Source organism: Sneathiella sp. (assembly GCF_036844445.1).
GTDB lineage: Bacteria > Pseudomonadota > Alphaproteobacteria > Sneathiellales > Sneathiellaceae > Sneathiella.
In genome coordinates this window covers 461,149-517,426 of record NZ_DAIUFV010000001.1, presented here as the reverse complement: position 1 = coordinate 517,426, position 56,278 = coordinate 461,149, and the positions used below count along the sequence as shown (strand labels likewise).

Below are 56,278 nucleotides of genomic sequence, written 5' to 3'. Positions count from 1 at the left end.
TCGGGCCTGCCTCGCGCGGGGTCTCGGTGCGTGGTGAGGCTGCCCTCGCCCCTGCGCCGTTCGCACCGTGAGCTGACGGGCCATCCTCCGGCGGCGTTGTTTTTGCAGTGAAAAGCGGCTCCAGCCCGAGGGAGAGCGCGCGCAGGAGATGCGCCGCCTCCATATTGAGGGCGATTTTCTCCTCCGAGCCGACGGCTGCCGCCTCATGCCGGCGCGCGGCGATATCGAGCAGCCGCCGCGCCTCGCCGGGCGTCATCAGCCCGCGAAGGACGAGGTGCTGCAAGATCAGCTCCGCAAGGGTCAGCCCTGCGAAACCCGCCGCATCGGTGGAGAAATTCTGCATATCCTGTCGCCGGAAAAGCCACCTGCCGGTTTATTGTCTTTCACTTCTGCACTTAATTATTGCAGGTTTGGAATACAAGAGCCCATGATGACTTTACAACCGATGCGCGGCGCGAGGGGACAAAAAAGGCGATCCGCGGATCACGGATCGCCTGATCCTGGCCAGGCGCGAAAAGATCAGAACGCGGCCTGATCGGAGTCGTCGTCGGCGCTCTCACCCGGCCCCTCGATCATGCCGAGCGCCTGCTTGTAGAGATCGATCATATATTCCTGTTCCTGCACATCGGCCTTGTCCATCTTGCGAAGGCGCAGCACGGCGCGCATCGCCTTGACGTCAAACCCGGTGCCTTTGGCCTCGGCGAAGATTTCCTTGATATCGTCGGAAATCCCCTTCTTTTCCTCTTCCAGACGCTCAATTCGCTCGATATAGGACCGCAGATGCTCTGCTGCGACTCCACCGACATCAGCCATAGTCTCATCTCTCCATGTTACGCAAATTTTCGGCCGGCGCGATGTCCGGCGCGCGCCTTTTTACCCTGTCCGCGGGTTCAAGTACAGAACCGGCGGGATTTTTTTTAAGCGCCGGCCTCAGCCATGTTCCGCCTGCGATTTTGCGAACGCCGCCTGCTGCTCAGGGCTCGCGTCCTTCTGATATTTCGCTTTCCATTCCTCGAACGGCATGCCGTAGACGATCTCGCGCGCCTTGAGCTTGTCCATCTCCTGCCCGCGCTCCGCCGCCGCATCGCGGTACCAGTCGGCAAGACAGTTGCGGCAGAAGCCGGCCAAAATCATCAGGTCGATATTCTGCACATCGGTGCGGGCGCGCAAATGATCGCGAAGGCGGCGGTAGACGGCCGCTTCCATTTCCAGCGTTTGTTGGTCCATTGTCATCTCCCGGGCCGAAGGCCCATCTCCATAAGTCCATTTTACTAGACTATACCCGACAGCGTTTCCTGCAAGACCTGATCGACAACTTTGACAAGCGCCGCCTCCTCCCCCACGCCGTCCGCGATGGCTTGCCGGTAGAGCACAAGCTGGCGGTCGGCGGAGGTGCCGCGACGGACAATCTCGCGCGTGTGGGCAACCTCCTGCTCGCATTGCAGCGCGGCGGCATCCTCGGCCGTGATTGCGATTATCTCCTCGATCAGCGCGCCCATCGGCACGGGTGCCGGAATGCCGAAATCGATGAGCTTGCCCTCGACCCCGAAACGCTGCGCGATCCAGCGGTTCTCGGCAACCAGCGTCTGCGGATAGACGCGCCAGCGCTGGTTGCTGCGGCGCAGGCGATAGAGCATGCGAAGGATGCAGCTATAGAGCGCGGCAATCGCGATCGCATCCTCCATCAGCGGGCAGACATCGGCGAGCCGCATCTCGAGCGTCGGGAATTTCGCGCTGGGGCGCATGTCCCACCAGAGTTTCGACGCGTCCTCGAACGCGCCCGCCTCAACCAGCGTCTCGACAAAGCGGGTGTATTCGCCAAAGCTCTCGAAGCGGTCGGGAACGCCCGTGCGCGGCAGCCCGTCGAAGACCGAGACGCGGTAGGATTTGAGGCCGCTCACCTTGCCGCGCCAGAAGGGCGAGGAGGTGCTGAGGGCGAGAAGATGCGGCAGGAAATAGCTCGCCTGGTTCATCAGGTCGATGCGAAGCTCCGGATCCTCGATGGCGCAATGCACATGCATGCCGCAGATCATCAGCCGGCGCACCGTTGTCTGCAGATCACGGGCGATAACGTCATAGCGCTCTTTCGGTGTGGTTTTAAGCTGCTGCCAGTCGGCGAAGGGATGGACGGAGGCGGCCATCAGGCCAAGGCCATATTTCTTCGCAACCTCCGCCACTGTGCCGCGAAGCTCCGTGAGCGCCGTCCGCGCCTCCGTCACATTGCGGCAGATGCAGGTGCCGACCTCGATCTGCGAGCGGAGAAATTCCGGCGTGACAACATGGCCCGGCAGCCGTGCCTCGCATTCGCTCAAAATCTCCTCGGGCGGCTCAATCGCAAGTTCGCGGGTTTTGAGATCGACGAGCAGATATTCCTCCTCGATCCCGATGGTGAATGTCGGCTCGCGAATGCTCATCCCTCACCCCTCCCCGTTTCGGGCGATATTAGCCGGCCTCGACCCCGACCAGCGGCAGCCGGTGCAGCGCATCCGCCATGATCGCGGCCCAGCGCTCCGCCCCCTGATGGGTGTCGATCAGATCCTGGCGAATCTCGATGGCGACATGCGGCAGGCCGCGCTTCGTGCCATGCTCATTCATCGTATAGCCGAGCGGCTCGCGCGCCGAATAGGGCTCGTTATCGCCGACGACAAGGGTGCGGTTCTCGCGAAGGATCTCCAGAAGCGGCGCGGCAAGGCGCGCATCCTCATCCCAGAGCACGCCGACATGCCAGGGCCGTTCAAAGTCGTTCATGACGGGCGTGAAGCTGTGCATGGAGAAAAGCACGGGCGTTGTCCCCGCTGCTTCCTTTTCCTCGATCAGCTTGAGAAGCGCGCTGTGATAGGGATAAAACCAGCTCGCAAGGCGCCGCTCGCGCTCAGGCACGCTGATATCCCGGTTTGCCGGGATCACCACCCCGTCACTCACCTCCGGCATGCAGGAGGCGGTCTCCGGATAGCGGTTGGCATCGACGAGAAGCCGCGAGAAGCCCGCGAAAATCGCGGTTACCCCGAGCCTTTCGGCAAGCCGCCGCGTCACATCCTCGATGCCGATATCCCACGCGATATGACGATGGAGAACGGACGGATCCTCGACACCGAGATTGTCATATTCAGGCGGGATATAGCGGCTCGCATGATCGACAGTCAGGATCAGCGGCGATGTGCTTGCGGCATTCAGGATGTAAAACGGTGGTGCGGCAGGATCAGACATGGACATATCACAAAATTATAACGGCTGCGTCATACTAGCCTAATCGGGACGGTGCGTACAATGGCCGGAATGGCGGCCGGGGGTGTCGGCCGGGCGGGCGGCGGCATGTTGCCGGGAGGCCTTCAGCGGCGGCGCATTTTTTACCCGTGCAGCAGAAAATCCCTGCAATATTTCAAAGGACTGTTATAACTAGTGCAGTGCAACACGGGATGCAGCCCACGCTTTGAATCGGATTGAACAGGATGCGACGACTTCGAAAGACCAAGATCATAGCCACCCTCGGTCCCGCAAGTTCGGACCCGGAACGGATCGAGGCGCTCTATCACGCGGGCGCCGACGTGTTTCGCCTCAATTTCAGCCACGGCGATCATGCCGATCACGCCGCGCGCTATCACATCATTCGCGAGCTTGAGGAGAAAACCGGCCGCCCCATCGCCATTCTCGCCGATCTGCAGGGGCCGAAAATTCGTCTCGGCAGCTTCAAAGGCGGGGCGGCGATCCTGACGCAAGGCGCCTCCCTGCGTCTTGATCTTGACGAGACGCCGGGCGATGAGACGCGCGTCTCCCTGCCCCATCCGCCGGTTCTCGAAAGTCTGGAGCCCGGCAGCGTGCTGCTGCTCGATGACGGCAAGCTGAAGGTCGTCGTGACCAGGATCGGCGAGGGCTACGCCGATTGCAAGGTCGAGGTCGGCGGGCCGATTTCCGATCGCAAGGGGGTCAGTATCCCGAACGCGCTGATCCGCATGAGCCCGCTCACCGACAAGGACCGGCGTGATCTCGATTTCGCGCTCGAGCTCGGGGTGGACTGGATCGCCCTCTCCTTCGTGCAGCGGGCCGAGGATGTGGCGGAGATCAAGCGGCTCATCGCCGGGCGCGCCGCCGTGATGGCGAAGATCGAAAAGCCCGCAGCGGTCGAGAATATCGACGAGATTATCGAATTTTCCGATGCCATCATGGTGGCGCGCGGCGATCTCGGCGTCGAGGTGCCGGTGCAGGAGGTGCCCTCCATCCAGAAGCATATCATCGCCCGCGCCCGCGAGGCGGGGAAGCCCGTCGTCGTCGCGACGCAGATGCTGGAGAGCATGATCAATTCCCCCGTCCCCACGCGGGCCGAGGTGACCGACGTTGCGAACGCCATCTATGACGGGACGGATACCGTCATGCTGTCGGCCGAAAGTGCGGCGGGGAGTTATCCGCTCGAGGCCGTCGCGATGATGAATTCCATCGCCGAGGTGACGGAGAAAGACCCGCTCTATCGGACGATTATCGACGCCAAGCACGGCCATCTGGAAGCAACCACCGCCGATGCCCTGAGCGCCGCCGCCGTGCAGGTCGCCAAGACCATCAGCGCCGCGGCGATCGTCACCTACACGACGTCGGGCTCGACCGCGCTTCGCGCCGCGCGCGAACGGGGCAAGGTCTCTATCCTCGTGCTGACGCCCAATCTTAAAACCGCGCGCATGCTGGCGCTTGTCTGGGGGCTGCACTGTGTCTATACGGCGGATGCCAAGAATTTCGCGGATATGGTCGACAAGGCCTGCAAGCTCGCCTTTGCGGAAGGCTTTGCGAAGCGGAGCGAGCGGGTAGTGATCATGGCCGGCGTTCCCTTCGGGACGCCCGGATCAACCAACATCCTCCGCATCGCCTGGGTCGGGGAGCAGTAGCTAGATCCGCTTCTTGTTGCGCTCCAAAATAAGCTGGTCGACGCGCGCTTTCACCCCCTGCATATGCGGATGCAGCGCGAGCGCCTTTTCATAGGCCGAGAGCGCGCCCGCTTCCCGCTCCCTCAGCTCGAAAATGCGGCCAAGCCCCGAAAGCGCCCCGAAATGCCGCGGCTCAAGTTCCAGGACGCGCGCGATATCCTCCATGGAACTGTCATATTCGCCGATGAAAAAGAGCAGCGTCGCCCGCTTGTTCCAGCCCTCGGAATAGCCGGGGTCGATCCGGACCACCGTGCTGAACAGCGTGAGCGCGCGGGCGAGGTCGCCATGCTCCATATAGCTCATCCCCTGCACCATGAGGAAATCCACCGTGTCGCTGCCCGATGTCAGCCAGATCCGCCAGATCTCCTGCTCGAGCAGTTTCGCTTCCTCCGCGCTTTCCGCCTTCGCGAGTTGGCTGAACAGTTCATCAAGTCTGGGATCATCCTGACGCGCATGGGCCGCGCTCCCCGCGAGCAGGAAGCCGGTCAGAAGGAGAATGGCGAGAATGCCGCGTATCATGCGATCAATATAGCGCGGATACCGCGCATTGGTAAGCGCTCCGGCGACACAAAATTGTGAGGCTCAGACGCCCTCCCGCCCCCCGAGCGCCGGCGGCCGCGGCCCACCGCTCGCCCAGTCGAGAAGCTCCACCGTATGGACGACGGGAAGCTCGAGGCCGGAGGCAATCTGCACAATGCAGCCGACATTGCCAGCCGCCACCACATCGGGGGAGGTTTTCAGGATATTGGCAACTTTCCGCGCCTTCAGCCGTCCCGAGAGCTCGGGCTGCAACAGGTTATACGTCCCGGCCGAGCCGCAGCAGATATGCCCCTCCGGAATGTCGGCGACGCGGAAACCTGCCTTCCGGAGCAGCGCCTTCGGCGCATCGACAATCTTCTGGCCATGCTGCAACGAGCAGGCGGAATGATAGGCGACGCTGAGATGCGCCGCCTCACCCGTTACCTGAAGATCAATACGCTCCAGAAATTCCGTTATATCACAGGCGATTGTGGCGACTTTCTTAGCCTCCTCGCGAAGGGAGAGATCGGCATCATGGGCGAACAGATTGCCGTAATCCTTGACCGTCGTGCCGCAGCCGGAGGTGTTGATGAGGACGGCATCCAGCCCCTCGCCCGCCATCTCGCGCGCGAAGACACGGATGTTGTGCGCCGCGAAGGCGCGGCCCGAGGCCTCCTTCCCCATATGCAGCGTCATCGCGCCGCAACAGCCCGCATCCTGCGGCACGATCACCTCGACACCGTGGCGGGTCAGGAGGCGGATGGTCGCGTCATTGATCTCGGGCGAGAGGACTTTCTGGGCGCAGCCGGCGAGCAGTGCGACGCGGGCCCGCCGCGCGCCCTTCGCCTCATGCAGCCGCCGGGCGGTGAGCTCGGACGCGGGCGGAAGGCTCGCGGGCGCCATTTCCAGCATCGCGCGCGGGCGGCCCGTCAGAAAGGATTTGAGCGGCTGCATGTAGCGCGCTGCACGAAGCGCAACGCGAAAAAGCTTTGGCCGCGGCAGCAGTAGCGCAAGCAGCGCACGAAGCCCGCGATCAAAAAGCGGGCGATTATAGGTCTCCTCCACATAGGCGCGGCCATGCTCCAGAAGATGCATGTAATCAACGCCCGAGGGGCAGGTCGTCATGCAGGAGAGGCAGCCAAGGCAGCGATCGAGATGCGTCACGGTCGAAGCCGGAGCCGGCGCACCGCTCTCCAGCATCTGCTGCATCAGATAGATACGCCCGCGCGGGCTGTCGCGTTCATCGCCAAGCTCGAGGTAGGTCGGGCAGGTCGCGGTGCAAAAGCCGCAATGGACGCATTTTCGCAAAATGTCGTTGGAGCAGGCGAAATCCGGATCGGCGAGTTGTGCAAGCGTGAATTCTGTTTTCATATCAGCCCCTTGCCTCGCCTTCTTCACCCGCTGTCATGCGCCCCGGATTGAGGATATGATGCGGATCGAAGGCGTCCTTGATGCGCGCGTTGATCTTCTGAATAGCAGCGCTTTGCGGCTGGAAGGGCGAGATACTGAGGCGGAGCGCGTCGCTCCCCCGGATCAGCGTCGCATGGCCGCCTGCCCCGACGCTCCGGCGCACCACACCCTCGCCGCCGTCGCTCACGCTCTCCGGCACCTCAATCCAGACAAGGCCGCCGCCCCAGTCGAGGAAATAACGCGCGCCCGGAATTTCCGCGAGGAGTGCGGCGGCGACCGTCGCTGCATTTGCCGGCGGGATCGAGAGACGCCAGAGCGGCTGTTCGGGGCCGGCAAACGGCGCCGCTGCGCCAAGGGAAGCCCAGAGCGAGTTGGAGGCGTCAGTCTCAAGAACCGTGATATCACCGCTCCCCTTCAGCTCGTCCTGAAGCGCGCGGAGGCGAAAATCGGCGGAGGCCGCGACACCCTCAATTTTTAGGGCGACAAAGGCGCGGTCAATGCCTTCCGTTTTTCCCGTCAGCGCCGCCGCGATATCCGCCGGGACATAGGCCGCCGCCGCGACATCATGCCGGGAGGACAGCCCGCTATTCATCAGCCGCGGCGCGTCGTGAAGCGCGACGCCGATAAGGATAAGCGTCCGCACCACCTCCGGCGCGGGCAGCACCTTGAAGGTGAAATCACTTGCGACAACGAGCGTGCCATAGCTTCCCGCAACGAGTTTACAAAGATCATAGCCGGTGACATTCTTCATCACGCGGCTGCCGGTCTGGAAAGGCGTTCCGCGGCCGGTGTAGCCGCTAACCCCGAGCAGATGATCGCGGGCGCTCCCCGCCTTGATGCGCGCGCTGCCGGAGAGGTTGCTGCTGAAAGCGCCGCCGATGCTGCCGCTGTCTGGCGAAAACCCGAAAAGCGGCCCGTAGTCCGGCGGATCGAAGGCGAGCCGCTGGGCGTTCCTGGCGAGCTCCGTCCGGATCAGCGCAAGGCTAGTGCCCGCAAGGGCGCGCATCACCAGCTCCCCCGGCTCATAGAGCGTAATGCCGGAATAGCCGCCAAGATCGAGCACCGCCTCGCTCATTATCGGGCGGCCGATGCCGGATTTGCTGCCCGCGCCCCTAATGGCGAGCGGGTGCCGCCCGACCAGCGCCCAATCAAGCATGGCGGCAATTTCATTCGTGTCCTTGATGCGGGAGATGCGCATGGCGGCGTCAGAACCTCGGGATATCCGGGAAGGGCAGCGCGCCCTTGTGCACATGCATTTTGCCAAGCTCGGCGCAGGCGTGGAGCACCGGAAAGACCTTGCCGGGATTGAGCCGCCCGTCGGGGTCAAACGCGCATTTGACGCGCTGCTGCTGCTTCAGATCCTCCTCCGTGAACATCTCGCCCATCAGGTCGCGCTTCTCAACGCCAACGCCATGCTCTCCCGTCAGCACGCCGCCGACCTCGACACAGAGCTTTAAAATATCCGCGCCGAACGCCTCGCATTTTTCAAGCTCGCCCGGGACGTTGGCATCAAAGAGGATAAGTGGATGGAGATTGCCATCGCCAGCGTGAAAGACATTGGCGACGCGTAGGCCGTAATGCTCCGACATCTCGCTCATGCGCGCCAGCACCTCGGGAAGCGCCCCCCGCGGGATCGTGCCATCCATGCACATGTAATCGGGCGAAATCCGTCCGACCGCGGGGAAAGCCGCCTTCCGGCCGGCCCAGAAGCGAAGCCGCTCCTCTTCCGATGCGCTCGTCTTGATAACTGTGGCGCCACAAGCGCGCGCGATGCGGCCAATCTCCTTCTGGCAATGCTCGATATCGACAAGCGGGCCGTCGAGCTCGACGATCAGGAGCGCCTCGACATCGAGCGGATAGCCGGCGTGGCAGAATTCCTCCGCCGCGTGGATTGCCGGGCGGTCCATCATCTCCATGCCCGCCGGGATGATACCGGCGCTGATGATCCTGCCGACGCACTCCCCTGCCTGCTCGTTCGAGGGAAAGCCTATCAGCTGCGCGGAGATATGCTCGGGGCTTTTCAGGATGCGCACGGTCACTTCCGTGATGACGCCAAGCAGCCCCTCCGAGCCCGTGACGAGGCCGAGGAGGTCATAGCCTTCCGCATCGAGATGCTTGCCGCCGAGGCGGATGATCTCGCCGTCGATGGTCACCATCTCAAGCCCCAGCAGGTTATGGGTGGTGAGGCCGTATTTCAGGCAGTGCACGCCGCCCGAATTTTCCGCGACATTGCCGCCGATGCTGCAGGCGATCTGGCTGGAGGGATCGGGCGCGTAGTAGAAGCCTTGCGCCTTCACCGCCTCGGTGAGCGCAAGGTTGGTGACGCCGGGCTCTGCGACGATGCAGCGGTTGTCATAGTCGATTTCGAGGATGCGGTTGAACTTCCCAAGGCCGAGCAGCACGCCGTCAGCGAGCGGCAGCGCGCCGCCCGAAAGCGAGGTCCCGGCGCCGCGCGGCACCACATTGACGCCCTCGGCCTTACAGAATTTGAGGATTGCCGCGACCTCCGCGACCGTTGCGGGGAGCACCGCGACCATGGGAAGCTGGCGATAGGCGCTGAGGCCGTCGCATTCAAAGGCGCGGAGCGACGCGGCATCATCGATGACCGCCTCGGGATCGGCGACGAGGCGCTTCAGCCCCGCGACCAGTTCTCCCCGGCGGGCCAGCACATCGCCGTTCGGCTTCGGCATCCGCATTGCGACTTATCCCCCATTGATGAAGGTTATCCTTCCCTCTGACATAGGTCGGATGCGCGCCGCAATGCAAACAAAAAAACCGTCAATGCCGGAGCATTGCGGTTTTTTCACCGTGCGGAAATTGACTGCCGGAAACCCGGCAGCAGAAATCAGCCCTGACGCGCCTTGAAGCGGCGGTTGGTTTTATTGATGACGTAAACCCGGCCTTTGCGGCGCACGACGCGGCAATCGCGATGACGCTTCTTGGCGGACTTGAGCGAGTTCAAGACTTTCATAATACATATCCTGACAGCTTTAGTGAATTCGAGGCCGGACCATACTGACCCGATTGCCTGCTGTCAATGGGAATAGGACGAATTTACGCGGGAAATTTGCAACAAATTCCGCCGGCGGGCGGGCATCGATGCGCCCTCGCGCGCGCCTCAGGTAATTTCGACGGGCTTGCGCGCATAGATGCGAAAGACGCGCAGCACCCCCGCGTCCATCAGCCGCGTGCGGCGCAGCCACATTTCCCCTTCTTTCAGGATCCATTCATGCAGATGGCCGCTTTTCTCGCCGTTGCCGGTGCGCTTGGCGTAATCGGCAAAGGCGCGCAGCACATTGGCCTTGTAGACGGGGGTGATATTCTCGGCAATGCTGACATCGAAGCCCGCGAGGGTCAGGAGCTTGCGCGTCTCCTGCACATCGATGAGATGCGGAAAGACCGGCTCGGCCGCCTGCCATTCCTTGAGCGCCGCCGTGTCCGCCACCGCGCCTTCCAGCATGTAATCGGACATCATAAACTGGCCGGACGGGCGCAGCATGTCGTGGATTGAGCGAAACACCGCCTGCTTATGCTCCACCTGGAAGAGCGCCTCGGAGGCATAGACGATATCGGCGGAGCGGGGTTTTGGCGTAAATTTCTCGAAATCGCAGGGCAGGAAATTGACGCGACGCGCCTTGCCGGCCATTTTCGTCATCTCCGCCGCCGCCGCCATCAGCACCTCGTCCGGCTCATAGCCCGTGACATAGGCGTCATATTCATCGGCGACCCAGCGGGCAAAGCCGCCAAGCCCGGCGCCGAGTTCGGCGACGCTCAGCTTCTTGTTGATGCCGAGCGGCTTGGTGAGGCGGGATTTCGCGTCATCGGGGATACAGCGGATCATGCCCTCGCCGAACAGGGTAACGACCGACTGCTGGCGGCTGATGCTCCAGCCCTTGACCGTCGGCGGGCCGTCGTCATGGCGGGCGGTATCATTGGCGCTCACCGGTGCGGGTGCGCCCTCGTCCTTCCGTTCCGCCGTCAGTTCGTAGCCTTCCCACCACGCCCTGAGGCGCGCTTTCATGGGAATTCTGGCTCCATCACCCGCCGCTTTCATTCCTGCCCGTATCTGTTGCCCCATAATCCATTGCCCGGACAGTCCCGGGCCGAGACGAAGTATCGCAGAAAAAGATTAATCCTTCGTAAAATGACACTATGCGTCAGATTGCCCGGCCGCTTTCCGCCCAGTAAGGCGCACGGAGTTCCCGCTTCATGACCTTGCCGATGGTGCTCCGCGGCAGATCATCGCGGAACTCGACGCCGCTGATGCGCTGCGTCTTGCCAAGGCGGGCGTTGGCCCAGGCCGTGAGCTCGGCCTCACCGAGGCGGCTTTCGGGCTTCAGCACGACAAGGGCGAGTGGCGTCTCCCCCCACTCCGCGCTCGGCACGCCGATCACCGCGACATCCTCGACCTCCGGATGCTTGGCGATCTCCACCTCGATATCGGAAGCATAGATATTGAAGCCGCCGGAGATGATCATATCCTTCTTGCGATCGAGGAGATAGAGGAAGCCGTCCTCATCAATTCGGCCCATATCGCCGCTTTTATAAAAGATCTGCCCCTCGGGCGAGCGCCAGATCATGGCTTCGGTGAGGTCCGGGCGATTGTGATAGCCGGTCATCATCGCGCCGTTCCGCCCGATCACCTCGCCGATCTCGCCTTGCGGCAGCTCTTCGCCCGCCTCATTGATGATGCGAAGATCGACGCCCATGCCCGCGGTGCCGACGGAGGCGAGCTTGTCCGGATGATCGTGACAGGCGAGAATGGTGCCGACGCCGCCCTCGGTGAGGCCGTAGTTCTCGAACATCTTGCCCGGCCAGCGCGCGAGGATCTCCCGCTTCACCCCTTCGCGAAGCGGCGCGCTCGTGCAGAATTTCACTTCAAATGCGCTTAAGTCATATTTGTCGAAATCGGGATAAGCGAGCAGGCGCTGGAACTGCACTGGCACCAGCATCGTATGGGTCACCCGCTCCTTCTCGGCAATCTCAAGATAGCCCTTCACATCGAACTTCGGCATGATGATGACGCGCCCGCCCATGGCGAGCGTCGGCAGCAGCATGACGAGCGTGGTGTTCGAGTAAAGCGCCGTCGAGATCAGCGTCACCGCATTGTCGAGCGGCCCGAGACTATGGAAGCGGAGGATGTGCCCGGCGCGCATCTGCTGGCTCTGCACGATGCCTTTCGGCACGCCCGTGGTGCCCGACGAATAGATAAGGTTGAAGGCATCGCCGGGCTCGATATCGACATAGAGCGGCTCGGTGGACGCGCCTTTGAGCAGCGTCTCATAGGGTGTCCAGCCCTCCCCTTCGAAATCAATGGCGACATAACCATCGGCCGGCACCGCCTCGATACGGCCGCGGAAGGGCTCGATCAGATCACGGGTGGAGGCTGAGGCGAAGACGAGCTTCGAGCCGCTGTCCTTCACCATCATCTCAAGCTGTTCGGACGAGGCCATGCCCGAAAGCGGCACCGTGCAGACGCCGGCCTGCAGCGCGCCCAGAAACACCTCCATATATTCGATGCTGCTTTTCGCGAGGATGGCGATCATGGTGCCCCGGCCAAGCCCGCGCGCGGCGAGCATGTTGGCGACCTGGTTGATGCGCGGCAGGAATTCGCGCCATGTCCTCGCCTCGCCCGCGCATTTGATCACCTCAAGATCCGGCTTCGCCGCCGCGGCCGCGCGAATCCGCTCCGCAAAATGGACGAAACGGGGGCTTGCGCTCGTCTCGGCAGCGTTTGTCATCTGGCTCATCGGGTCCTCTCCGTCCTGCTTGGCGCGCCCTTGCGCCGTCTCCTCATTTTTGCGCGCAGATTAGCCCCTGACGCGCGTTTAGGAAAGCAAAGATTGCGACCGCGCGCGGGCCCGGGCGCGCCCGGATGCGCAAAAAAGCCGTTGGCCCTGCGGGCGATCCGGCCTAGTCTGGCGCCGCCCCATTCTTTACCGTAGCGGAGAGTCCATGTTCGTTCTGCACCCCCAACTTCTGCAAGACACCTTTCCCATCCTCTCGCTGCCGCTCTCGCGCCTGCTGCTCCTGAATGACGCCCGCTACCCGTGGGTCATCCTTGTCCCGGCGCGCCCCGACATCGTTGAAATCACGGATCTTTCAGAGGATGACTATGCACTCCTCACACGGGAAGTGCGCGCGTTGACCGGCGTCCTCCAGCGGCTTTTCAAGGCCGACAAGATGAATGTCGCCGCACTCGGCAATATGGTGCCGCAGCTTCATGTTCATGTGATTGCGCGCTATAAGGGCGATGCGGCGTGGCCGGGTCCGACCTTCGGCGCAGGCACGGCGCGCCCCTACACAAGCAATGCCGTCGAGGCCCGCATCCGCGAGATTGCGGCGGCCTATCGCGAGGGGGAGAAAAGCGCGCCTTAACGGCTGGCGCAGGTCACGCGCGCACCTCATAGCCGAACTGCGCCGCGCGTCTGGTGAGCCAGCGCCAGAGATGAATCGCCCGGCTCCGCGCCAGCAGCAGATCATACTCCGCCGCCCCCGGCCACATCAGTAGCAGGGGAAGCCCGCCGATATCCGTTTCAACCACTGTCTTCACCGGAAAAGCCGCGGGGCGGAGATCGAGCCGGATACCGCGCGCAAGCAGCTCCGCTGCGTGCGCACCGCCGAGGCGCAGCAGGCAGTGGCCGTGGCTGAGATCGAGGATCGCACCTTCCTCCGCCGTGATGGTCGCGGCGAGAATATCGGCCGCCCCCGGCGCGCCGAGATAGGCGAGCCTGTCGTCCTCAAGGCGTAACAGGACGCCGCCCTGAAGCGGGCTCATCCGTCCCGGCTCCGGCAGTGCGGCAATACCCAGAAGCTCGCCAAGCCGGGTCTGCAGCGGGCCGGCAATGCCCTCCCAAAGAGCAATTTCGAGGTAGGAGAAATCCTTTATTTCCTGAAGGGTTATGCCGGGATTTTCGGAGTTTGCCCCAAATTTTCCGTGGATCCGCTCCCCGCGCAGCGCCGAGTCTCTCTCAAGCATGGCGGTTCTCCTTCCCCGGTGCGTAGAAATGCGGCGGGCCGACCTTCACATCAACGATGCGCCCGCTTCCCGCCTCCACCGCGCGGATCAGGCTGCCGTGGCGCGCCTCCCCGTCCTCGACCTGCGCAAGTGCGATATCACCCGCGAAAAGTGCACTCCGGCAGGCCGAGGTGATGGTGCCGATGCCGCGCCCGAACGGATCCTTGCCGTCGCCCTCATGCAGCGTCATTCCGGGCGCAAGGCGCGTATCCTCGGCGGCCTCCGTCGGCGGGCTGACGACGCGAAGGCCGACAAGCTGGCGCGGCGGCTGACCGGCAGGGCCCGTCTCAATCGCCATCTCGGCCGCCGAAAGACCGCCCGCCTCGATGCGCAGAATGTCGCCCGCCGTCGTCCCGATCAGCTTGAGGCCCTGATCGCGCCCCTTCTCCCTCAGCAGGTTGAGAAGCAGGTCTGCATGCCCCGCGCCGGTGAAGATGACGAAGCCGACGGCGCCGGTCAGGTCGAGCCGGGCGAGCGTCAGCGCCATTCCGTCCTGATTGAGGTGCCGGAAGCGCATCGGGGCGAGCGCCGTCTCCATTACGCCAAGCGGCAGAGCCCGCGCGAGAACCGCCTCGGCGCGCGGCCCGGTGAGCAGCAGCGCCGCCTGATCATCACTGACATCCCGCACGAAGATACGATGATATCCCGCTGATCCCAATTGTGTTCTAACGATATTCAATATCGCTTCCGCGAAGGAGGAATGCGTGGTGAGAAGATATCGCGTGGCGGCGATCCGCCAGGCAAAAAACTCCGCCGACGGGCGTCCATCCGGCGCAGAAAGCGGGACATGCCGGATGCTGCCGACAGGTTGCGTCTCCCAGTCGGTCGATGGCGCGATCGTCTCCAGAAAGCGGCAGACATCCGGCCCCTGCAGATCGATCCGCCCGAAATCGGACAGATCGAGAAGCCCGACCTTCTCGCGCGCCGCCAAGGCTTCGCGCCGGCCGGCCGCCGACATGTCATCACGCGGGAAGCACTCCGCCATGCGCCAGCCTGCATGGAGCGACATCCGCCCCCCGGCCTTTTCAAAGGCGGACGAGAAGGGCGTTATGCGATAGCCCGGCAGGACCTCCCGCGGCCCCGTTCCCGTCGCCCGCGTCGCTATAGCTCGCGCCGCGCCGATGGTGGGAACCGCCGCCCCCCGCGTATAAAGCTGCTCGCGCGCCGGGTCGATAAAGGCTTTGCCGAGGCCGCGAAGCTCTGGCGTTGGCATACTGCCCGCATCTCCGCCCGCGGCCGACTGGATCAGCGCATCGCAGTCAAAATAAATCTCCCGCGCGCCCTCGGCCCGCTTGCCAAGGATCACCTGGCGAAGCGTGAGCGGCCCCCGCGCCGCAATGATTTCGTGATGCGGATAGAGCGGGATGCCCGCCGCGCGCGCAAACTGGTGACAGGGCGCCGGGACGTCGGCGCGCGTATCGATGATGGCGGCAAGCAGCAGGCCGTGATCGCGCGCGTCCGCGGCGAACTGATAAGCCGCATCATTGTCGCAGTAAAGAACCGCTTTATGCCCCGGCAGAACGCCATGACGGACCATCAGCGAGAGCGCGTCTGACAGTTGAAAAATACCCGGCAGATCATTGTTTTTAAAGATAAATGAAATATCTTCCCGGCCGGCCTCGATGGCAATTTCCATTGCCGTTATCTCGATATCGCGGCATGCCGGCAGGAACGGATTGGCGCGGCGCGCGGGCGGCGGGATTGTCTCGCGGCAGAGCAGCCGATGCGCCCCGTCACGCGATAGCGCCGCGACGCGCGTAAGAATGGTAACATGCGGATTTGCGGCAAGCTCGGCAAGCGCGTTGCTGCGCCAGTCCGCGGCCGCGATCCCGTCCACCGGTGTCGCATCATAAAGCAGACTGCCGCCGATCTCGAAATCCTGCTCGATCACGATCACCTCGCGCCCGTTGCGCGCGGCATCGAGCGCCCGGGCAAGGCCGGCCGGCCCGCTGCCCACAATGGCAAGATCGGTATGCAGATAGAGATGCTCCAGGGCAAACGTCGCCTCCTCCGCCCGCGCCTCTGCCCCGGCCGGGCGGCGGCGTTTTGCGAGCAGCGATGCGGCCCGTCGCCCGAGAGTTTTGATATCCGGCAGCAGGGATGTCGCGCTTATCGCATTGAGGCCTTCACAAAGCTCAACCTCCCTTGCCGGGACGGGCGCAGCGGCGGCGTCCTGATGGGCAAGACGGACCAGCGCCTCGCTGCCGCGCGGGCGATGATAGCGCACGCTCCAGCCGATGCGCGCGCAGCCGTTCGCAAGCAGCGCCGATGCCAGGGTATCCCCCGCAACGCCCCTGTAGCGCCGGCCGTTGAAACGAAACCGGATCGGCGTCTCGCCCGGCGCCGCGCCGCGCCGCGGGCCTCTCGCCTTGGAATTTCTCACTAGATATGCGAATGGCCAGATACGCGCCATCAATACTCTTCCTGCTCTTGCCTCTCCCCTTCTAGCAGATAGAACCGCCCCTCCGCTACCGGGGAATGCAGATAAGCGCACAGAAAGGGGCGATTGACTTGCCAAGCCGCGCCTCCTACGCTGCCGGGCGGAGCGCTCTCACGTTAAAGGATAATAAGAATGCAGAAACAGTCCTGCCTTGTCATCGGAGCCGGTGACGCGACCGGTGGCGCCATTGCCCGGCGTTTCGCCCGCGAAGGGTTCGAAACCTGTCTCGTCCGCCGGGCGCGCCATATCGACGCTCTTGAAGCCCTTGCGGACAGCATCCGGAGCGATGGCGGCAACGCCCACGCATTCGGCGTCGATGCGCGCGAGGAAGACGAGATGGTCGATCTTTTTGCGAAGATCGAGCGCGACATCGCGCCGCTCGACGTTGTCGTTTTCAACATCGGCGGCAATGTGCATTTCCCGATTACCGAGATGACGGCGCGGGTCTATCGCAAGGTCTGGGAGATGAGCTGCTTTGCCGGCTTTCTGACCGGGCGGGAGGCGGCGAAAGTCATGCTTCCGCGCGGCCGGGGAACGATCCTCTTTACCGGCGCGACCGCATCCATCCGCGGCGGCGCAGGCTTCTCCGCCTTTGCCGGGGCGAAGCATGGCCTGCGCGCGCTTGCCCAAAGCCTCGCCCGCGAACTCGGCCCGCAGGGCATTCACGTCGCCCATGTGATCATCGACGGGGCGATCGACACCGCCTTTATCAAGGAGAGGTTTCCCGAGCGCTACGCCCTTCGCGAACAGGACGGCATTCTCCGGCCTGAGGAGATTGCCGAGACCTACTGGCAGCTTCACCGTCAGCACCGGAGCGCCTGGACGTTCGAGATGGACCTCCGCCCCTGGATGGAGAAGATGGCGTAAGGCCTTGCTCAGCCGAGACCTTTCCAGTCCACCCAGCGGCCGTGATAATCGGCGCGCCCGACAAGCCGCGTCGTCCCGCCGGGCCACAGGGTCAGCAGCAGGGCCGCACCCGGACGCCCGCCATCGCCTTCCATCTGCGCCCAGACAAGCGGCGCCTCTTCGCTTGCCCGCTCGCCCGCGGCGCGGATGAGGGCCGCCCCCTGGGCCTGCTTTTCAGCCGGAAAATACTGCCAGGCGATGGTGCTGTAGACGACATGGGCAAACCCCGGCATCGGCGTCGCAAGACGGCGGCCGAGCCAGTCAATCGCATCGCACTTCTCAACGCGAATGTCCTTGCTCGCCGCGATATCAAACGCCGCCCGCGTCCGCGCCAGCCGGTCCGGTTGATCTGGCCAGATGAAGGAGAGCATGCGCTCGCGATCGTCCGTCGCCGACGGATCAACGGGAAGCAGGTCGCAGCCGGCCCGCGCCGCTATATCAAGCGCAAGCCCTGCCGCCGCCCTGCCGCGCCATTTCGGGCGGATACGGACGGGCGAAGCAATATCGCCCCAGCTTTGCGCGCCAAGCGTGATGCGATAGGAATCGAGAAACAGATTGAGCCCGGCGCTCGCCCCGACCTCAGACAGAACAAGCGGCAGCCCCGTCCGTTGCTGCACCTCAAGAAACATCGGCAGGAGCGCGGCGGAGCGGCGGACTTCATTGGTTTGCGGCGGGCCGTCCAGGCGATGCAGGATAAAGGCTTCCTCGATCCGCAAGACCTCTTCCACGAGCTCCCAGAACGCGTCATCGCTGACCTCCGCATCGGCCGGCGGATAGAGCGCGGCAAGCGCATCGTTTCGCTTGGCGAGCACCAGCGCGTGCAATGCGCCGGCAAGGCGAAGCGGGACCGAGTCGCCGACCGCCGAGGGGTCGCCCGGCCAGCCGAGGATCCGTGTCCCGACGGCCCCGGCCTGCCCCAGTCGCTCGCCGGCAAGGCGGCAAAGCCGGGCGGTAAAGGGCGATCCCAGCGTCTCGCAGGCGATCGCCTGATGAAGAAACGCGGTGCAGACACGGGCGGCAGTCATGACGGCTCCTTTCGCTCATGCAGCAGGGTGGCAAGGAAGAGAACAAGACACAAAGCCAGGAAAGCAAAAGACGCGAGGGGCGTCCAGTCGATCCCGAACGTCACGGCGACGAAACGCGACACCGAGGAGCCGGCCGAGATGCCGAGATAGAGCGCCGATGCATGCAGGGCGAGCAGCAGGCTCCGCTTCTCGGGGTCGATATTGGCGATGCGCTGCTGCTGCGGCGAGTGAAACATCATGCCGCAGGCCGCCCAGATCGCAATGCCGAGGAACGCCAGCCAGATCACCGGTCCGATCGCCCAGATGATCAGATAGCCGACGCCGACGCCGATCAGGCTGATGGTGATGATCTTCGTCGTCCCCATCCGGTCGGAGAGCCAGCCCGCGATGACATTCCCGAGCACGCCGTGCACGCCGTAGAACAGCAGAACCACGCCGATCATCGCCTCCGCCATGCCAAATTTCTCCGACATCAGCGGCGCAATCAGCGCGTAAATGCAGAAGGAGGCGGTCATCTGCAGGAAGGTGACGAGGACGGCGGAGCCGGAGCGAAAGCGAAGCAGCGCCTCGAGGATACTGTACAGCCTGAGCGGCGCGCCCTTCTGGCGATCTTTGACGAGCAGTCGCACCCCGACGAGGCAGGCGAGCGTCAGCCCGGCGAGCAGCGCCATCACCTGCCGCCACTCCATGACCGTGCCGAGCCAGGCGGACATCGGCGTGCCGAGAACCGTCGCGAAGGTGAGCCCCGCGAAGACAATACCGATGGCACGGCCCTGCTGTTCGGGCGCCGAAAGCCCGGCGCCGATGGCCGAGCACATCGGGCTGATCGCCGCGGCGCCGAAGCCCATCAGCGCGCGCGCCGCAAACAATGTCCAGAAATTGGGCGAGAGCGCCGAGAGGACAAGGCCGCCGGCGAGGATCACAAGCCCGCCCGAGAGAATGGTGAAGCGCGAGAAGCGGCTGAAAAAGACCTGCATCAGCGGCGCGGAAAAGGCGAAGGTGAGCGCGAACACCGTCATCAGATAGGCAATATCCGTCGGCGGCACATCAAGGCCGCCGGAGATCTGCCAGGTCAGCGCGATCACCGAAAGGCTGGAGGTTCCCACGATAAAATAGGCGGTGCTCAGCGAGATCAGCGCCCAGAGGGGGAATGGCTGTTTTATTATTGTTGTTTTCATTTACGCCAGACTAGCAAATGCCGCCTCGCCGACCTAGCCGCAAATCGCGCTGCATCCCGGATTGCTCCGCGCAAGCCAATCGCACCGGCCGGCCGAAGGCGATCTCCTAGTTAAGGACGGACGCAGCGGAAAGCAATGCCTAAATCGCAAGGCCCGCACCGGCCCGCGCCCCACAGCTTGGCGGCCGGCATCCGCGGCCAAAGCCTCGGCGGGCATAATTCTTATTTTCACCGGGTGAATGGTAGGCGCTACAGGATTCGAACCTGTGACCCGCTGATTAAGAGTCAGCTGCTCTACCAACTGAGCTAAGCGCCCACAAGAGGGATAACCTGTCGTGGTGACCGGGCGGAGCCTGCGGCCTTTCGTTCAGGAAAGCGAGGGCGCCTCCCCGTCGGGTGCGATTGTTTAACACAGGACGAACAGGCCGACAAGTACGGAAACACGATAAAATCGCTCGGGATGAAAATTTTCAAAAGCGCTATCGCTTTCCCGGAATATCGATATCGCGGTGGATATAAACGCTCATCACCAGGCCGAAACTGATCAGCAGCGTCAGCATCGATGTCCCGCCGTAGGAGATGAGCGGCAGCGGCACGCCGACCACCGGCACCAGCCCCATCACCATCGCCACATTGATGAACACATAGAGAAAGAAGACACCCGTCAGGCCGATGGCCAGCAGCTTGCCGAAATGATTGCGCGAGCGGTAGGCGATGGCGTAGCCATAGGCGATCAGCAGCACGTAAAGCGCAAACAGCAACAGCGCGCCGACCATGCCGAACTCCTCGGCCAGCATGCTGAAGATAAAATCGGTGCGCATCTCCGGTAGATAGTTGAGATGGCTCTGCGTCCCCTGCAACAGCCCCTTGCCAAAGACCCCGCCGGAGCCGAGGGCAATCTTCGACTGCATGATATGATAGCCCGCGCCGAGCGGATCATTCTCGGGGTTGAGAAAGGTGAGAACGCGCTTTTTCTGGTAGTCATGCAGGAACTGGAAAGCGAAAAACGCGCCCGGGATGGCGATGCCGGCCAGCAGCGCAAACTTCCAGAGCCGGACCCCGGCGGCAAAAAAGACGATCCCCGCCCCGGCCGCGAGCAGCAGCGCAGTGCCGAGATCGGGCTGGCGCAGCACCAGGGCGACCGGCATGATCACCAGCAGCACCGGCACAACCAGCCAGCGGATGCGCCGCGTATCCTCAAGCCCGATATTGTGAAAATACCGGGCAAGCGCGAGGATAATGGCGATCTTCATCACTTCCGATGGCTGGATATGGAACGGCCCGAGGTCGATCCAGCGGCGCGCACCCATCCCGATATGGCCCATCACCTCGACGGCGCCCAGAAGCGCGAGCGCAAAGAAATAGGCCGGATAGGCGAGCTTGAGAAATATCCGCACGTCGATGAGGGCAATCGCGAACATCAGGGAAAGCCCTATGGCGAAGCGTAACATCTGGCGCGACGCCCAGGGCTCAATACTGCCGTTCGCCGCCGAATAGAGCATCAGGAAGCCGATCGAGGCGGTTGCGCAGATCAGCAGCACGAAGCCCCAGTTGATATCCCAGAGCTTTTGCGTCAGCGGAATGGAGACGTTCTTCTGGCCGAGTTCCCTAAGCATCGCTCTCTCCACTCCCGCGGCGGCCGGCGACGTCATAACTCGGCCGGCGCAGCGGATCGAGCCGCAGCGCTTCCTGCAGCAGGTCGCGGGCAATCGGCGCCGCAACCGTCGATCCGCTGCCGCCATGCTCGACAATTACCGAGACGGCATAGCGCGGATCGTCATAGGGGGCATAGCCGACGAACAGCGCATGGTCGCGCTCCTCCCACGGCTTTTCATCGGACTTGCGCACGCCCTCGACACGCTCCTTGCGGGTGATGCGGCGAACCTGCGCGGTGCCGGTCTTGCCGGCCATCTCCCAGCCTTCGACCTCGATGCGGGCGGCGCGCGCGGTTCCGCGCGGCCCGTTCATCACCTTGTTCATCCCTTCCAGCACGACCCTGAGCGATCGCGGGCTGACGCCGAGATCAGGCATCTCGGTCGGGTTCTCGGGCGGTTTTGTCGCGCCGTCAGCGCCCTCCCCGGCAACCGACCGGACAAGGCGCGGCTTCACCTTCTTGCCGCCATTGGCAAGGCGCGCGGTCATCACCGCGAGCTGGAGCGGCGTTGACAGCACATAGCCCTGCCCGATCCCGGTGTTATATGTCTCGCCGACCTGCCAGCTTGTGCCCTGAACCGCCTGCTTCCAGGCGCGCGTCGGGACAAGCCCTTTGCGCTCGCCGAGGATGTCGATATCGAGCATCTCGCCAAGGCCGAAGCGCTGCGCCATTTCGGCGATTTTATCGACGCCGACTTTGCGGGCGATCTCGTAAAAATAGACGTCGCAGGACTGCGCGATGGCCTCTTCCATATCCATCCAGCCGTGCCCGCCGCGCCGCCAGCAATGGAAGCGATGCTTGCCAAGTTCGGTATGGCCGCTGCAAAAGACCCGCTGGCCGGGCGTCGTCACCCCTTCCTCGAGCGCCGCGAGGGCGACGACCATCTTGAAGGTCGAGCCCGGCGGATACTGGCCGCTGATCGCCTTGTTGCCGAGCGGGCGCATCGGATTTTCGATCAGCTCCTTCCACTCGGCCGAGCTGATGCCGCCGGCAAAGGCATTGGGATCGAAGGACGGGACGGAGACCATGGCGAGGATATCGCCGGTGTGGATATCCATCACGACGGCGGCGGCGCTTTCCTTACCCATGCGGCGCACGGCAAAGTCCTGCAGCTCGACATCGATCGTCAGCACCGCGTCATTGCCGGCGACGCCTTCCTGTCGGGTCAGCTCCCGGATGACGCGGCCATAGGCGTTGACCTCGACACGGCTCAGGCCCGCACTGCCACGCAGCGCCTGATCGTAATATTTCTCGATCCCGCTTTTGCCGATGCGGAATTCCGGCAGTTCGAGCAGCGGATCATATTCCAGATTCTGCAGATCTTTTTCCGAGACCGCGCCGACATAGCCGACGATATGGGCGAACATCTTATCGTACGGATAGTGGCGGGTTGATCCCACATCCATCTGGATACCCGGCAGCGACGGGCTGTTGACATTGATGCGGGCGAACTGCTCCCACGTCAGGTTATCGACAACGGGGATCGGCACGAAGCTGCGCTTGCGCTTCACTTCCTTCATGACCCGCTCGCGATCGATCAGGTCCTCGGAAATAAATTCCGCGAGCGCATCGAGCGTCGCGTCGATACTCTGCGTCTGTTCGGGGATAAGGACGACGCGATAGTTCTGCCGGTTTCCTGCAACTTCCCGCCCGAAGCGGTCGATGATCCGCCCGCGAAGCGGCGGCAGAAGCCGGATGTTGATGCGATTCTCATCGGCCATCATGGCATACTGATCGGCGTGCAGCACCTGGAGATAATAGAGCCGGCCCGCCAGCGCCGACATCAGCGCCGCCTGCCCCCCCGCCAGCATCAGCGCGCGGCGGGAAAAGACGCGGCCCTTCTCCTTGTGCTGATCGCCCGCCATTACGTCAACCTCAGGAGGTTGTTCTGCAGGAGGCCGAAGCCAAAGGCGAGCAGCGGGAAAATCAGCAGCGACAGTGCATACTGGATCAGCACCGGCGCCAGCGGCAGGAGCGAGAGCGAATAGAGGCAGACGATCAGCCAGCCGGCAATCGCCGCGATCAGCGCGATCAGCGCATAGCCGAACCAGGAGAGCACGAAGGATTTACCGATAAAAATCCGCCGCTGCGAGAGCGTCACGCCATGCACCAGGAGCAGCATCAGCGAGGTCAGGCCAAGCGGTGCGCCGGTCAGGAAATCAAACAGGATGCCGAGCAGGAAACAGAGCGGCGCCCCCATCAGATAGGGCCGGTGAATGCTCCAGTAAAAGACCGAAATGGTGAGCAGCGACGGGGTGATAATGCCGAAACCGCTGATCCCCGTCGGCACCACCGCCAGCAGCGCCATCAGAACGGCCAGCGCAAAGGGAACGCTGCCGCGCAGTAACCTGTTAAACTGATAGACGAGGTTCGCGGTCACTTCGCATCCAATCTGCTTTCGCCAAGGTCACCGGGATTTTCTTCCGGGCTGCTCATGCCGGGCAGATCGTAGCGCAGGACGCTGACATATTCGAGCCGGCTCCAGTCGGCATAGGGCTGGACGCGTATTTCCCTCTTGTCGACGGAGGACACGAAGCCGATCGGCCGCCCGGCCGGCAGCATCCCGCCATCCCCGGAGGTGACGACCCGATCACCCGGCGCGACCGTTGCCGTACTCGGGAGGAATTCGAGCAGCGGCACGGCCGAGTTGTCGCCGACGAGGATGCCCTTGTGGCGGGACTTCTCCAGCACCACGGGAATGCGCGAGTTGATATCGGTGATCAGAAGCACGCGCGCCGAGCGATCGCCAACTGCCGCAATCCGGCCGATCAGCCCGAGCGGGGCGACGACCGCCTGCCCGAGACGGACGCCTTCGCGCTGTCCGGCATTGAGAAGCAGCGTGCGGACGAAGGGCCCGCCGCTATCGCCCACCACACGCGCCGTGATCGGCAGCACCAGCGGATCTGAGAGGGCATTCAGGAGCTGGCGGAAATTTTCGTTTTCCTGCTCGAGCGCGCGGCCCGCGGCCTGCCATTTGAGCAGCCGGGCGTTTTCTTCACGCAGGCGCTCGTTTTCCTCGATCAGGCTGGCAAGGCTTCGCACCTTCGCAACCGCATTGTGAAAGGCGCTGACCGGTTCGGAAATGGTTGTCAGCACCGGCGCGAGGATATCGGTGGTCGCCATGCGCAGGCGCTCCACGGCCGCGATATTGGCCTTGCCGATAAAGAGAAGCGCAACTGCGAGGGAAACGAGCGCGAGAAAGGCAAAGCGCTGAATGATCGTCTTCAGCGGCCATGCCAATTTGAATATATTTCCCTGCCGTGGCGCCATTCAGCTCAACTTTTTTTAGGTTCGGAAAGCCAATCGGTTCCTCGCCCGTCAGACTTCACCGCTCAGAACGTGACGCAGCGTCTTGATTTCCTCAAGGGCGCGCCCGGTGCCGATGGCAACGCAGGAGAGCGGCTCTTCCGCGATGGAGACAGGCAGGCCAGTCGCCTGCCGCAGCACATGATCGAAATTGCCGAGAAGCGAGCCGCCGCCGGTGAGAATGATACCCTTGTCGACGATATCGGCGGCAAGTTCCGGCGCGGTGTGCTCAAGCGCGACCTTTACCGCCTCGATGATCGCCCCGACCGGTTCGGCGAGGCTTTCGGCAATCTGCCGCTGGCTGATAATCAGTTCTTTGGGAACGCCGTTCATCAGGTCGCGGCCGCGGATCTCCAGCGTTTCCCCCTCCCCGTCCTCCGGCGCGCAGGCCGAGCCGACGAGCTTCTTGATCCGCTCCGCCGAGCTTTCGCCGACGAGCAGGTTATGATTGCGGCGGATATAGGCGATGATCGCCTCATCCATCTTGTCGCCGCCGACGCGGACGCTTTTCGAATAGACAATGCCACCGAGCGAGAGGACAGCAACTTCCGTCGTGCCGCCGCCGATATCGACGACCATCGAGCCCGTCGGCTCGGTTACGGGGAGACCGGCGCCGATTGCAGCGGCCATCGGCTCATCGATCAGGATCGCCTGGCGGGCGCCGGCATTCTCGGCGGCTTCCTTGATGGCTTTACGCTCGACCGCCGTGGAGCCGGAGGGAACGCAGATGATGACCAGCGGCCGCGCGAAGCTGCGGCGGCGGTGCACCTTGTGAATGAAGTGGCGGATCATCTCCTCGGCGATCTCGAAATCGGCAATGACCCCGTCGCGGAGCGGCCGGATCGCTTCGATATTCCCGGGCGTGCGGCCGAGCATCATCTTCGCTTCATCGCCCACCGCAAGAACCTGCTTCTTGCCCTTGCTGTGGAGGATCGCCACGACTGACGGCTCATTCAGGACAATACCCCGGCCCTTGACATAGACCAGCGTGTTCGCGGTTCCAAGGTCAATGGCCATATCGGCTGACATCCAGCCGAGCAATCCGTTAAACATTAAACTGCCTCACATACCCGTTTGAGAGCCCGTCCTTGGCCCCGTGAATTACGATCGAACCTGCGCCCAACATTCGATAGCTGACGAGGCCGGACAGTGACTGTCCCGTCGCCTTCATGCCGACACGCTGACTGTTTTGCTGCCCCGATGCGGGCCCAGGACCCGGACAAAGCAGCGTTTCGCCGTTATCGCAGAAGATAGTTAACATTTTCCCACCATCCGCGCACAAATATGATTTTTGTCAATTTCAGGCAACTGATTTGTAAATCAGAAGCGGCGATTAAGCAAACATGATTAACCATAATTTCGGGCGGGAAAAGGATTATCTTTCAGTCAATAAACAAACAACCGTGACTCCGCTGCAAATGAAAAAAGCCGACACAGCGGCCGGCTTTTTATCTTTTTACTGCATTACATGCGAGCGTTAGTTTTTCGCCTTGTCAACCAGACGGTTGGCCGCAATCCACGGCATCATGGCGCGAAGACGGGCACCGACTTCCTCGATCTGATGCGCATCGGCACGGGCGCGCATGGCCTTGAAGCTGGTCTGGCGGGCGCGGTTTTCCAGCATCCAGTCGCGGGTGAAGCGGCCGGACTGAATGTCATCGAGAATCCGCTTCATTTCCGCCTTGGTCTGCGACGTCACAACGCGCGGGCCCGATACATATTCGCCGAACTCCGCCGTGTTGGAGATCGAGTAGTTCATGTTGGCGATGCCGCCTTCATAGATCAGGTCAACGATCAGCTTGACTTCATGCAGGCATTCGAAATAGGCCATTTCCGGCGCGTAACCGGCTTCGACCAGCGTCTCAAAGCCGGCGCGGATCAGCTCAACCAGGCCGCCGCAGAGAACCGCCTGCTCACCGAAGAGGTCGGTCTCGCACTCTTCCTTGAAGGTCGTCTCGATAATGCCGGCGCGACCGCCGCCGATGGCGGAGGCATAGGAAAGCGCGATGTCGAGCGCATTGCCCGAGGCGTCCTGATGGACCGCAACGAGGCAGGGCACGCCGCCGCCACGGAGATATTCACCGCGCACCGTGTGGCCGGGGCCTTTCGGCGCGATCATGAAAACATCCATATCGGCGCGGGGCACGATCAGGTTGAAGTGGACGTTGAGGCCATGCGCGAAGACAAGCGCCGCGCCTTCCTTCATGTTCGGCGCGAGCTCCTCTTCATAGATGTCCGCCTGCAGCTCGTCCGGCGTCAGCATCATGATCACGTCGCCCCATTTCGCCGCTTCGGCCGGCGTCATCACCTTGAGGCCCGAGGCTTCCGCCTTGGCGGCAGAGGAGGACGCGGCGCGGAGGGCGACAGCCACATCCTTGACACCGGAATCTTTCAGGTTGTTGGCATGGGCATGGCCCTGGCTGCCATAGCCGACGATGACAACTTTCTTGCCCTTGATCAGATTAACATCGGCGTCGCTGTCGTAATAAACCCGCATTTTCGTCTTTTCCTTCTTAAAATAGATATCAGATTGTCGCTCAAATCACATCGGTGCCGCGGCGCAGCGCAACCACGCCCGTCCGGCAGACTTCGGCCTTGCCAAGCGGCTCCATCAACGCGATGAAGGCCCGCACCTTGTCAGGGACGCCCGTCACTTCGAACACAAAGGAATCCTCGGTCGTATCGACGGCGCGGGCGCGGAAGATATCCGCCATGCGCAGCGCCTCGACCCGCTTCTCGCCCTTGCTGATCACTTTCACAAGCGCCATTTCCCGCTCCACGCTCGGCCCGTCGGAGGTGAGGTCCGCGACTTTATGCACCGGCACGAGACGGTTGAGCTGCGCCTTGATCTGCTCGATCACCATGGCGGTGCCGCTGGTGACGATGGTGATGCGCGACAGGTTGGCCTGCTGGTCGACACGGGCCACCGTCAGGCTTTCAATGTTATATCCGCGCCCCGAGAACAGGCCGACCACCCGCGCCAGCACGCCGAACTCATTATCGACAAGGACGGATATGGTGTGGCGAAATATCTCGTTATCTTCAGTCATTATCCGGACACCCCCTTGCAAGTGCGGGCCTTTTGTAAACCAGCATTCGCGTTAAATCTACAGCTTTTCAACGAAACAAACGCGATCAGACCAGTGACAGCCCGTCAGTGGTGACCTTGGGTCCGCTGCCCTCTTCCTCATCGCCGAGCAGCATCTCGTTATGCGCGGCGCCCGAGGGGACCATAGGGAACACATTCTCCGCTTTGTCCACCAGCATATCGACGACGACCGGCCCCTTGATCGCGATCATCTCGCGGATGCAGTCGTCGACCTTGGCGGGATCGGAGCAGCGAAGGCCCGTCGCGCCGAAGGCTTCCGCCAGCTTGACGAAATCGGGCAGGCTTTCCATGTAGCTTTCCGAATAGCGCCCGCCGTGCAGCAGCTCCTGCCACTGGCGCACCATGCCCATATATTCATTGTTGAGGATGAACACCTTGACCGGCAAGCGGTACTGCAGGACCGTCGAGAGTTCCTGGATATTCATCATGATCGAGGCTTCGCCGGCGATATCGACGACGAGCGCATCCGGATGCGCGATCTGCACGCCCATCGCGGCCGGCAGGCCATAGCCCATGGTGCCGAGGCCGCCTGACGTCATCCAGCGGTTCGGCTCCTCGAACTGCATATACTGCGCCGCCCACATCTGGTGCTGCCCGACTTCCGTGGTGAAATAGCGATCCATGTCGCGGGTCAGCTCGTTCAGGCGGCTCAGCGCATACTGCGGCTTGATCAGCTTGCCCTTCTGCTCGAACTTGAGACAGTTGCGGCCACGCCATTCATCGATCTGCGCCCACCATTTCTTCAGCGCCGCCTTGTTGTCGGCCCGGTGCGTTTCCGATTTCCAGACCTTGATCATGTCTTCGAGGACATGCGCGACATCACCGACAATCGGGATATCAACTGGGACGTTCTTGTTGATGGAAGAGGGATCGATATCAATATGGATCTTCTTGGAATTCGGCGAGAAGGCATCGAGGCGACCGGTAATGCGGTCATCGAAGCGCGCGCCGATGCAGACCATGACATCGCAGTCATGCATCGCATGGTTGGCTTCATAGGTGCCGTGCATGCCGAGCATGCCGAGGAACTGCTTGTCGGACGCCGGATAGGCGCCAAGCCCCATCAGCGTGTTGGTTATCGGATAGCCGGTCAGCCGAACGAACTGGGTCAAAAGCTGCGAGGCTTTGGGGCCCGAGTTGATAACGCCGCCGCCGGTATAGAAAATCGGCTTTTTCGCGCCGGCGATCAGCTTGACCGCGGCCTTGATCGCTTTCAGATCGCCCTTTAGCTGCGGCTGATAGCTCTTGTGCTTGACGAGCGTCGGCGGCAGATAGGTTCCGGTCGCGAGCTGGACATCCTTCGGCAGATCGATCACGACGGGACCCGGCCGACCGTTGGTCGCGACAAAAAACGCCTCATGCATGGTGCGGGCGAGATCGTTTGCGCTCTTGACAAGATAGTTGTGCTTGGTCACGGGGCGCGTGATGCCGACGGTATCGGCTTCCTGAAAGGCATCGTTGCCGATCATATGCGTCGCGACCTGCCCGGTCAGGCAGATCAGCGGAATGCTGTCCATCAGCGCATCGGCAAGGCCGGTGACTGCGTTGGTCGCGCCGGGGCCGGAGGTGACCAGAACGACGCCCGGTTTCCCCGTCGAGCGGGCATAGCCTTCCGCCGCGTGAACCGCGCCGCCTTCCTGGCGGACCAGAACATGGCGGATGCTGTTTTCCTTGAACAGCACATCATAGAGCGGTAGCACAGCGCCCCCAGGATACCCGAAAATCACCTCGACGCCCTGATCCTTCAGCGCCTTGATTACGATTTCTGCTCCTGTCATTTCCTGGTTCGCCATCTGCCTATTCCTGATCCATGATTGGCTGTCGTCAAAAAAACCGATGAAAAAAAAGCGCCCGGCGCAATACCGGGCGTCCTCAGCAACCCCTGTAGGTATGGCTGCAACACTGGAACCTAGTCGCTCAACCGCCGTTCGTCAACAAAAATCGCCGAATAAATGGAAAGAAATCCGCTTTCAAACTTTCCAAATCTTGCGCAGAAGAGCGATTTGCTTCGCACATCTTATTTCGCACCCACGTCATCTGCCGTTTTGCGTAGCGGCGCGTCAGCATCTTGATCCGCGCCCTGGCGATATCCGCATCAAGCGCTCCCGCAAGCACGGCCATCAACTCGGGAACGCCGAGCGCTTTCATCGCCGGAAGCGCGGGATCGAGGCCGCGTGCCGTGAGCGCCCGCACCTCCTCGAGCGCGCCGCCCTCCTCCAGCATCCAGTCGAGACGGGCCTCGATGCGGGCGTAGAGCCAGGCGCGATCGGGGAGAAGCGCGAGATGCAGCCGCGGCCCTTCGAGGATGCTCCCCGCGGGTGCCCGCCGCTGCCAGTCGGTGAGCGGCACACCCGTCTCCTCGACTACCTCGAGTGCGCGCAAAAGTCGCTGCGTATCGCCAACATTGAGGCGCGCGGCCATCTCGGGATCCTTCGCGGTCAGCATCGCGTGGATGACCTCGTTCCCCGCCTCGCGCTGCAATTCCCGGAGCCGGTCCCGCACGTCTTTCGAGATCTCGGGAATTTCCGCAATGCCATTAGTCAGGATATCGAAATAAAGCCCGGTGCCGCCGACAACGATGGGAAGTTTCCCCGCCGCCTTTGCCGCCCGGATCTCGTCCAGCGCCATATCGCGCCAGCGCGCGGCGTTGCAGTCATCGGCCGGATCGAGGATGCCATAAAGCCGGTGCGGCACGCGGGCCTCTTCGCCTGCGCTCGGACGCGCAGTCAGAACGCGAAGGCCGCTGTAAATCTGCATGCTGTCCGCATTGATGATGACACCGTCAAATTCCTCTGCTATGGCAATGGCGAGCGCGGATTTGCCGCTCGCGGTCGGCCCTGCAAGAAGGATTGTGCCCGCTTGCCGGCGTTCCGCCGTCATGTTGTTATCCATCAGGGACTGCTGCCTCGAACAATGATAGAAAATTCGGTTCTCACCCTCGTCGCCGATCATACAGCCGGCACGGCATTGCGCAATCTTTCCGAAACGGCCCGCCGCGTCCTTGCCAACGCGGGTGCTGCGGTTGACGGCCCCGACTGGCTGAAAGACGATCACGCTGTTGATCTCCCGTTCGGCGGCCTCGCCCTTGACGCGGCAAAAGCGGCGATTGAGGCGGCGGCGCTGCCAGCGGGCGTTGACTATTGCGTGCAGGAGGCGGAAGGCCGCCGCAAGAAGCTGTTCCTCGCCGATATGGACAGCACCATGATCACCATCGAGTGCATTGACGAGCTTGCCGATTTCGCCGGGCTGAAAGCCGAAGTCTCCGCGATCACCGAGCAGGCCATGCAGGGCAAGCTCGAATTCACCGACGCTTTTCGCGCCCGCGTCAAAATGTTGACGGGGCTTCGCGAGGAGGTGCTGCAACAGGTCTATGACGAGCGCGTCGTGATGACGGCGGGCGCGAGAACGCTGGTGCAGACGCTGCGGGCGAATGGCTGCTACACGGCGCTCGTCTCCGGCGGCTTCACCTTCTTCACCTCGCGCGTCCGGGAGGCGCTTGGCTTTCATATGGATATGAGCAATGAGCTTCTGTTTGAAAACGGGACACTCACTGGCGCGGCCAAAGAGCCGATCCTCAATTCCGCCGCCAAGCTCGCGACGCTCGAGCGGCTGATTGTCGAGAAGAATATTCCGCGCCGCGAGACGCTGGCGATCGGCGACGGGGCCAATGATATTCCGATGATCGAGGCGGCGGGCCTCGGCGTCGCCTTCCATGCCAAGGAAAAGGCGGCGAAGGCCGCCGATGCCAACATCCGCTACGGCGATCTCACCACGCTTCTCTATTTCCAGGGCTACCGCGAGAGCGACTTCGTCGGCTGAGCCCGGCGGCGAACGTGAAAATTAAAAATGGCGCCCTCTTGCGGGGGCGCCATTTTTTATCGTGGCCTCAGAGGCGAGCCGATCAGCTCTCCTTATCCAGCTTCAGCGCGATAAAGCGGGAGTTGTCGCCGCGCTTCAGCAGAAAGAGGATCGACTTCTTGTCGGATTTTTCGACCTCGCTGATCCGCGCCTTGACCTGGTCGGGGCTTGTCACCGGCTCAAGCTGCACTTCGCTGATCACGTCACCGGGGCGGATGCCCTTCTCGGCTGCTTCGGAGTTGGCGTCAACGTCCGTGACCAGAACCCCTTTCACATCCTCGCCAACGCTGAACTGCTCACGCGCGGCGTCATTGATCGGCGCCAGCTTCATGCCGAGGACGTCGAGGCTCTTGCCAAGCGTCGGCGTGGATTGAGTGCCGGTCGCCATGGCGGTTTCCGCCGTCTCAAGCTCGCCAAGAACGACCTGTGTCTTCACGGTCTCGCCGTTCCGCCAGAGCTCCACGGTCACTTCAGAGCCAACCTTTGATTCGGCGACCAGCCGGGACAGTTCGCGCGGCTCGCTCACCTTCTCGCCGTTGAATTTCAGGATCACATCGCCGGCCTTGATGCCCGATTCGAACGCCGGACCGTTTTCCGGGACGCCCGCAACCAGCACACCGTCGGTATTCTTAAGGCCAAGCCCTTCGGCGATTTCCTCCGTCACCGACTGAATAACGACGCCGAGCCAGCCGCGGCTGGTCTTGCCGAATTCGATCAGCTGCTCGACAACGGGACGCGCGAGCTGCGAGGGAACCGAGAAGCCGATACCGATGCTGCCGCCCGACTGCGAGAAGATCGCGGTATTGATGCCGATCACTTCACCCGCCATGTTGAACAGCGGCCCGCCGGAATTCCCTTTGTTGATGGAGGCGTCAGTCTGGATATAGTCGTCATAGGGGCCGGAGCGGATATCCCGCCCGCGCGCCGAGATGATACCGGCCGTCACCGTGCCGCCAAGGCCGTAGGGATTGCCGATCGCCAGCACCCAGTCGCCAACGCGCGCATCGTCGCTGTCACCCCATTTGGCGGCGATCAGGTCCCGCTTCTTCGCGTCGATCTTGAGAACCGCGACATCGGTCTTGGGGTCCGTCCCGACCAGCGTTGCGGCCAGGCTGTCGCCGTCCTTGAAGATGACCTTGATCTCATCGGCGCCGTCGATGACGTGGTTATTGGTCACCACATATCCCTCTCCCGCATCGATCACAAAGCCGGAGCCGAGGGAGGTCGCCTTGCGCTCGCGCCCCTCACCCTGTCCGCGCGGACCAAATTCCTTGAAGAAATCTTCAAACGGATGCCCTTCGGGAAGGTTCGGAAAAAGGCCGCCCTGCGGCGCCTTTACCGTCTGGGTTGTGGAGATATTGACCACTGCCGGCGACAGCTTTTCGACCAGATCGGCGAAGCTCTCCGGCACCCCGCGGGCGGCCGCATTGAAGGCGAAAACCGTCATCAGGGTGATAATCGTCAGGGTCGAGGTGATAAGTGCGCCGTACCGCCGTACTCCCGGTTCCGGCGCCGCCACGGACCGGGCGCCGCGCGCCTCCGTTTTGGACAATGTTGAAATTCCGTTATACAACTTCGTTTTCCTTCCAATTCTGATCCCCTGCCCCTGTCTGAAGATCACAGAGGATCTATTGACATAAACCCCTCTATCACCGTGGGAAAATCCCGCAGCGGCGTATAACGCCGTATGTACCTAGAAACCAATTGCGGCAGAAATGTGCAAATTCAACCCGTAATAATAAGAAAAATCGGTTAAGGATAAAAATCTTCCGGTCACAATTTGATGAGCCAAACGAAGAAGACCCCGACAATCGCGACGCAGAGCCCCATGATGCGCAGGATCGGGCTCGGTGTCTGCATGACGGAAATCATCATTTTTTTCATCGCATCCGGAAACAGCGCATAAAGCGCGCCTTCGAAAAACAGAACCAGCGCCAGCGCCAGCAGAATTTCTTTCAGCACAAACCCGCTCCCCAAACAAAAACGGCCCGCCAATGAAGGCGAGCCGTTTCAACCTGCCTAATCGGGCCGTTGCCCGTTCGTGCTTTGCTGATTGAAGTAGCGGAAGAATTCCGACGTCGGCGAGAGCACCATCGAGGTGTCGTCACTGCGCATCGCACCGCGATAGGCCTGCATGGAGCGATAGAAGGCGAAGAAATCCTCATCCCGCCCGAAGGCTTCGGCGAAGATACGGTTCTTCTCCGCATCGCCCTCACCGCGAAGGATATCGGCATCCCGCTGCGCTTCGGCGACGAGAATGGTCCGCATCCGGTCCGCGTTGGCGGTGATGCCTTGCGCAAGCTCGGCACCGGTTGCGCGGATTTCCTTCGCTTCCTGCTCACGCTGCGAACGCATCCGGTCGAACACCTTGTCGCTGTTCTCCTTCGGCAGGTCGGCTCGGACGATCCGCACGTCGATGACATCAATGCCCGAGGCCGCCGCTTCCTTATTCACCTGTTCGCGGATCTGGTTCATCAGGTTGTAGCGCTCGCCGGAGACGATGTTATTCAAATTCTGACGCCCGAGATTCTGGCGAAGCTGCGAGTTCAGGATCGTCTCAAGTCGCTGGTTGGCGATCTGCAGATTGCCGTAGGACTGGTAATACTGCAGCGGGTTGGCGATACGGAAACGTGCGAAGCTGTCCACCATGAGACGCTTCTGGTCGCGCGTCACGACCTCTTCACGCTGCGTGCTGACGGAGAGGACGCGCTTGTCCACATAAACCACATCCTGCACGAAGGGCAGCTTGAAGTTGAGGCCCGGTTCCTGGATCACGCGCTGCGGCTTACCGAACTGCATGACGATGGCCTGCTCCGTCTGCTGCACGGTGAACAATGCCCCCGCCGTGATGACGCCGAGCGCCACGAGAAGAACCGCAAGAACAGTCATAAAAGTCTTGTTCATTTCGAGGCGCTCCCCTTCATCAACTCATTCAGCGGCAGATAGGGGACGACATTGTCGTTCCCGTTCGCGCCACCGTCGATTATAATCTTGTTCGTTCCGGCGAACACATCCTCAAGCGTTTCCAGATACATACGCTGACGCGTCACATAAGGGGCCTTGGCATATTCCTCATAAATCGAGAGGAAACGGGCCGCCTCACCTTGCGCTTCGGCAATCACCTGCTGCTTGTAGCCTTCCGCTTCCTGGCGGATGCGTTCCGCCTGACCACGGGCCCGGGGGATCACGTCGTTGGCGTAAGCGAGCGCCTCGTTCTGGGCGCGCTCCTTGTCGGCCTCGGCCGCCTGCACATCGCGGAACGCCGCGATTACCGGCGCCGGCGGCTCGGCGTTCTTCAGCTGGACCTGCATGATATGAACGCCCGCGCCATAGCCATCCAGCACTTCCTGAAGCCGCTCGCGCACCTCGGTCTCAACCATCAGACGGCCTTCGGTGATAGCCGCGGTCAGGTTGGTGCGGCCGATAACCTCACGCATCGCGCTTTCGGCGACCGCCTTGATGGTCACTTCGGGCTGTTCGATGTTGAAGAGATAAAGACCCGCGTCCTTGATCCGCCAGTGAACCGTGAAGCCGATATCGACGATATTCTCATCACCCGTCAGCATCAGGCTTTCCGCCTCCACCGGCGTCGTGTTGTCGCCGCGCGTCGGGCGGAAGCCGACCTCGATGCTGTTGACCTTGGTCACTTCAGGCGTCAGCACGGTTTCGATCGGGTAAGGGAGATGATAGTTCAGACCGGGCTGCGTCGTATTGGTCCATTTGCCAAAGCGCAGGACAACGCCCTGTTCCGTGGTCTCGACCTTGTAAAAGCCGCTGACCAGCCACGCAACCAGCAGGACGAGGAGAAGGATAATGATGCCGAGCTTGCCGCCACCGCCGCCGGGGATCACATCTTTCAGACGCTCCTGCCCCTTCTTTATGATATCTTCCAGATTAGGGGGCTGCTGACCACCTGGTCCCTGCCCCCAAGGTCCGCGATTACCACCGCCGCCTTGCCAGCCTCCATCGTTACCACCCTGATTACTCCAAGGCATTGAATAGCATCTCCTTCATATTTGCGCCGTTTTTGCGCATTTGCTTAAGTTGCGTAGTCGCGTTATATGACACCCAGCAACATTCTGCAATGTACCTGGTATGAGAAAGGTCCGTTTTCACCACAAAATGCCGGGACTCGCAATTTTGTGATCCAATGCCTACAATTTTGTATCCCTGCCGGAGTTTTCAAGCATGCCTGCCCTTTCTGAGCAAACCATCCTCGACTGCCTCAACCAGATCCGTGATCCCAAAACCGGCCGGAGCGTGGTCGATCTCGGGCTGGTGACGGGTCTTGTCATCAAGGGCGGGAACGTCGGATTTGCCCTCGAGATTGATCCGAAAGACGCGCCCGAAATGGAGCTTCTTCGCAAGAAATGCGAACAGGCGGTCTTTGCCCTTCCCGGCGTCACCTCGGCAAGCGTCGTTCTGACGGCCGAGCAGAAACCCGCTGCGCCCCGCGCCGCGGCACCCGGTCATGGACACGCTCACGGGCAGCCGCAAGGCCAGCCGCAGACGGTGGCAAAACCGACCGTGCCGGGCGTTGCCGCCATTGTCGCGGTGGCGTCGGGCAAGGGCGGCGTTGGCAAATCCACTTCGGCCGTCAATCTCGCGCTCGGCCTCCAATCCCTCGGCCTCAAAGTCGGGATGCTGGATGCGGACGTCTACGGCCCGTCCCTTCCGCGTATGCTCGGCCTCAAGGGCAAGCCGCAGACGAAGGATGGCAAGAAGCTTCTGCCGATGGAGAACTGGGGCCTCAAGGTCATGTCCATGGGCTTCCTTGTTGAGGAAGATACGCCGATGATCTGGCGCGGCCCGATGATTATGAGCGCCTTGCAGCAGATGGTGTTCGATGTGGAATGGGGCGAGCTTGACGTGCTCGTTGTCGACATGCCGCCCGGCACCGGCGATGCCCAGCTCACCCTCGCCCAGCGCGTGCCGCTCGCGGGCGCGGTCATCATCTCGACGCCGCAGGATATTGCCCTGATTGACGCGCGCAAGGGCCTCAACATGTTCCGCAAAGTCGATGTGCCCGTCTTCGGCATTATCGAGAATATGAGCTATTTCCTCTGCCCCTCCTGCGGCGAGCGTTCGGACATCTTCGGCCACGGCGGCGCGCGCGAGACGGCGAAGGAACTCGGCACCGATTTCCTCGGCGAAATCCCGCTGCATATGGAAATCCGGCAAACCTCCGACGCCGGAACGCCGGTCACGGCAAGCGCGCCTTCGAGCGCCCATGCCAAAATCTACCGGGAGCTCGCCGCGAAAATCCAGGAGAAGATCGAAGCCGGCCTTGGTATTGAGAGCGGCCCCAGGATCATTATCGAGTGAGGCTCTAAGACGCGCTAGAGCGTCTCCAGCCAGTTCAGAACCCCATCGTTGAACACCTCCGGCCGGTCAAGCTGCACCCAGTGACCGGAGCCAACCCACGGAACAACAATGGATTTCTCGTTCTTGAACCAGGGCCGGACGGTGCCGGCACGGGATTCGCTTCTGTGGATCGCATAGACCGGGCAGGCCACCTTGCGGCAAATTTCCTCGCTTGCCCTTCCCATTGCCACCTGACCGGGCCCGAGGAACAGCGGTCGGATGGATTGACGCAGCACATGCGGCGCCATCCCCTGCAGGCGGCGGCGGTGCCATTCGATCAGTGCCGGACTGGATTCCGCCGTGTAAAGCGCGCGAAAGAGAGGCGGCGCGACTTCGCCCGGAATGCCCTTGTCCATCGCATCACAGAAATCGCGGTAGGGCTTCTCGAAGCTCTCCGGCAGGCCGATAGTGGCATCCGCGAGCACGAGGGCGCTCGCAAGATCGGGGCGCGCGGCCGCAAGCCGCACCGCAATCTGCCCGCCCATGGAATGGCCGACAAGGGTGACCGGCTGGCCGGCGGCCCTCGCTTCGATCAGCGCGATCACATCTGCGACAAAATCCTCCGGCGCGTAACCGGCTGCGGTCACCTCCGATCGCCCATGCCCCCGGAGATCGACGGCAAGGCAGCGATGCCGTGCCGCGAAAGCCGGGAGCTGCCAGCTCCAGTCATGGGAATCGCAGGCCCATCCGTGCAGAAAGACAATCTGCCTCTCCCCCTCGCCCTCTTCCGTGAAGAAAAGACGGGGTGTGCCGGTCACAAACTCGGGAGACGGTCCTGACGCCTCCGCGGGTTTACTTTCCGTGGCGGCGGCTGCGCCGCCCATCGCGACGGCAACTGTTCCCGTGACAAGTGATGCCGCGCTCCCTTGCAAAAGATCCCGACGTGATACCATTTCCCCTCTCCCTTATTACAAACATTTCTGTTTGTTTGTAATGTCGCACCCTGCAGGCGTCATGTCAAGCAGTCGGCATCGAGAAGCCTGGAAACGAAAAGCCCGGGAAATTTTCCGGGCTTTTCTTTTATCTGAACGGTGCGCCGATCAGGCTTCGGAGACGCGCTTCAGGCCGAGCGCGGCCTGCGCCGCGGCGAGCCTTGCGATCGGTACGCGATAGGGCGAGCAGGAAACATAGTCGAGCCCGACGCGTTCGCAGAAATCGATACTCGCCGGATCGCCGCCATGCTCGCCGCAGATCCCGAGCTTGATGTTCGGACGCGTCGCGCGGCCGCGCTCAGCGGCGATTTTCACAAGCTCGCCCACCCCGTCCTGATCGAGCGAAACGAAGGGATCGGTCTCATAGATCCCCTGCCCGATATAGTCTTCGAGGAAGGAGCCGCTATCGTCGCGGCCGATGCCATAGGTCGTCTGCGTGAGATCGTTGGTGCCGAAGGAGAAGAATTCCGCCTCGTTGGCAATGTCGCCGGCCTGCAGCGCGGCGCGCGGCAACTCGATCATCGTGCCGATCAGGTAGTTGATTTCCTTGCCCGTCTCTGCGGCGATCTCATCGGCGACGCGGCGGATCTTGCCTTTCAGGATATCAAGCTCGCGGCGCGTTGCCACCAGCGGGATCATGATCTCCGGAATGACTGTCTCGCCAAGCTCCTTGCTGACGAGGACGGCGGCCTCGAGAATGGCGCGCGCCTGCATCTCGTAGATTTCCGGGAAGGAAATGCCGAGACGGCAGCCGCGATGGCCGAGCATCGGGTTGAACTCGTGAAGCTGCTGCGCGCGGTGGCGAAGCTTGCCGGGATCGGCGCCGAGCGTCGTTGCAAGCTCGCTGATCTCGGCGTCCGTTTTGGGCAGGAACTCGTGAAGCGGCGGATCGAGCAGACGCACGGTCACCGGAAGGCCCGCCATGATGCGGAACAGCTCGACAAAGTCGTCGCGCTGGTAGGGCAGCAGCTTTTCAAGCGCGGCGCGGCGGGCTTCGGTCGTCTCGGCGAGGATCATCTCGCGCACGGAAACGATCCGCTCCGCATCAAAGAACATATGCTCGGTCCGGCAAAGCCCGATGCCTTCGGCGCCGAACTTGCGCGCGGTTTCGGCATCCATCGGCGTTTCCGCATTGGCGCGCACTTTCATGCGGCGGATTTCATCGGCCCAGGACATCAGCTCGCCAAACTCGCCCGAAAGCTCCGGCAGGATCATCTCGACCGCGCCCAGCATGACCTCGCCGCTGCCGCCGTCGATGGTGATGGTTTCGCCTTTTTTATAGGTCTCACCAAGGACGCTCAAAGTCTCGTTTTTATAGTCGATATTGAGCGCGCCGGCGCCCGAGACGCAGGCCCGGCCCATGCCACGCGCGACCACCGCCGCGTGGCTGGTCATGCCGCCCCGGCTGGTCAGAATGCCGCGTGCTGCATGCATGCCGTGAATATCCTCAGGGCTCGTCTCGACGCGGACCAGAATGACGGACCGCCCTTCGCCGGCGAGGGCTTCGGCCTCGTCGCTGTTAAAGACGATCTCGCCCGACGCCGCGCCCGGGCTTGCCGGCAGGCCGCGCGCGATGACGTTGCGCTTCGCCTTCGGATCGAGCGTCGGGTGGAGCAGCTGATCGAGCGAGGCCGGATCGATGCGTTTGACCGCCTCTTCCTTGGTGATCAGCCCTTCCTGCACCATGTCGATGGCAATTTTGAGCGCGGCTTTTGCCGTCCGTTTCCCTGAACGCGTCTGCAGCATCCAGAGCTTGCCCTGCTGCACCGTGAACTCGATATCCTGCATGTCGCGATAGTGGGCTTCGAGTTTTTTGTAGACATCGACGAGCTGCTGGAAAACACCGGGGAAGATTTCTTCCATGGACGGCGCGTCGGAGCCGGCTTCAATGCGCGCCTGCTTCGTCAGATTCTGCGGCGTGCGGATGCCCGCAACCACATCTTCGCCTTGCGCATTGACAAGGAACTCACCGTAAAAGAGCTTCTCGCCCGTGGAGGGGTTGCGGGTAAAGGCAACGCCTGTCGCGCTGTCATCGCCCATGTTGCCGAACACCATCGCCTGCACGTTAACTGCCGTGCCCCAGCTCGCCGGAATGTCATGCAGCCGGCGATAAGTGATGGCGCGCTGATTGGTCCAGGAGTTGAAGACCGCGCCGATTGCACCCCAGAGCTGATCGTCCACGTCCTGCGGGAACGGGCGGCCGAGTTCCTCGGCGACCTTCTCCTTATACTGGCCGACCAGGCGCTCCCAGTCGTCGGCGGTCAGATCGGTATCGAGATGATAGCCGTTTTCGCCTTTCAGGATTTCGAGCAGCTCCTCGAAATGATAGTGATCGACGCCGAGCACGACATCGGAATACATCTGGATGAAGCGGCGGTAGCTGTCATAGGCAAAGCGCCGGTCGCCGCTCTGCGCCGCGAGGCCCTCGACTGTCGCATCATTGAGGCCGAGATTGAGGACGGTATCCATCATCCCCGGCATTGAGGCGCGCGCGCCGGAGCGGACGGAGACGAGCAGCGGCTTCGCCGGATCACCGAAGCGACCGCCGACAGAAGCCTCGATCCCCTTGATCGCTGCGTCGACCTGCGGCTTCAGCGTGTCGGGATAGGTCTTGTCATTCTCGAGATAAACCGTGCAGACTTCGGTGGTAATGGTGAACCCGGAGGGAACCGGCAGCCCGAGGTTGCTCATCTCGGCGAGGTTTGCGCCCTTGCCGCCAAGAAGATTGCGCATTTCGGCGGTGCCATCCGCCTTTCCGTCCCCGAATGAATATACCCACTTCGTCATCTCAAATTTGCCCTTCTGATATTAAAGTCAGTCGCTTCGTAGCGGCATACAGATGTAGTTACGCGGAAAAGGTAAAATTTAGCCTTCAATTTTGGACAAATCCCACTGTCTGTCCAACAGATTGCGAATGCCGGAAAGCAGCTTGAGGCGGTTCGCCCGAAGCGCCGCATTCTCCGCATTCACGGTCACATCATCAAAGAAACGGTCCACCGGCTGGCGAAGGCCTGCGGCACTCTGCCCGGCGGCGGTGAAGTCCTCGCGGGCGAGCGCCGCCTCGACCTGCTGTGAAATTTCCCCAAGGCGGGCGGCGAGTTCCTTCTCTGCCGTATCCTCGAAAAGCGCCGCATCGGCCGCCTGGTTGTAGGAGATGCCGTCCTTCTTCTCCTCAATGCGGAGAATATTGGCGGCCCGGCGGTAGGCGATCAGCAGGTTTGCGCCGTCGTCAGAGGCAAGGAAGTCCGAAAGCGCGTCAACGCGCGCCATCAGCCGGTTGAGATCATCCTCATTGCCCCGGCCGAACGCGGCGGCGATATAGTCATGGCGGACGTTCTGCTCCTTCAGATGCACTTTCAACCGGTCGGCGAAGAAGCCGAGCAGCGCGGGCGCATCGAAGGTCTCGGAGCGGGAGGTGTAAAGCGCACGCGCTTTTTCAAAAATCGCCAGCAGCGGCGCGCGGAGATTATTCTCCAGCACCAGCCTGATCACGCCGAGCGCGGCGCGGCGAAGCGCGTACGGGTCTTTCGACCCCGTCGGCTTCTCATCGATGGTGAAGAAACCGACCAGCGTATCGATCTTGTCGGCAAGCGCGACGACGACACTGACCGGATCCGACGGGCAGCGGTCACCCGGCCCGAGCGGCGAATAATGCTCCTCTATCGCGGTGGCAACCGCCGGATCCTCGCCATCATGGGCCGCGTAATAGCGCCCCATCAGGCCTTGCAGATCGGCAAACTCACCGACCATTTCGGTGGTGAGATCGGCCTTCGCCAGAAGCGCCGCGCGCGCTGCGAGAGCGGCATCGGCTCCCGGAACGAAGGCGGCGATTTCCCTCGTCAGGCTGATAACGCGTTCAACCTTCTCGCGCACCGTGCCGAGCTTCGCATGGAAGATGATTTTTTCGAGATCCGCAACCCGGCTTTCAAGGCTTTTCTCGCGGTCCTTGTCCCAGAAGAATTTCGCATCCGAAAGACGCGCGCCGAGCACCCGCTCGTTGCCCGCCGTGATCATCCGCCCGCCATCCTCGGCGCGGAGGTTTGCCACCACGATAAAGCGGGGCGCCATCCTGCCATCTGATCCTGCGAGCGAGAAATATTTCTGATGGCTCCGCATGGCGGAAATCAGCGCCTCCTGCGGCACGTCGAGATAGCCCGGGTCGAAGGAGCCGATCAGGCATTCGGGCCATTCGACAAGCCCGGCAACTTCGGCAAGGAGCGCCGGATCCTCGATGAGCGTTAGCCCTTCATTGCTGGCAAGGCGCGCCGCATCCTTGGCGATAACGCGCTCACGCTCCGCCGCATCGAGCACCACATAGGCGTTTTTCAGCTTCGCCCGGTAGTCATCAAAGCCGCTTACCGTAAAGGCCGCAGGCGCCATAAAGCGGTGGCCGAAGGTCTGGTTGTTGGCGCGCAGATGCTCCCACGCAAGCGGAACGACATCGCCATTGAAAAGGCAGAGAATATTATGCAGCGGGCGCACCCAGCGCGCGGAGTATGCGCCCCAGCGCATCGGCTTCGGCCAGGGGAGCGCCGAGACGGCCGCGCTCAAAAGATCGGGCAGCACCTCGATGGTCGGGCGGCCGCGGGTTTCAATGACCGCATAATAAAAGGCGCCTTTGTCGCTCTCCCGCTCCTCAAGCTGGTCGAGGCTGAGGCCGGTTGATTTCAGAAAGCCTTCAACGGCCTTCTCCGGCGCACCGACGCGGGGCCCGCGCCGCTCCTCGAATGTGTCGAGCTGCGCAGCCGGCAGGCCATCCACAACAACCGCAAGGCGGCGGGCGGTTGCGAATCCCTCCAGCCGGTCAAACTCAAGCCCGGCATCTTTCAGCCCCTCGCCGACAAGACGCGCGAGATCGGCGGCGGCTTTTGCCTGCATGCGCGCCGGGATTTCCTCGGAGAACAGCTCCAGCAGCAACTCAGCCATTGGCATCCTCCACGAAATGGCCGCGCGATTTCAGCCAGCCACCCGCACAGGCCTTGGCGAGCGCCCGCACCCGCCCGATATAGGCGGCACGCTCGGTCACGCTGATGACGCCCCGCGCATCGAGGAGGTTGAAGAGATGGCTCGCCTTCATGCACTGGTCATAGGCCGGGAGCGCAAGGCCGGCCGCCAGAATATCGTTGCACTGGCGCTCCGCATCCTCGAAATGCCGCATCAGGATCTCGACATTGGCATGTTCGAAATTATAGGCGGAGAATTCCTTTTCATTCTGCAGGAAAACGTCGCCGTAAGTGACGCCGGCATCGTTCCATTTCAGGTCGAACATATTGTCAACGCCCTGCACATACATGGCGAGACGTTCAAGCCCGTAGGTCAGCTCGCCCGAAACGGGGTTACACTCGAACCCGCCGACCTGCTGGAAGAAGGTGAATTGACTGACCTCCATCCCGTCGCACCAGACTTCCCAGCCGAGCCCCCAGGCGCCGAGCGTCGGGCTTTCCCAGTCATCCTCGACAAAGCGGATGTCGTGATTTTTCGGGTCTATCCCGAGGGCACAGATGCTCTCGAGATAAAGCTCCTGAATATTGTCGGGCGACGGTTTGAGGAGCACCTGGAACTGGTAGTAATGCTGCGTGCGGTTCGGGTTCTCGCCGTAGCGGCCATCGGTCGGGCGGCGCGAGGGCTGGACATAGGCGGCATTCCACGGCTCCGGGCCAAGGGCGCGCAGCGTCGTTGCCGGATGAAAGGTCCCCGCCCCTACTTCCATATCATAGGGTTGCAGGATGACGCAGCCTTTCGAAGCCCAGTAATGTTGCAAAGTCAGGATGAGATCCTGAAAGGAATTGGATGGCGCGGACGCCGGGTTACCCGCCATGGTACAGACCACATTGCTTTTAAGAATAATTGCGCTGCAACATAAAGCCCTGTACGGGACGGGTCAACCGGCCGATCACCCCGTTTTGCTATTTATCTTGACAGTGATGCGTATTCAGATCGGCAACGAAGGCGTGGCAGCGCGGGCATTCATCCAGATCGAGCATCCGGTCCGCCGATTGGTTGGCGAATCGCGCGTCATTTCCGGTTTTTCCCGACCTTTCGTCCACATAGCGCCGATACGCGCGGTGGGCGAAGAAAACGCCGGCAATCACCAAACCCAGCAGAATGATCTTGAAGAGGGACACCACTCGCTCCTGTTTCCTGCGTTGGACGCGCCGAATCGCGCCCGGGTTAAAGACCGAAACGGCCCCAAAGGCTGCGGCTCTGCAGCGTCTCGATCATGGCGGCAACGGCGTCACTCGCGGCAGTGCCGCCCGCGCCGAGGCCAAGCTTGCGGGCGAGAAAGCCCTGCTTGCCCTCTATCCGGTTGAAACGGACCTTCTCGCCGAATCTTGCCCGGCAGAAGGAGCGGATATCGCCGATCCCGTCGACAAGGCCGAGATCGACCGCCTTGTCGCCGATCCAGACGTCGCCCGAAAAGAGTTCCTTGTCTTTGCGTTTTTTAAGCCGCTCGCCGCGCCGCGCTTTCACGACATCCTTGAAGGTATCGTGAATGTCGCCCTGGATTTTCTCCAGCCATTCGACGTCCTCGGCCTTTTCGGGGCTGAAGGCATCGAGCTTCACCTTATTTTCCCCCGCCGTATAAATGCGCCGGTCAACCCCGAGCTTGTCGAGGAGCGCCGGAAAGCCAAAGCCCGCCGAGACGACGCCAATCGAGCCGATGATCGAGCTTTTGTTGACATAGATCTCATCGGCGGCAAGCGCGAGCCAGTAGCCGCCGGACGCCATCACATCCTCGGCGAAGGCGTAGACGGGCACGTCCTTCTCCTCGGCAAGCTGGCGAATGCGATCGAAAATCAGCGCCGACTGCACGGGCGATCCGCCCGGCGAGTTGACGGCGAGCGCGACGGCCGCGAGATGCTTCGCGGAAAAGGCCTTCTCGATCTGCTCGGCAAGGCCCGCGAGATTGAGATGCTCGCCCCTGAGCTTGCCGCCCCCCGGCGCGATGACCCCGTATAGCGGCAGAACGGTCACGACCGGTGACGTATCGAAGAGACGCCGAAGCGGCGTTTTTTGCAGAAGTGGCTTTAGTTTCATGGGCGATAAGGTAAGGATTAAACGATTATGTACAAGTCTTTTCACGCAAGATAACGGGCAAGTGAGGCGCCGCGGCGATGGATTGCTTCGGCCATTTCGCTCGGCCCGCCGCCGGCGTCATGCAGGACCAGCCCCGGCAGCAGACGGAGCGGACTTTTTGCCCCCTTCACCCCCTGCACGATGACCCGTTTCGCGCCCGAGGTCGCATCCGGCCAGAGCGGCAGAATTCGGATCCGCCCGCAGAGCGGCTCCATCGCCGTCAGGATCTCGCCGAGCCGTTCGGTTCTGTGGATGATCGTCACCGTGCCTTTCGAGCGCGCCCTGGCAATGCAGAAGCGGAGCCACCCGGAGAGCGGCACATCCGATTCCCGGCGCGCGAGCGTGCGTCCCTCCGTTCCCGCCTCCTGCGAGCGGTCGCGGCCGAAAAAAGGCGGATTGGTAAAGACATGATCGAACCCGGCCTCAAGGAAAGCTTTTCCGCCCGGCCCGGTTTGGCCGGCAAAGCTGCTGCGCACGCCAATGTCCGCCGTAATGACCGAGCAGCGATCCTGAAATCCTGCGGCGGCCGCATTTTCCGCAGCGAGGGCCGCAAGCTCCGCCTGCAGCTCAACGGCAAAGAGCGTGGTGCCGGGCAGCCGATGGAGCGCGCAAAGCCCGGCGGTGCCGACCCCTGCCCCGACATCGAGCAGCGTCTCCCCCGGCTTCGCCTCGATGGCGGCGGCCAGCAGCACGGCGTCGGAGCCGGCGCGAAACCCCCGTCGCGGCTGCCATATTTTCAGCGCCCCGCCGAGAAAATCATCGCGCGTCAGATCCCCCGTCATTTCGCCCCCGTGCAGAGCCGCCGTCATGCCGGCGTTTCTCCCTCGCCGATTTCATCCAGAATTTGTTCGGCGCGCGGGAAATCCTCGTCCGTCACCATGATCCGCCGCTGGATCGCGCCGATGCTCCCCTCCAGAATGGCGGTATGCTCGTCGAGGAGAAAGGTCGCGATTCCCTCCTCCTCCAGAACCGCTGTCAGGTAGGAAATCAGGACCGGATCATTGCATCTTATCAGTTCTTTCACATCGTCTCCTGACAGGGTATGATAGGCATTCATTCGCCCCGGTAGAATATCGCGCTTACTTGACCCGTCGCAATCTTAAGCTATGCTCGTCCGCAAACCAACCGGCCCGATGAGGAAAATGTGGCTATCATTGTAAATCTCGATTCCCACAAGGATCGCAGCAGCAAAGCGTCCATCGCTCGCCTGATGAAGATTGTCGAGCAGGATCTGCACGATACCAACGATATCATTCTGGAAAGAATGCATAGCGAGGTGGAGTTGATCCCGACCCTGGCGCGGCATCTGATCGCGGCGGGCGGCAAGCGTCTGCGCCCTGTTCTGACCCTCGGCGCGGCGAAGCTCTGCGGCTATGAAGGGGACCGCGCGAAGAAGCTCGCGGCCTGCGTCGAATTCATCCATACCGCGACGCTGCTGCATGACGATGTCGTCGATGAAAGCGACCTTCGCCGCGGCAATGAGACGGCCAATGTCCTCTGGGGCAATCAGGCAAGCGTGCTGGTTGGCGATTTCCTGTTCAGTCGCTCGTTCCAGCTGATGGTCGAGGATGGCTCGCTCGAAGTGCTGGCGATTCTCTCGAATGCCTCCGCGGTGATCGCCGAGGGTGAGGTGATGCAGCTGATGAATGTCGGGCATACCAACACGACCGAGGACAGCTACCTGCAGGTCATCTCCTCAAAGACGGCGGCGCTTTTTGCAGCGGCATGCGAAGTTGGTGCGGTGGTTGCCGACCGGCCGAAAGCGGAAGCGCAGGCGCTCGAAAGCTACGGCCGCAATCTCGGCATCGCCTTCCAGCTCGTTGATGACGCGCTCGACTATTCGGCCGAGCAGCAAGCGCTTGGCAAAGCGATCGGCGATGACTTCCGCGAGGGCAAGGTGACGCTGCCGATCCTCCTCGCCTTCCGCCGCGGCAATACCGAGGAGCGCGCCTTCTGGAAACGCGTGATCGAGGATGGCGAGCAAAAGGATGCGGATCTCGAGACGGCCATCACCATTATCAATCGCCACGCCGCGCTTGAAGATACCATCGAGCGGGCCCGCCACTATGGGGCGATGGCCAAGGATGCGCTCGGCATCTTTGAAGACAGCGAGATAAAATCCGCGCTGCTCGAAGCGGTCGATTTCTCAATTGAGCGCGCCTTTTAGGCCGGCGCGCGGATTTTTCAGGAAAAATCACCGCAAGTGCCATTTCGCCCTTGCAGAAGGCGATCAAAGGAGATTATAAGGCATCTGCTTCGCCGGTCCTGAATTCCACGGGCCGGCACCGGTCGGGGCGTAGCGCAGCCTGGTAGCGCACATCGTTCGGGACGATGGGGTCGGAGGTTCAAATCCTCTCGCCCCGACCATTTCATTCCCAAAGTCATAAACTTAAAGCGCAATCCGCCACGCGGACGCGCGGAATGCGAAGAAGACGGAAAGCCCCCCTCCGCATTTCGTGCAATATCAAATCCGCCCCCGTATCAGGCCTGGCACTGGAAGGTCACGGTTTTCGAGCCGTCGCCATTGCTGACGATCGTTGAGATTACCTGGCTGCTGCCGTTTCGCATGCAATAGGCCTGCGCGCTTCGCGAGGCATTCAACAGCTCCTGATCCGTCCGGTAATTATAGATAAGGTTGGAGCTCTGAACGGCGGGGCTGGTGGTGGTTGTCGCTGTCGCCGCCGGGACGCATTCGAATATCACGCTGCGGCTGCCATCGGAATTGGTGGAAAACTGGCCGGGCCGGGCGGTGAAGTTATACTGCCGGCAATGCGTCTCGGCGCGCTGGCTGACCTGCATCAGCTCATCGTCGCTGTGATATTTGTAAGTCACGCTCGGGGTGGTGGAGCCGACCTGCTGCGGCGGCGGATGGTGCGTCCCGCAGGAAGCCACAATCAGGCCAAGCCCCAGCACAGCGGCGGTTCTCAGCACATATTTATGCGGAACATATGTCATTCTTCTCATTTGTTCGTCCTCTCGAGTTAACCCCTCCAGGTATCGAACAAACGTCGCATCCAGAAAATAGTTCCCGCCCCACATGATCGCCCCGGCTGCGGCCCTATCTAGCGACTGCGAATTTTTCTAAAATTTGAATAAGTTACGCAGCAAATTCGCGTTTTATCGGCAGTTGCGATGACGGCCGATGACGCATAAAATTCCGTCTTGCCGCACGTCGGCGGGAACAGGGGGAATAAGATGGCGACATTGAAGACGGGGCCGGTTCTCGGCATTGAAGGGGAAAATCAGTACACGGTTGTATTCTCGACGGCGCAAGAGATTGGTGAGGCGGTCTGGAAGGTCGGCGGCAAAAGCGCAAAGTGCCGCATCATCGGCGAGACGCCGAACTTCCGCGTCTGGCGGGGCGAGCAGAAGGTTGCCGCGCCCGCAGGCGCCAGCGGAAAAGAGGTCACCTACCGCATCGAACTAGGCGGCGAGATCGCAGATTGCCGCAACAAGCGAAGCGAATGGGCCTTCCATATTCCCGGCAAGAGCGAGCCGCCGCGCTTCGCCTATGGCTCCTGCAACGGCTTTTCCGCGCTCGATCTCATGCACAAGACTGAGGAGCCCTACCGCCTCTGGCAGGAGATGGTGATTGAGCATGAAAAGGCGCCCTTCTCCCTCCTCCTCATGGGTGGCGACCAGCTTTATGCGGACAACATCTGGAGCGCCGTCAGCGAGTTGCAGGAGTGGAACGCGCTGCCGCAGGCGGAGAAGCTGAAGCGCACCGCAACGGCGACCATGCGACCGCAGATCGACCGGTTCTTCGAAAATCTCTATGAGACGCGCTGGACTGACCCGGCAATGAGCCTGATGCTCGCCAGCATCCCCTCGGTCATGATGTGGGATGATCATGACATTTTTGACGGCTGGGGCAGCTTTCCCGATGATTTGCAGGGCTGCGATGTGTTTCAGTATATTTTCACGACCGCGAAGAAATATTTCGAGATGTTCCAGATCCGCTCCCGCTTCAACAGGAGCCTCCTCGATCCCGCGGCCGATCATTACGCCTTCGCGCTCGATTTCCGGGGCTATCGCATTCTCGCCCTCGACAACCGGGCCGAGCGCAGCCTCGCGCAAGTTATGAGCGCGGCGCAGTGGGACAGGGTGATCGCCTTTCTGAAAGAAGACAAAAAGGCGCATCTGCTCATCCTTTCCGCCGTGCCGGTTGTCTATCGCGATTTTGCCGATGCGGAAAAAGCCTTTGACGCAACACCGTGGGAGGAGACACTGACCGATGATCTGAAAGATCACTGGCGGTCAAAAAACCATGAAGGCGAACGCGCGCGGCTCATTCACTGGCTGCTCGAGAGCGCGAAGCTCCGAAACGACGGCCTCGGGGCGGAGAAATACAAAACCGTCATCCTCTCGGGCGATGTGCATATTGGCTGTATCGGCGTCATCCATGACAGCAAGCGCAATTGCAAGGTGCACCAGGTGGTCTCCTCGGGCATCGTCCACCCCTCGCCGAGCCGATTGCAATGGGTCGGCATCATGACGGTGACAAACGACAATACGGAGTTTCTCGACGAAAATCAGACGATCCGCATCACGATGCTGAACCCCTTCGCCTCGGACAAATATATCCGGGCGCGCAACTTCGTCACCCTCAATATGGGCACCGACGACAAGCTCTGGGTGAACTGGAAAAGCGAGAGCAAGGATACGCCCTACTATCCCATTCAGTAAGGCGGCCGCGCGAGAGAAGCGCTGACATATGCTTTAGTGGCAATGCACCTCGCCTGTCCGGTGGTCCTTGTGACAGCAGCGGCCGGGCGGGGAATCCTTGCGACAGCCCCCGCCGTGGCCCGGTTGCTCAGTCATTATCCCGCCGGCCGGAACCCGCAAAGCGGAGCTGGCTTCATTCGGCACACAGAAGAGCAGCAAAAGTGGCAGCGACAGCGCTGACAGCATAATCCATTTTCTCATAATCTAATCCCCCCGGTATCAATAAAAAACTTTGTGGAAATAATCTATTCACACAAGAACAAGGGCAATCAAATATATTTTCTTCCGCCCTCTCGTCGAGACTTGTTATTGATTGATTTCCGCATTAAAATTCCTCCCCTGAAGTTGTTGTACCTAAATAGAAGGCTGCAATTTCGCATATTGCAGAATTTACCATATGGAATGGCGGCATATTGGCTCCAGGGAATATGAAAATATTTCCTTTGAAACCATGGAGTACAAGAGCGAGTTCGTCCATATCTTCAGACCTTCAGGAATATTGCCCATCAAGGAACGTGCGGCGGTCTATGCGGCGACTCTCGAACTGACACGTTCCGACTGCTATCTCGCCATCCTCGACAATCGAAAAGGCCGGGAAATCTCGCTGACGGGTCAGCATATCTCCTTTTTTGTCGATTTCCTCGCCGAGAAGGGCATTCACTACATCGCCTATGCCGTTGTCACCAACGATCCTGGCTATGCGGACATCATCAAGCTGTTCAAGGCGATTGCCGAGGCGAAGGATATTGCGCTCGAGGCGATCTCGACGCCGAGCTTCGAGGCGGCGAAGGCGTTCGTCGCCGGGGAGATTGACAGGCTGGCCGCAATAAAGCAAAGGCCGCGGCGATAACGGCGCGGCCTCCAGCATTTAACGTTCTTGCGACGATCAGACCGTCGTGTAGCGGAGATACGGACGGGCTTCGTCCCAGCCTTGCGGGAACTTCTCTTTCGCCACGTCGTTGGATACCGACGGCGGAATGATCACCCGCTCACCCGGCGTCCAGTCGGCCGGCGTGGTCACCCCTGCCTTCTGCGCGAGCTGCATGGAATCGATCACGCGGAGGATTTCCGTGAAGTTACGGCCGACGCTCATCGGATAGGTCAGCGTCAGGCGGATCTTCTTGGCCGGATCGATAATAAAAACCGAGCGCACCGTCTGGGTCTCGCTCTCGTTCGGGTGCAGCATACCGTAGAGCTGCGAGACCTTGAGATCCTTATCCGCGACCATCGGGAAATCGACGGTGGTCTTCTGCGTATCGTTGACATCGTCGATCCACTTGAGATGCGCGTCAACGGTATCGGTCGACAGGCCGAGGCATTTCACATTGCGATCGGCAAACTGCTGCGAAAGCTGTGCGGTGCGCCCGATTTCCGTGGTGCAGACGGGGGTGAAATCAGCGGGATGGCTGAAAAAGAAAACCCAGCTGTCCCCGGCCCAGTCATGAAACCGGATTTTCCCCTTGGTCGTTTCAATCTCGAAATCAGGGGCGGTATCACCAATTCTCAACGTCATTTCTAACTCCTTCTTATTGATTTGACTCGCCTAGCAAGTCAGTGGAATGCCCGGAAAACGGGTTCTTCAGAGGGGAAGCGCAAGCGTCCGATCAGAAGAAAGCACTTTCCTGCGGTACATTATGCAGACTCAGGCGGTTCCCGACGGTCCGGTCCGGCTGGACCTTAACCCTGTCTCGAGAATCTCCCATTCCGTTGCCTCTCCACCCGCTGACACAGCCATAAGGCTGCGCACTCTTGAACAACGAAATCAACTTATTCACCCTATGTCCCGGCGCGTTGCACGTCAGGTCACCGAATGATCAGAAGTCCCCGTCGATTAGCAACGACGGATATATTGGGATAGCACATTTCATAGTAAAAAAACACCTGTCTTGAGGTGTCTTGTCAAATATAGTTGAAAAAATATTCCTGTTGCCGCCCTCATCCATATCGCTACAATCAACAAAAACCGGGAAACAGAAAAAAAAGCGGATATAAATGGCGGTCACGATCCCCTTCAAGAGAGAACTGGATTTCGAATATGGTGTCGCGGAGACGCTGAGCCCCTATGTCCGGCGAGTTATCGCCCGCAATCCGAGCGCCTTCACGTTTCACGGCACGGGCACCTATATCATCGGCCGCGGCGAAGTTGCGGTGATCGATCCGGGCCCGCTCGATGACGATCATGTCGGCGCGCTGATGGCGGCGCTGAAGGGGGAGATGGTGACCCATATCCTGATCACCCACACCCATCACGACCATTCCCCGGCGGCGGCGCCTTTGAAGGCGCTCACGGGCGCGCGCACCTACGGCTTCGGCCCGCATGGCGGCGGCGTTTCGGAGTTCAAGCTGGAGGAAGGCGGCGACACGGACTTCGTTCCCGACATCAAGCTCGAAGATGGCGATGTCATTCTCGGCAACGGCTGGACGGTCGATGTCATCCATACGCCGGGGCATCTCTCCAATCATGTCTGCTTCGGTCTTCGCGAAGAGAAAACGCTCTTTACCGGCGATCATGTCATGGGCTGGTCGACCACCGTCGTCTCACCGCCCGATGGCAATATGAGCGATTATATGCAAAGCCTTGAGAAGCTGCTCGCCTATGATTACGAGCGCTACTGGCCGACCCACGGGCCGGCGATCACCGAGACGAAGCCCTTTGTCGAAGCGCTGATCGCCCACCGGCATGAGCGGATGGACCAGATCCGCGCCTGTCTCAAATCCGGGCCGATGCATATCCCCGACATGGTGCGGCAGATGTATCAGGATGTGCCGGAAAATCTCCACGCTGCCGCGGCGCGCTCGGTCTATGCCCATATCCTGCATATGATCAACACGGGCGAGGTTACCTCGGACGGCCCGGCCACCGCCCAGTCGCTCTATTCGCTTCGCTGAGCGCGCCGCGCAGGATCAGTCGCGGAAATTCACATATTGCAGCGGCTGCTCAAGGTTCAGCGACTTGCAGAAGGCGATGGTCTCCTGCAGATCGTCGCGTTTCTTGCCTGAGACGCGAAGTTCGTCGCCCTGGATGCTGACCTGGACCTTGATTTTCGATCCCTTGATCTCCTTGACCAGCTTTTTGGCAAGCTCCTTGTCGATGCCCTGGCGGACGACAACCGTCTGGCGCACGCTCTGCCCGGCCGCCTTTTCCGGCGTTTTGTAATCCAGCACGCCGGCATCGATCTTGCGCCGCGCCAGATGCCCCTGCAACAGCTCGTGCATCTGCTTCAGCTTGAGATCGTCATCGGCATGAATGGTGATCACCTCATCCGTCCGCTCGATGCGGCAGTTGCTCCCCTTGAAGTCATAGCGGGTTTCAATCTCGCGGCGGATATTGCCGAGCGCGTTATCCACCTCGGCGAGATCGGTCTTTGAGACAATATCGAATGAGGGCATGGGGTCTCTCCTTTATGGCTGTCGCTTAAGCAGACTGTTCCTTCGTTTTCTGAAAACGGATGGCGGGCCAGTCCTTTTCCGTCCGCTCCAGATGCCAGGCGTTGCGGGCGAGGAAAACCGGCGACTCATCGTGATCATCGGCGAGCGCCGCCTGATTGGCATCGATGAATTTCTTCATCTCGCGGTTATCCTCCGCCTCGACCCAGCGCGCGGTGTAAAGCTCGGTCGGCTGGAATGTCACCGGGATATCATATTCGGTGCGGATGCGGTCGGCCAGCACTTCGAACTGCAGGCCGCCGACAACGCCGACTACCCAGTCGGAGCCAAGGCGTGTCTTGAAAACGCGCGCCGCACCTTCCTCCGCGAGCTGGAAGAGCGCGCGGCCGAGATGCTTGGCGCGCATCGGATCGAGCGGGCGGACACGCTGCAGCAGCTCCGGCGCGAAGCTCGGAATGCCGGTGAAGCGGATATCCTCACCCTCCGTCAGCGCATCGCCGATACGCAAATTGCCGTGGTTCGGGATACCGATGATATCGCCGGGCCAGGCTTCCTCCGCCAGTTCCCGGTCCTGCGCAAGGAACAGTACGGGATTGTGGATATTGAGGGTTTTCTCGCTCCGCACATGTTTCAGCTTCGCGCCGCGGCGGAAATGGCCGGAGACCAGCCGCATAAAGGCAATGCGGTCGCGGTGCTTGGGGTCCATATTGGCCTGGATTTTAAAGATAAACCCGCTGACCTTCTTCTCCAGCGGCGATATTTCGCGGCCTGCCGTGGGTGCCGGGCGCGGGCTTGGCGCGGCTTCGGTCAGGCCGTTCAGCAGCGTCTCGACGCCGAAATTATTGACCGCGCTGCCAAAATAGACGGGCGTCATCGTCCCGTCGAGGAACGCCTGCATATCGAACTCCGGGCAAAGGCCGCGCGCCATCTCCACATCCTCGCGGAGCTTCGCAACCGCGTCGGCGGGGAGCAGTTCGTCAAGTTTCGGATCATCGAGCCCGTCGCAGGTGATGCCGTTATCGGCGGCCTGCGCGCTGCCCTTGGCGATCAGCGTCAGCCGGTCGTTGAAAAGATCATAGCAGCCGAGGAAATTCCGCCCCATGCCGATCGGCCAGCTCGCCGGCACGACGTCAAGCGCCAGCGTCTGCTCGATATCATCGAGCAGATCGAAGGGATCGAGCGCCTCGCGGTCGAATTTGTTGATAAAGGTGGTGATCGGCATATCGCGCAGGCGACAGACTTCAAAGAGCTTGCGCGTCTGGCTCTCGATGCCCTTCGCGCCGTCGAGCACCATGACCGCGCTGTCAACCGCCGTCAGCGTCCGGTAGGTATCCTCACTAAAATCCTCATGGCCCGGGGTGTCCAGAAGGTTGAAGGTCTTGCCGCGATAGTCGAACGTCATGACCGAGGAGGCGACGGAGATGCCGCGCTCGCGCTCCACCTTCATCCAGTCCGAATGGGCGCGTCGCGCCTCGCCCCGGCTTTTGACCGCGCCGGCGAGCTGGATCGCGCCGCCGAACAGCAGCAGCTTTTCGGTGAGCGTCGTCTTGCCCGCGTCGGGGTGCGCAATAATCGCAAAGGTCCGCCGGTTGGCAACCCGTTCTTCCAGCATCGTCATGATAGGTCCTGATCACCGGATCATCTCTCATATCCGGACATGAAGTGACGGCCCGCAGCCAACCCGCTGCAAGCCTGCGTTTAATTAAGCGGGTCGCGGTGAAAAATCAATCCTTGCCTTCGCTTGGGAGTGTGCAACAACGGACGGGACGCCCGCCGCCGGTTGGCAAGCGGCTAACGCTGCGCTATATCAGGCGGATGGCTTCCTCAAGCAAACCGAAGCTGCTTTCGAGTGGCAATCCGCAAATCCCGAAGGGCGAGGGCGACAAGCCCGTCAAGGCCTATATCAAGGCCATGCCCGGCTGGAAAAAAGATGTCGGCGAGCAGCTCGATGCAATTGTCGAAAGGGTCTTTCCGGAGGTAACGAAGGCCGTCAAATGGAACACCCCGCTCTATGGCAATGACGGCGGCTGGTTCTTCTCGATGTACTGCTTCAAGAAATACATCAAGCTCTCCTTCATGCGCGGCACATCGCTGAAACCGGAACCGCCCGTTTCCTCGAAAATGGACGGGATACGCTACTATCATATTTATGAGGACGCGCCGTGGGATGAAAAGCAGGTCACCGACTGGATCCGCCAGGCAAGCCGGATCCCGGGCGAGAAATTCTGACGGCGGCAGGTAAAAAGCCTGACGGGTCACAGGTGCAATCCGTCAGGCTTTGAAAATCATGCCGGGCGCGGCGACAGAGTGTCACCGCCCCCGATCGCGCGCCGCTCAGGCGGTCGGCAGCTTGTAATCTTTATATTCTTCACGCAGCTTGGTCTTCAGAAGCTTGCCGGTTGCGGTGTGCGGCAGTTCGTCGACGAACACCACGTCATCGGGGAGCTGCCACTTGGCGAGGCTTTTCTCCAGATGCCGGATCACATCGTCGCGGCTGACCGGATGGCCTTTCTCCTTCACCGCGATGACGAGCGGGCGCTCGTCCCATTTCGGATGCGGCACGGCGATCACCGCCGCCTCGACGATACCGGGGCAGCCGAGCGCCTCGTTTTCCACATCGATCGAGGAAATCCATTCGCCGCCCGATTTGATGACGTCCTTGGAGCGGTCGGTGATCTGCATATAGCCATCCGGATCGAGCGTGCCGACATCACCCGTGGTGAACCAGCCGTCCTTATCCAGAACATTGCCGCCCTCGCCCTTGAAATAACCGCTCGTGATCCACGGGCCCCGCACCTTGATATCGCCAAAGGCGACGCCGTCGCGCGGCAGCTCCTTGCCGTCATCGCCGGTGATTTTGAGCTCGACACCGAAGATCACCCGCCCCTGCTTGACGCGGATATCGGTCTTTTCCTTGTGCGACAGCCCTTCGTGCTTTTTCAGGAGATTGCCCGTGGTGCCGAGCGGGCTCGTCTCCGTCATGCCCCAGGCGTGGATGACCTCGACGCCATAATCCTGAACGAAGGTATCGATCATGCTCCGCGGCGCGGCAGAGCCGCCGATCACCGTGCGCTGCATGGTCGAGAATTTGAGCTTGTTCTCCTTCACATAGCCCAGCAACATCATCCAGATGGTCGGAACGCCGGCAGACAGTGTCACCCCTTCGCTTTCCATCAGCTCATAGAGCGAGGCGCCGTCCATCGAGGCGCCCGGCATCACCATCTTGGCGCCGCACATCGCCGCCGCGTAAGGGAGACCCCAGGCGTTCGCATGGAACATCGGCACCACGGCGAGGATGCTGTCACGGTTGCTGACGCCAAGCCCGTCATTGGCGCAGACGCAGTAGCTGTGCAGCACCGTCGAGCGGTTGGCATAGAGGACGCCTTTGGGGTTGCCCGTCGTGCCCGAGGTATAGCAGAGCGAGGACGCGGTCTTTTCATCGAACTGCGGCCAGGCGTAGT

At 61.5% G+C, this 56,278-nt stretch carries 52 protein-coding genes and 2 tRNA genes (2 of these 54 running past the window's edge); 11 read left to right on the top strand and 43 right to left on the bottom strand.

The window, feature by feature from the left end; genetic code table 11:
* The 5 genes from V7Z56_RS02410 to V7Z56_RS02390 form a co-directional block, all read right to left on the bottom strand.
* On the bottom strand, positions 1-343 hold the 5' portion of the coding sequence (locus V7Z56_RS02410) for a hypothetical protein (protein WP_334127747.1). It extends 80 nt beyond the left edge of the window; 343 of the gene's 423 nt are visible here — the first part of the coding sequence; the start codon lies at positions 341-343; its stop codon lies beyond the left edge, outside the window.
* A 176-nt stretch (positions 344-519) separates the two neighbouring features.
* The gene (locus V7Z56_RS02405) at positions 520-813 is read right to left on the bottom strand and encodes a DUF2312 domain-containing protein (protein ID WP_334127746.1); all 294 of its coding nucleotides are present in this window, start codon (positions 811-813) and stop codon (positions 520-522) included.
* 117 nt (positions 814-930) lie between these two features.
* Positions 931-1,227, bottom strand: coding sequence for a DUF1244 domain-containing protein (locus tag V7Z56_RS02400; RefSeq protein WP_334127745.1), 297 nt, complete (start codon positions 1,225-1,227; stop codon positions 931-933).
* Positions 1,228-1,271: 44 nt separating this feature from the next.
* Entirely contained in the window at positions 1,272-2,408 is a 1,137-nt protein-coding gene (locus tag V7Z56_RS02395) for a carboxylate-amine ligase (RefSeq protein WP_443023734.1), read from the bottom strand.
* A gap of 34 nt (positions 2,409-2,442) precedes the next feature.
* On the bottom strand, positions 2,443-3,207 hold the full coding sequence (locus V7Z56_RS02390) for an N-formylglutamate amidohydrolase (RefSeq protein WP_334127743.1): 765 nt from the start codon (positions 3,205-3,207) through the stop codon (positions 2,443-2,445).
* 242 nt (positions 3,208-3,449) lie between these two features.
* On the opposite strand from V7Z56_RS02390, the gene pyk reads away from it, so the two are divergent.
* Positions 3,450-4,871: a pyruvate kinase gene (gene pyk, locus V7Z56_RS02385; RefSeq protein ID WP_334127742.1), complete on the top strand. Its 1,422-nt coding sequence runs from the start codon at positions 3,450-3,452 to the stop codon at positions 4,869-4,871.
* Here pyk and V7Z56_RS02380 read toward each other — a convergent pair whose 3' ends face one another.
* The 7 genes from V7Z56_RS02380 to V7Z56_RS02350 form a co-directional block, all read right to left on the bottom strand.
* Complete coding sequence (locus V7Z56_RS02380; RefSeq protein WP_334127741.1) at positions 4,872-5,429, bottom strand: tetratricopeptide repeat protein; 558 nt, start codon at positions 5,427-5,429, stop codon at positions 4,872-4,874. It abuts the gene before it with no gap.
* A 63-nt stretch (positions 5,430-5,492) separates the two neighbouring features.
* Positions 5,493-6,800 carry a glycolate oxidase subunit GlcF gene (glcF, locus tag V7Z56_RS02375; RefSeq protein WP_334127740.1) on the bottom strand — a complete coding sequence of 436 codons (1,308 nt, stop codon included), beginning with the start codon at positions 6,798-6,800 and terminating at the stop codon, positions 5,493-5,495.
* A gap of 1 nt (position 6,801) precedes the next feature.
* Positions 6,802-8,037: an FAD-binding protein gene (locus V7Z56_RS02370; RefSeq protein ID WP_334127739.1), complete on the bottom strand. Its 1,236-nt coding sequence runs from the start codon at positions 8,035-8,037 to the stop codon at positions 6,802-6,804.
* 7 nt (positions 8,038-8,044) lie between these two features.
* Positions 8,045-9,535, bottom strand: a complete 1,491-nt coding sequence (locus V7Z56_RS02365) for an FAD-linked oxidase C-terminal domain-containing protein (protein WP_334127738.1) — start codon at positions 9,533-9,535, stop codon at positions 8,045-8,047.
* Between the two features lie 149 nt (positions 9,536-9,684).
* The gene (gene ykgO / locus V7Z56_RS02360) at positions 9,685-9,810 is read right to left on the bottom strand and encodes a type B 50S ribosomal protein L36 (RefSeq protein WP_161316603.1); all 126 of its coding nucleotides are present in this window, start codon (positions 9,808-9,810) and stop codon (positions 9,685-9,687) included.
* Between the two features lie 147 nt (positions 9,811-9,957).
* Entirely contained in the window at positions 9,958-10,860 is a 903-nt protein-coding gene (locus tag V7Z56_RS02355) for a class I SAM-dependent methyltransferase (protein ID WP_334127737.1), read from the bottom strand.
* A 136-nt stretch (positions 10,861-10,996) separates the two neighbouring features.
* Positions 10,997-12,589, bottom strand: a complete 1,593-nt coding sequence (locus tag V7Z56_RS02350) for a class I adenylate-forming enzyme family protein (RefSeq protein WP_334127736.1) — start codon at positions 12,587-12,589, stop codon at positions 10,997-10,999.
* Positions 12,590-12,794: 205 nt separating this feature from the next.
* On the opposite strand from V7Z56_RS02350, the gene V7Z56_RS02345 reads away from it, so the two are divergent.
* The gene (locus tag V7Z56_RS02345; protein ID WP_334127735.1) at positions 12,795-13,217 is read left to right on the top strand and encodes an HIT domain-containing protein; all 423 of its coding nucleotides are present in this window, start codon (positions 12,795-12,797) and stop codon (positions 13,215-13,217) included.
* A gap of 13 nt (positions 13,218-13,230) precedes the next feature.
* On the opposite strand, the gene V7Z56_RS02340 is transcribed toward V7Z56_RS02345, so the two are convergent.
* Both V7Z56_RS02340 and V7Z56_RS02335 read right to left on the bottom strand, forming a co-directional pair.
* Complete coding sequence (locus V7Z56_RS02340) at positions 13,231-13,818, bottom strand: sarcosine oxidase subunit gamma (protein WP_334127734.1); 588 nt, start codon at positions 13,816-13,818, stop codon at positions 13,231-13,233.
* Positions 13,811-16,270 (bottom strand): FAD-dependent oxidoreductase, encoded by a 2,460-nt coding sequence (locus V7Z56_RS02335; protein ID WP_334127733.1) that lies wholly within the window; start codon positions 16,268-16,270, stop codon positions 13,811-13,813. The genes V7Z56_RS02340 and V7Z56_RS02335 overlap by 8 nt, the downstream gene beginning before the upstream one ends.
* 159 nt (positions 16,271-16,429) lie before the next feature.
* Between V7Z56_RS02335 and V7Z56_RS02330 the strand changes: the two genes are divergently transcribed.
* Positions 16,430-17,164: an SDR family oxidoreductase gene (locus V7Z56_RS02330; protein ID WP_334127732.1), complete on the top strand. Its 735-nt coding sequence runs from the start codon at positions 16,430-16,432 to the stop codon at positions 17,162-17,164.
* Between the two features lie 8 nt (positions 17,165-17,172).
* Here the strand turns inward: V7Z56_RS02330 and V7Z56_RS02325 are convergent, their stop codons facing one another.
* The 12 genes from V7Z56_RS02325 to miaA form a co-directional block, all read right to left on the bottom strand.
* Positions 17,173-18,228, bottom strand: coding sequence for a DUF2332 domain-containing protein (locus V7Z56_RS02325; protein ID WP_334127731.1), 1,056 nt, complete (start codon positions 18,226-18,228; stop codon positions 17,173-17,175).
* A complete protein-coding gene (locus tag V7Z56_RS02320; protein ID WP_334127730.1) occupies positions 18,225-19,406 on the bottom strand; it encodes an MFS transporter in 1,182 nt (393 codons plus the stop codon). Before V7Z56_RS02320 ends, V7Z56_RS02325 begins: the two co-directional genes overlap by 4 nt.
* A gap of 239 nt (positions 19,407-19,645) precedes the next feature.
* Positions 19,646-19,721: transfer RNA gene (locus V7Z56_RS02315), tRNA-Lys, on the bottom strand.
* A 163-nt stretch (positions 19,722-19,884) separates the two neighbouring features.
* The gene (gene rodA, locus V7Z56_RS02310; protein WP_334127729.1) at positions 19,885-21,021 is read right to left on the bottom strand and encodes a rod shape-determining protein RodA; all 1,137 of its coding nucleotides are present in this window, start codon (positions 21,019-21,021) and stop codon (positions 19,885-19,887) included.
* Entirely contained in the window at positions 21,014-22,924 is a 1,911-nt protein-coding gene (gene mrdA / locus V7Z56_RS02305) for a penicillin-binding protein 2 (RefSeq protein WP_334127728.1), read from the bottom strand. Before mrdA ends, rodA begins: the two co-directional genes overlap by 8 nt.
* Positions 22,924-23,439 carry a rod shape-determining protein MreD gene (gene mreD / locus V7Z56_RS02300; protein ID WP_334127727.1) on the bottom strand — a complete coding sequence of 172 codons (516 nt, stop codon included), beginning with the start codon at positions 23,437-23,439 and terminating at the stop codon, positions 22,924-22,926. Before mreD ends, mrdA begins: the two co-directional genes overlap by 1 nt.
* Positions 23,436-24,299, bottom strand: coding sequence for a rod shape-determining protein MreC (mreC, locus tag V7Z56_RS02295; RefSeq protein ID WP_334127726.1), 864 nt, complete (start codon positions 24,297-24,299; stop codon positions 23,436-23,438). Before mreC ends, mreD begins: the two co-directional genes overlap by 4 nt.
* Before the next feature lie 78 nt (positions 24,300-24,377).
* Entirely contained in the window at positions 24,378-25,418 is a 1,041-nt protein-coding gene (locus V7Z56_RS02290) for a rod shape-determining protein (RefSeq protein WP_334127725.1), read from the bottom strand.
* 424 nt (positions 25,419-25,842) lie between these two features.
* Positions 25,843-26,862, bottom strand: a complete 1,020-nt coding sequence (gene ilvC / locus V7Z56_RS02285) for a ketol-acid reductoisomerase (RefSeq protein ID WP_334127724.1) — start codon at positions 26,860-26,862, stop codon at positions 25,843-25,845.
* A gap of 40 nt (positions 26,863-26,902) precedes the next feature.
* Positions 26,903-27,415, bottom strand: coding sequence for an acetolactate synthase small subunit (gene ilvN / locus V7Z56_RS02280; protein WP_334127723.1), 513 nt, complete (start codon positions 27,413-27,415; stop codon positions 26,903-26,905).
* Between the two features lie 85 nt (positions 27,416-27,500).
* A complete protein-coding gene (locus tag V7Z56_RS02275; protein WP_334127722.1) occupies positions 27,501-29,267 on the bottom strand; it encodes an acetolactate synthase 3 large subunit in 1,767 nt (588 codons plus the stop codon).
* A gap of 124 nt (positions 29,268-29,391) precedes the next feature.
* The gene (miaA, locus tag V7Z56_RS02270; protein WP_334127721.1) at positions 29,392-30,366 is read right to left on the bottom strand and encodes a tRNA (adenosine(37)-N6)-dimethylallyltransferase MiaA; all 975 of its coding nucleotides are present in this window, start codon (positions 30,364-30,366) and stop codon (positions 29,392-29,394) included.
* Between the two features lie 21 nt (positions 30,367-30,387).
* Here miaA and serB point away from each other — a divergent pair, with 21 nt between their 5' ends.
* On the top strand, positions 30,388-31,293 hold the full coding sequence (gene serB / locus V7Z56_RS02265; RefSeq protein ID WP_334127720.1) for a phosphoserine phosphatase SerB: 906 nt from the start codon (positions 30,388-30,390) through the stop codon (positions 31,291-31,293).
* Positions 31,294-31,375: 82 nt separating this feature from the next.
* Here the strand turns inward: serB and V7Z56_RS02260 are convergent, their stop codons facing one another.
* From V7Z56_RS02260 to hflK, 4 genes are all read right to left on the bottom strand, one after another.
* Complete coding sequence (locus tag V7Z56_RS02260; protein WP_334127719.1) at positions 31,376-32,884, bottom strand: DegQ family serine endoprotease; 1,509 nt, start codon at positions 32,882-32,884, stop codon at positions 31,376-31,378.
* Between the two features lie 221 nt (positions 32,885-33,105).
* Complete coding sequence (locus V7Z56_RS02255) at positions 33,106-33,294, bottom strand: DUF2065 domain-containing protein (protein WP_334127718.1); 189 nt, start codon at positions 33,292-33,294, stop codon at positions 33,106-33,108.
* Positions 33,295-33,351: 57 nt separating this feature from the next.
* A complete protein-coding gene (gene hflC / locus V7Z56_RS02250) occupies positions 33,352-34,236 on the bottom strand; it encodes a protease modulator HflC (protein WP_334127717.1) in 885 nt (294 codons plus the stop codon).
* Positions 34,233-35,327, bottom strand: a complete 1,095-nt coding sequence (gene hflK / locus V7Z56_RS02245) for an FtsH protease activity modulator HflK (RefSeq protein WP_334127716.1) — start codon at positions 35,325-35,327, stop codon at positions 34,233-34,235. Before hflK ends, hflC begins: the two co-directional genes overlap by 4 nt.
* A 193-nt stretch (positions 35,328-35,520) precedes the next feature.
* Between hflK and V7Z56_RS02240 the strand changes: the two genes are divergently transcribed.
* The gene (locus V7Z56_RS02240) at positions 35,521-36,657 is read left to right on the top strand and encodes an Mrp/NBP35 family ATP-binding protein (protein ID WP_334127715.1); all 1,137 of its coding nucleotides are present in this window, start codon (positions 35,521-35,523) and stop codon (positions 36,655-36,657) included.
* 14 nt (positions 36,658-36,671) lie between these two features.
* Here V7Z56_RS02240 and V7Z56_RS02235 read toward each other — a convergent pair whose 3' ends face one another.
* The 8 genes from V7Z56_RS02235 to V7Z56_RS02200 all read right to left on the bottom strand — a co-directional run bounded on the left by V7Z56_RS02235 (position 36,672) and on the right by V7Z56_RS02200 (position 45,729).
* Positions 36,672-37,589: an alpha/beta fold hydrolase gene (locus V7Z56_RS02235; protein ID WP_334127714.1), complete on the bottom strand. Its 918-nt coding sequence runs from the start codon at positions 37,587-37,589 to the stop codon at positions 36,672-36,674.
* A gap of 147 nt (positions 37,590-37,736) precedes the next feature.
* The gene (ppdK, locus tag V7Z56_RS02230; protein ID WP_334127713.1) at positions 37,737-40,415 is read right to left on the bottom strand and encodes a pyruvate, phosphate dikinase; all 2,679 of its coding nucleotides are present in this window, start codon (positions 40,413-40,415) and stop codon (positions 37,737-37,739) included.
* A gap of 78 nt (positions 40,416-40,493) precedes the next feature.
* Positions 40,494-42,554: a glycine--tRNA ligase subunit beta gene (gene glyS / locus V7Z56_RS02225; RefSeq protein WP_334127712.1), complete on the bottom strand. Its 2,061-nt coding sequence runs from the start codon at positions 42,552-42,554 to the stop codon at positions 40,494-40,496.
* On the bottom strand, positions 42,547-43,446 hold the full coding sequence (locus V7Z56_RS02220) for a glycine--tRNA ligase subunit alpha (protein ID WP_334127711.1): 900 nt from the start codon (positions 43,444-43,446) through the stop codon (positions 42,547-42,549). The genes glyS and V7Z56_RS02220 overlap by 8 nt, the downstream gene beginning before the upstream one ends.
* Positions 43,447-43,534: 88 nt before the next feature.
* A complete protein-coding gene (locus V7Z56_RS02215) occupies positions 43,535-43,753 on the bottom strand; it encodes a hypothetical protein (protein ID WP_334127710.1) in 219 nt (72 codons plus the stop codon).
* 46 nt (positions 43,754-43,799) lie between these two features.
* Complete coding sequence (locus tag V7Z56_RS02210) at positions 43,800-44,666, bottom strand: S49 family peptidase (protein WP_334127709.1); 867 nt, start codon at positions 44,664-44,666, stop codon at positions 43,800-43,802.
* A 41-nt stretch (positions 44,667-44,707) separates the two neighbouring features.
* On the bottom strand, positions 44,708-45,514 hold the full coding sequence (locus tag V7Z56_RS02205; RefSeq protein WP_334127708.1) for a tRNA1(Val) (adenine(37)-N6)-methyltransferase: 807 nt from the start codon (positions 45,512-45,514) through the stop codon (positions 44,708-44,710).
* Entirely contained in the window at positions 45,511-45,729 is a 219-nt protein-coding gene (locus tag V7Z56_RS02200; RefSeq protein WP_334127707.1) for a putative signal transducing protein, read from the bottom strand. The genes V7Z56_RS02205 and V7Z56_RS02200 overlap by 4 nt, the downstream gene beginning before the upstream one ends.
* Positions 45,730-45,849: 120 nt before the next feature.
* On the opposite strand from V7Z56_RS02200, the gene V7Z56_RS02195 reads away from it, so the two are divergent.
* Together V7Z56_RS02195 and V7Z56_RS02190 are read left to right on the top strand one after the other, a co-directional pair.
* On the top strand, positions 45,850-46,872 hold the full coding sequence (locus V7Z56_RS02195; RefSeq protein WP_334127706.1) for a polyprenyl synthetase family protein: 1,023 nt from the start codon (positions 45,850-45,852) through the stop codon (positions 46,870-46,872).
* Positions 46,873-46,995: 123 nt separating this feature from the next.
* Positions 46,996-47,072: transfer RNA gene (locus V7Z56_RS02190), tRNA-Pro, on the top strand.
* Positions 47,073-47,186: 114 nt separating this feature from the next.
* On the opposite strand, the gene V7Z56_RS02185 is transcribed toward V7Z56_RS02190, so the two are convergent.
* Positions 47,187-47,669: a hypothetical protein gene (locus V7Z56_RS02185; protein ID WP_334127705.1), complete on the bottom strand. Its 483-nt coding sequence runs from the start codon at positions 47,667-47,669 to the stop codon at positions 47,187-47,189.
* A gap of 231 nt (positions 47,670-47,900) precedes the next feature.
* Between V7Z56_RS02185 and V7Z56_RS02180 the strand changes: the two genes are divergently transcribed.
* Both V7Z56_RS02180 and V7Z56_RS02175 read left to right on the top strand, forming a co-directional pair.
* Positions 47,901-49,391, top strand: coding sequence for an alkaline phosphatase D family protein (locus V7Z56_RS02180; protein WP_334127704.1), 1,491 nt, complete (start codon positions 47,901-47,903; stop codon positions 49,389-49,391).
* 436 nt (positions 49,392-49,827) lie between these two features.
* A complete protein-coding gene (locus V7Z56_RS02175) occupies positions 49,828-50,280 on the top strand; it encodes a hypothetical protein (protein WP_334127703.1) in 453 nt (150 codons plus the stop codon).
* A gap of 36 nt (positions 50,281-50,316) precedes the next feature.
* On the opposite strand, the gene V7Z56_RS02170 is transcribed toward V7Z56_RS02175, so the two are convergent.
* Positions 50,317-50,943, bottom strand: coding sequence for a peroxiredoxin (locus V7Z56_RS02170; RefSeq protein ID WP_334127702.1), 627 nt, complete (start codon positions 50,941-50,943; stop codon positions 50,317-50,319).
* Positions 50,944-51,422: 479 nt separating this feature from the next.
* Here V7Z56_RS02170 and V7Z56_RS02165 point away from each other — a divergent pair, with 479 nt between their 5' ends.
* Positions 51,423-52,319, top strand: a complete 897-nt coding sequence (locus tag V7Z56_RS02165; protein ID WP_334127701.1) for an MBL fold metallo-hydrolase — start codon at positions 51,423-51,425, stop codon at positions 52,317-52,319.
* A gap of 15 nt (positions 52,320-52,334) precedes the next feature.
* Here the strand turns inward: V7Z56_RS02165 and V7Z56_RS02160 are convergent, their stop codons facing one another.
* The gene (locus tag V7Z56_RS02160; RefSeq protein ID WP_334127700.1) at positions 52,335-52,820 is read right to left on the bottom strand and encodes a YajQ family cyclic di-GMP-binding protein; all 486 of its coding nucleotides are present in this window, start codon (positions 52,818-52,820) and stop codon (positions 52,335-52,337) included.
* 25 nt (positions 52,821-52,845) lie between these two features.
* Complete coding sequence (locus V7Z56_RS02155) at positions 52,846-54,435, bottom strand: peptide chain release factor 3 (RefSeq protein WP_334127699.1); 1,590 nt, start codon at positions 54,433-54,435, stop codon at positions 52,846-52,848.
* Between the two features lie 197 nt (positions 54,436-54,632).
* Here V7Z56_RS02155 and V7Z56_RS02150 point away from each other — a divergent pair, with 197 nt between their 5' ends.
* Positions 54,633-55,046, top strand: coding sequence for a DUF1801 domain-containing protein (locus V7Z56_RS02150; RefSeq protein WP_334127698.1), 414 nt, complete (start codon positions 54,633-54,635; stop codon positions 55,044-55,046).
* Positions 55,047-55,151: 105 nt separating this feature from the next.
* Here V7Z56_RS02150 and V7Z56_RS02145 read toward each other — a convergent pair whose 3' ends face one another.
* A protein-coding gene (locus tag V7Z56_RS02145) for a 3-(methylthio)propionyl-CoA ligase (RefSeq protein ID WP_443023726.1) crosses the window boundary here: on the bottom strand, positions 55,152-56,278 show its 3' portion. It continues 514 nt past the right edge of the window; 1,127 of the gene's 1,641 nt are visible here — the last part of the coding sequence; the start codon falls outside the window, past its right edge; it ends in the stop codon at positions 55,152-55,154.

Excerpts from the sequence above, each read along its gene's own strand:
- V7Z56_RS02405 (WP_334127746.1), bottom strand. The coding sequence starts at position 813 with ATGGCTGATGTCGGTGGAGTCGCAGCAGAGCATCTGCGGTCCTATATC.
- V7Z56_RS02400 (WP_334127745.1), bottom strand. The coding sequence starts at position 1,227 with ATGGACCAACAAACGCTGGAAATGGAAGCGGCCGTCTACCGCCGCCTT.
- V7Z56_RS02390 (WP_334127743.1), bottom strand. The coding sequence starts at position 3,207 with ATGTCTGATCCTGCCGCACCACCGTTTTACATCCTGAATGCCGCAAGC.
- pyk (WP_334127742.1), top strand. The coding sequence starts at position 3,450 with ATGCGACGACTTCGAAAGACCAAGATCATAGCCACCCTCGGTCCCGCA.
- V7Z56_RS02380 (WP_334127741.1), bottom strand. The coding sequence starts at position 5,429 with ATGATACGCGGCATTCTCGCCATTCTCCTTCTGACCGGCTTCCTGCTC.
- glcF (WP_334127740.1), bottom strand. The coding sequence starts at position 6,800 with ATGAAAACAGAATTCACGCTTGCACAACTCGCCGATCCGGATTTCGCC.
- V7Z56_RS02370 (WP_334127739.1), bottom strand. The coding sequence starts at position 8,037 with ATGCGCATCTCCCGCATCAAGGACACGAATGAAATTGCCGCCATGCTT.
- V7Z56_RS02365 (WP_334127738.1), bottom strand. The coding sequence starts at position 9,535 with ATGCGGATGCCGAAGCCGAACGGCGATGTGCTGGCCCGCCGGGGAGAA.
- ykgO (WP_161316603.1), bottom strand. The coding sequence starts at position 9,810 with ATGAAAGTCTTGAACTCGCTCAAGTCCGCCAAGAAGCGTCATCGCGAT.
- V7Z56_RS02355 (WP_334127737.1), bottom strand. The coding sequence starts at position 10,860 with ATGAAAGCGCGCCTCAGGGCGTGGTGGGAAGGCTACGAACTGACGGCG.
- V7Z56_RS02350 (WP_334127736.1), bottom strand. The coding sequence starts at position 12,589 with ATGAGCCAGATGACAAACGCTGCCGAGACGAGCGCAAGCCCCCGTTTC.
- V7Z56_RS02345 (WP_334127735.1), top strand. The coding sequence starts at position 12,795 with ATGTTCGTTCTGCACCCCCAACTTCTGCAAGACACCTTTCCCATCCTC.
- V7Z56_RS02340 (WP_334127734.1), bottom strand. The coding sequence starts at position 13,818 with ATGCTTGAGAGAGACTCGGCGCTGCGCGGGGAGCGGATCCACGGAAAA.
- V7Z56_RS02335 (WP_334127733.1), bottom strand. The coding sequence starts at position 16,270 with ATGGCGCGTATCTGGCCATTCGCATATCTAGTGAGAAATTCCAAGGCG.
- V7Z56_RS02330 (WP_334127732.1), top strand. The coding sequence starts at position 16,430 with ATGCAGAAACAGTCCTGCCTTGTCATCGGAGCCGGTGACGCGACCGGT.
- V7Z56_RS02325 (WP_334127731.1), bottom strand. The coding sequence starts at position 18,228 with ATGACTGCCGCCCGTGTCTGCACCGCGTTTCTTCATCAGGCGATCGCC.
- V7Z56_RS02320 (WP_334127730.1), bottom strand. The coding sequence starts at position 19,406 with ATGAAAACAACAATAATAAAACAGCCATTCCCCCTCTGGGCGCTGATC.
- rodA (WP_334127729.1), bottom strand. The coding sequence starts at position 21,021 with ATGCTTAGGGAACTCGGCCAGAAGAACGTCTCCATTCCGCTGACGCAA.
- mrdA (WP_334127728.1), bottom strand. The coding sequence starts at position 22,924 with ATGGCGGGCGATCAGCACAAGGAGAAGGGCCGCGTCTTTTCCCGCCGC.
- V7Z56_RS02290 (WP_334127725.1), bottom strand. The coding sequence starts at position 25,418 with ATGTTTAACGGATTGCTCGGCTGGATGTCAGCCGATATGGCCATTGAC.
- ilvC (WP_334127724.1), bottom strand. The coding sequence starts at position 26,862 with ATGCGGGTTTATTACGACAGCGACGCCGATGTTAATCTGATCAAGGGC.
- ilvN (WP_334127723.1), bottom strand. The coding sequence starts at position 27,415 with ATGACTGAAGATAACGAGATATTTCGCCACACCATATCCGTCCTTGTC.
- V7Z56_RS02275 (WP_334127722.1), bottom strand. The coding sequence starts at position 29,267 with ATGGCGAACCAGGAAATGACAGGAGCAGAAATCGTAATCAAGGCGCTG.
- miaA (WP_334127721.1), bottom strand. The coding sequence starts at position 30,366 with ATGGATAACAACATGACGGCGGAACGCCGGCAAGCGGGCACAATCCTT.
- serB (WP_334127720.1), top strand. The coding sequence starts at position 30,388 with ATGATAGAAAATTCGGTTCTCACCCTCGTCGCCGATCATACAGCCGGC.
- hflC (WP_334127717.1), bottom strand. The coding sequence starts at position 34,236 with ATGAACAAGACTTTTATGACTGTTCTTGCGGTTCTTCTCGTGGCGCTC.
- hflK (WP_334127716.1), bottom strand. The coding sequence starts at position 35,327 with ATGCCTTGGAGTAATCAGGGTGGTAACGATGGAGGCTGGCAAGGCGGC.
- V7Z56_RS02240 (WP_334127715.1), top strand. The coding sequence starts at position 35,521 with ATGCCTGCCCTTTCTGAGCAAACCATCCTCGACTGCCTCAACCAGATC.
- V7Z56_RS02235 (WP_334127714.1), bottom strand. The coding sequence starts at position 37,589 with ATGGTATCACGTCGGGATCTTTTGCAAGGGAGCGCGGCATCACTTGTC.
- ppdK (WP_334127713.1), bottom strand. The coding sequence starts at position 40,415 with ATGACGAAGTGGGTATATTCATTCGGGGACGGAAAGGCGGATGGCACC.
- glyS (WP_334127712.1), bottom strand. The coding sequence starts at position 42,554 with ATGGCTGAGTTGCTGCTGGAGCTGTTCTCCGAGGAAATCCCGGCGCGC.
- V7Z56_RS02220 (WP_334127711.1), bottom strand. The coding sequence starts at position 43,446 with ATGGCGGGTAACCCGGCGTCCGCGCCATCCAATTCCTTTCAGGATCTC.
- V7Z56_RS02210 (WP_334127709.1), bottom strand. The coding sequence starts at position 44,666 with ATGAAACTAAAGCCACTTCTGCAAAAAACGCCGCTTCGGCGTCTCTTC.
- V7Z56_RS02205 (WP_334127708.1), bottom strand. The coding sequence starts at position 45,514 with ATGACGGCGGCTCTGCACGGGGGCGAAATGACGGGGGATCTGACGCGC.
- V7Z56_RS02185 (WP_334127705.1), bottom strand. The coding sequence starts at position 47,669 with ATGAGAAGAATGACATATGTTCCGCATAAATATGTGCTGAGAACCGCC.
- V7Z56_RS02180 (WP_334127704.1), top strand. The coding sequence starts at position 47,901 with ATGGCGACATTGAAGACGGGGCCGGTTCTCGGCATTGAAGGGGAAAAT.
- V7Z56_RS02175 (WP_334127703.1), top strand. The coding sequence starts at position 49,828 with ATGGAATGGCGGCATATTGGCTCCAGGGAATATGAAAATATTTCCTTT.
- V7Z56_RS02170 (WP_334127702.1), bottom strand. The coding sequence starts at position 50,943 with ATGACGTTGAGAATTGGTGATACCGCCCCTGATTTCGAGATTGAAACG.
- V7Z56_RS02165 (WP_334127701.1), top strand. The coding sequence starts at position 51,423 with ATGGCGGTCACGATCCCCTTCAAGAGAGAACTGGATTTCGAATATGGT.
- V7Z56_RS02160 (WP_334127700.1), bottom strand. The coding sequence starts at position 52,820 with ATGCCCTCATTCGATATTGTCTCAAAGACCGATCTCGCCGAGGTGGAT.
- V7Z56_RS02155 (WP_334127699.1), bottom strand. The coding sequence starts at position 54,435 with ATGACGATGCTGGAAGAACGGGTTGCCAACCGGCGGACCTTTGCGATT.
- V7Z56_RS02150 (WP_334127698.1), top strand. The coding sequence starts at position 54,633 with ATGGCTTCCTCAAGCAAACCGAAGCTGCTTTCGAGTGGCAATCCGCAA.